Here is a 57671-nt window from a genome sequence, read left to right on the forward strand (position 1 = left end):
CGTTTCTCGTGCACCTGTTGCCGACGCAATCGCGCGTCTGGCCTCTGAAGGGCTGGTCGATGTGGTGCCGCAATCAGGCACCCGCGTATCTTACTTTTCTATGGACGAGATCCGCGAAGGTGCTTTCCTACGTGAAGCGCTTGAGCTTGCCACTGTTGCCAAGGTCGCACGCGATCTGACCGACGATCAGCGCAAACGGTTGAGCCGCAACATGCGCCTGCAAGAACTGCTGATCGAGGATGAGGACATCCCAGGCTTTTATCAGGCAGACGAAGAATTCCACGGCCTGCTGATGGAGTTTACCGGATTCCGCCGCCTCGCGGACGTAGCCCAGACCGTTTCACTACAAGTCAGCCGCGCTCGAATGCTGTTGTTGCCCACCCCCGGCCGGATCGCTGAAACATTGGCAGAGCACAAGGCCATTTTCGATGCAATCAGCGATCGGGATGAACGGGGTGCGCAGGACGCGATGCGCATCCACCTCGGGCAGTTGATGCCGCGCATCGAGCAGTTGGAACAGCAAAAGCCCGAATTGTTCAACCTCACCCCACTGCTGAATAGCGAGGCAGGATGACCGTTTCCAAAACAGAATTACTGAACAATCGGACCACACGGCCCGTTCCCCTGACCCGCATGGGGTTCGGCGGGGCACCGTTGGGGAACCTGTATCGCAAAGTCTCAGATGAGGACGCGCAAGCGGCATTGCAGGCCGCCTATGACGCAGGCATCAGGTTTTTTGACACCGCGCCGCAATATGGACTTGGCCGGTCAGAGCATCGGTTTGGGCAGGCGATCAGTCGGTTCGGTCGCGAAAACATTCAGCTTTCGACCAAGATCGGTCGCTTGTTACTGGATTGCGAACCGCATGAGGTGACACCCGAAGCATTCGTGGATGTGCCGCAGAAACGGATCGTGTTCGACTATACCTATGACGGGGTCATGCGGTCTTATGAGGCCAGCCGCGACCGGATCGGTGTGGCCAACTCTGACATTCTTTTGGTGCACGATGTCTGTGTATTCAGCCAGGGCAGCCAGGAAATGTCGGCCGCCAAAGTGCGCGAGCTTTTTGATGGCGGGGGATACAAAGCGCTAACCGAACTGCGCGATGCAGGCGAAATCGCCGCAATCGGCGCAGGCGTAAACGAATGGCAGGTCTGCGAAAAACTGCTTGGATTGGGGGATTTCGACGGATTCCTGCTAGCCGGACGCTATACGCTGCTGGAGCAGGAAGCGCTCGACAGTTTCCTGCCACTGTGCGAGCAGCGCGATGTCGGGATCATCCTCGGGGGACCTTACAATTCAGGCATCCTCGCCACCGGAGCTGTGCCCGGCGCCAAGTACAATTATGCAGACGCGCCCGAAGACATTCTTAACCGGGTCCGTAAGATCGAAGCCGTTTGCGCGGCCCACAACACTTCGCTGATCGCCGCTGCGCTGCAATTTGTTCTGGGTCACCCTTGCGTCAAGACGGTGGTTCCCGGAGCCGTCAACGCATCCGAAGTCCAGTCCAACGTAGCATTGATGGAGCGTGACATTCCCCCGGGCCTGTGGTCGGACCTACGATCCGAAGGTCTGATCCGACCGGATGCGCCTCTGCCAAGCGAGACTGCAGATGCTGCGTAACATCGACCCGATCCTGTCGCCGGAGCTGCTGTATACTCTCAGGGCCATGGGCCACGGGGATGAAATCGTCATCGCAGACGCGAACTTCCCGGGTTCCAGCAGCGGGCCGGACTGCATCCGGGCGGATGGATCTTCGGCCAGTGAAGTGTTGCAAGCGGTCTTGTCGGTGATGCCGTTGGACACATTCGTTTCTGATCCGGCGTTGACAATGCAGGTAGTCGGCGACCCCGACGCAGTTCCTGACGCAGTCGCGGACTTTCAGCGCATCATCGACACGACCGCCGACAACCCTGCCAAAGTTCAGGGCTTGGAACGGTTTGCATTCTACGACCGTGCGGCCAACGCTTTTGTCATCGTTCAGACAGGCGAACGCAGGCTTTATGGCAATATCATCCTGAAAAAGGGTGTGATCGGATGAGGATCGACGCGCATCAGCATTTCTGGGCTTTGACGCGCGGCGACTATGGCTGGCTGACGCCCGATCTAAGCGCGATCTACCGGGATTTCACGCCAGTGGATCTATTGCCTTTGCTCAAAAACGCCGAGATTGACGGCACTGTTCTTGTTCAGGCGGCGCCCACAGTGGCTGAAACGGAATACATGCTCTCGTTGGCTGATCAGAATGCGTTTGTCAAAGGTGTTGTAGGCTGGGTTGATTTTGAAGCCGACGATGTTGGCGCGCAGATTGCTGCGTTGGCAGCGCGCCCGGCACTGGTTGGTCTCCGTCCGATGATACAGGACATCGCTGACCCTCTATGGATGCTCGGCGACACGCTGTCAGCTGCTTTCGTGGCTGTCCAACGGCACGACCTGACATTCGACGCGTTGACCTTGCCCCAACATCTGGACCCGCTCAGACAACTTCTTGAACGCTACCCCGATTTGCGCGTGGTCATCGACCATGGATCAAAACCGTTGATCAAAGACGCGATCTTGGGTGATTGGTCTGACAATATGGCGGCCTTGGCTCGGGATAGCGACGCATGGTGCAAACTGTCCGGCCTCGTGACTGAAGCTGCCACAAACTGGACGATTGAAGACCTGCGCCCCTATGTGGATCACCTGCTGAACACTTTCGGCCCGTCGCGTCTGATTTGGGGCAGCGATTGGCCGGTTTGCACCTTGGCCAGCAGTTACGAGCGTTGGTGCGAAACCACCGACGAGCTGCTGAAGCAGCTGAGCAACGCAGAACGCCAGGCGATTATGGGTGGTAACGCCGCCCGGGCCTATAACCTCAGGGATTGAAATGACCATACCTACATTGGAACCAAACGGGCTGTGGCTCGGCCGTCTTGAGCGTGCTGGCGTTGGACCCAGCGTGGTAACCCTGCGCAATGGGCAGGTTGTCGATATTACGTCGAAAACGGCACCAACCGTCCGGGACATTCTGGAGCGCGACGACGCAGCGGATTATGTGCGCACCGCGCAAGGTGAAGATATCGGCCCAACGGACGCCGACCACCAATGGCTCGCGCCGTGCGACCTGCAGGCGGTTAAGGCCTGCGGCGTCACATTTGCCGGCTCCATGGTTGAGCGCGTGATCGAGGAACAGGCCGCAGGCGATCCTGCCAAAGCCGACGCGATCCGGGCGCGCATCGGGGACCGGATCGGGGACAGCCTCTCGAACATCGTTCCGGGATCGGACGCGGCCGGAGAGGTCAAAGAAGCACTGATCGCTGCAGGTCTCTGGAGCCAGTATCTGGAGGTTGGAATCGGCCCTGACGCCGAGGTGTTTTCAAAAGCGCAGGTCCTTTCGTCAGTCGGGTTTGGCGCTGATATCGGGCTGCACCCCGTATCGACCTGGAACAACCCCGAGCCCGAAGTTGTTCTGACCGTCACCTCAAAGGGCGAGATCAAGGGCGCAACGCTGGGCAATGATGTGAACCTGCGCGATGTCGAAGGGCGTTCGGCGCTGTTGCTGAGTAAAGCCAAGGACAATAACGCCTCCTGCGCGATCGGGCCTATGATCCGGTTGTTCGATGATGGGTTCACACTGGACGATGTACGTCAGGCTGAACTGACGCTGACCGTCACCGGACTGGATGGATTTATCCTGAACGGCAGCTCATCCATGTCGCAGATCAGCCGCGATCCTGCCGATCTTGTGAAACAGACAATTGGACGTCACCACCAATATCCTGACGGACTGATGCTGTTTCTTGGCACTCTGTTCGCCCCGACCCAAGACCGGGATACGCCCGGCGGCGGGTTCACGCATAAACTTGGTGACGTCGTCACTATCGCCAACACCCGGCTTGGAGCGCTGACAAACACCGTGCGCCTGTCGACAGAATGCCCCGAATGGACCTTTGGGGCGTCACATCTGATGCGAAACCTCGCCCATCGCGGCCTGCTGTAAGTGAGAACGAATATGTTGACTGGAAAACACCTGATCGCCGGTGAATGGGTCGGCGCAGCTGCAACTTTTGCATCCGAACCCGCACATGGGCCAAGCCATGACTTTTCTGTCGGGACAGCGGCGATGGTCGATACCGCAGTGGAAGCGGCAGAGGCGGCGTTTGCCACTTTCGGGTGGTCCTCGCGTACAGAACGCGCCGCCCTCCTGCGCAAGATTGCGGATGAGATTGACGCGCGCGGGGATGCCATCACCAAAATTGGCACTCAGGAAACCGGTTTGCCCGGGGCACGTCTGCAGGGGGAACGTGGCCGCACCGTCGGCCAGCTGCGTCTTTTCGCCGATCACATCGAAGCGGGTGACTATCTGGACATGCGCCATGACCCGGCCATGCCGGATCGCGCACCCCTGCCCCGCCCCGACCTGCGCATGATCCAGCGCCCGCTGGGTCCTGTTGCGGTGTTTGGCGCGTCGAACTTCCCGTTGGCTTTCTCGGTTGCGGGGGGCGATACCGCCGCGGCACTGGCCGCAGGATGCCCCGTTGTTGTCAAAGGCCATTCCGCCCATCCCGGCACAGGTGAGATCGTGGCGCAAGCCATCGACGCCGCCATCAAGGCAACAGGGGTTCACCCCGGAGTGTGTTCACTTGTTCAGGGCGGCAAACGGGATGTGGGCACGCGTCTGGTGCAGCATCCTCTGATCCGAGCTGTGGGCTTTACTGGCAGCCTGGCGGGCGGCCGCGCCCTATTTGACCTGTGCGCGCAGCGGGATGAACCCATTCAATTCTTCGGCGAACTGGGTTCGGTCAATCCAATGTTTATCTTACCGCAAGCCGCAGCTGCGCGCGGGGCCGAGATTGGCGCGGGCTGGGCGGCTTCGCTAACGATGGGCGCCGGTCAGTTCTGCACCAATCCCGGTATTGCCGTGATCATTGACGGACCCGACGCCAATGCATTTCAGGCAGCAGCTGAGGCCGGCCTATCCGCCGTAGCCGAACAGACTATGCTGACCGATGGGATTGCGGCAGCGTATCGCGACGGTGTCACGCGCGTCGCCGCCGGAACAGGTGTATCCAAGATCATGGGCACCAGTTGCGAGACACGCGATGCGGCCCCCTACTTGTTCGCTGTTTCCGGAGAGGACTGGCTGGCCGATCACAAGCTGCAGGAAGAGGTTTTCGGACCGTTGGGCATTATCGTTCGCGTGAAAGACACCTCACAAATGCAACAGATCGCGCGCGCCATCGAAGGGCAGCTAACCTGTACCCTGCATCTGGACGCAGGCGACAAACCCGACGCTCAGGCACTGCTTCCGCTGCTTGAACGAAAGGCGGGGCGCCTACTGGCCAACAGTTTCCCGACCGGCGTTGAAGTGTGCGACAGCATGGTTCACGGCGGTCCCTACCCCGCCTCAACCAACTTTGGCGCAACATCCGTGGGCACATTGTCGATCCGGCGCTTTCTGCGGCCAGTCTGTTATCAGGACATCCCAACGGATCTTCTGCCCGAGAAACTGTGAGGCAACCAATGACGACATTCAAACCATCGAACCGGCTTGCAGGCAAAACAGCCTTAATTACAGCTGCCGGGCAAGGCATTGGCCGCGCAACCGCCGAATTATTTGCGGCCGAAGGCGCACGCGTGATCGCCAGCGACATCAACGATGCTTCGCTGACCGAATTGGGCGGTATCGCGGGTATCGAGCCGCTCAAGCTGGACGTAACAGACAATGAGGCTGTGACAGCCGCTGCGGCCGACCTGCCGAATCTGGACATTCTGTTTAATTGTGCGGGCTATGTTGCAGGGGGCTCTATCCTTGAGTGCAGCGAAAAGGATTGGGATTTCAGTTTTGACCTCAACGTCAAAGCCATGTTCCGACTGATCCGCCTGACTCTTCCTGGAATGCTGGAAGCAGGCGGTGGTTCAATCATCAACATGTCGTCGGTCGCATCATCCATGAAGGGTGTGCCCAACCGGTTTGCCTATTGCGCATCAAAGGCAGCGGTCATTGGCCTTACGAAATCCGTTGCTGCTGATTTTGTAACTCAAGGCATCCGATGCAACGCGATTTGTCCCGGCACCGTCGACAGCCCCAGCCTGCATGACAGACTGCGCGCCACCGGGGACTATGAACAGGCAATGACCGATTTCATTGCCCGTCAGCCGATGGGCCGAATTGGCACCGCGGAAGAGATCGCAGAACTGGCTCTGTATTTGGCCAGCGATGCCAGCAAATACACGTCGGGTCAGCCCTTTGCCATCGATGGTGGCTGGACGATCTGAACAGGAAGGACTTTACAATGAAACTGCTACGTTATGGCCTCAAAGGCTTTGAGAAACCTGGCATATTGGCCTCGGACGGCTCGGTTCGTGACCTATCCGGTGTGGTCGATGACATATCGGGCAATACTCTCGGCGACGCCGTTCTTGAACAGTTGCGGGCAGTCGATGTGGACAGCCTGCCGGTGGCAGATGGAGATTCACGCATCGGTCCTTGCGTCGGCAACGTCGGCAAATTCATCTGCATTGGTCTGAACTATGCCGATCACGCGGCGGAAAGCGGAATGGAACTTCCTGCTGAGCCAGTGATCTTCTTCAAGGCCACCTCTGCCATCGTCGGCCCCAATGATACGGTGGAAATCCCGCGCGGATCGGTAAAGACCGATTGGGAAGTGGAGCTGGGCGTCGTCATCGGCAAGGAGGCAAAATATGTTTCAGAGGCCGAAGCCATGGACCACGTCGCCGGGTATTGCGTTGTGAACGATTTGTCAGAGCGTGACTTTCAGCTTCATCGCTCGGGCCAATGGGTCAAAGGAAAGTCCGCCGACACGTTTGGCCCAATCGGCCCGTGGCTGGTGACACGAGACGAGGTGCCAGACCCGCAAAATTTGCCCATGTATCTTGAGGTGAATGGGCACCGGTATCAGGATGGGTCAACCAAAACAATGCATTTTGGGGTGGCAACCGTCATTTCGCACCTGTCGCAGTTCATGTCACTCCAACCCGGGGACGTGATTTCTACCGGAACGCCCCCGGGCGTCGGTATGGGGCAAAACCCGCAAACCTACCTGAAACCCGGCGACAAAATGGAGCTTGGTATCGAAGGGCTGGGCGTGCAACGGCAGGATGTAATCACAGGTTAGTCGAGGCTCAGGCATCTGAGTTTGCCCCAGTGGACTAAGTTAGGACGGTCCAAAGCCGTCGTTGTACCCCATTAGTTATCGCTTCGGTACGGTCCCTCAGACCGACCTTCGCTGCGAGCGCAAAAATCAGGAGCTTGCTGAACCAGCGCAATGCGGACTAAGTGGCCGTCCTAGATTTTCAGCCCTGAGTCCGCTTTGAAGTTAACTTGCCTGCTCGCGGTCGAACTGCATGCGAAATTGCCTGACTTCGTCCATCTGTTCATGCGACCAAAAGACAAGCGGTTTCAGCATTTCGAGTAGGCTTCGACCCAGTGGTGTCAATTCGTAGGACACGGCCACTGGTGGCCCGGGATCGACGGTGCGGGTCAAGTAACCGTCGCGCTGCAATCCCCGCAGGTTTTCGGTAAGCACACTTTGTGTGACGTCTCCGATGCAGCGTTTGAGGTCGCCAAAGCGTTTTGGCTCATCCTCCAGCGCGAGGATGATGATCATTCGCCATTTACCAGTCACATTAGATAGCACGGAACGGATGGAGCAGTTGGAAGCTTCTGCTTTGTTGGCAACGCCTATAGGTAGCATATCAGTCTCTGGTATTGTTTCGAAACTAGGAGACACCATAGCCATGAATTGGCTATTGCGCAACGCACTGAAGAATATTGCAGTAGTGTTGAGCATACTAAGTCAGTTTAAAGTACGTAATTGCAATGTGGTATGGTTTTGCTACCACGTATTGAGAGGATACGAATCAAAGGATAAAGCCATGTCTCCTAAAGAACTTGTAATCGCACTCTTCACCGCAGCATTCGCGGATCACGATCCGGAAGCCGCGCGGCAGCTCGTTACCCCGGACTACATTCAACACAACCCTCAAATCCCGACCGGCGCTGAAGGGTTGGTTGGCCTGATACCTTTGGTCGAGCAATCCGGAATGACTGGCACCACCCATCGCGTCATCGCCGAAGGCGATATGGTCGTATTGCATAGCACTTTTGAAAACGCTGATGCGTTTGGCGCACCTACCCTTGCCGCATTCGACATATTCCGGGTGGAGGACGGCAAAGTCGCCGAACATTGGGATAACCTGCAGCCGGTTCCAGAAACAACAGTGTCTGGCCGAGGTATGACCGATGGACCAACCGAGATCACAGATCTCGACAAAACCGAAGAAAACAAAGCGTTGGTTCTTGGGTTTGTGCGCGATGTCTTGGGCGGGGCCGCACCAGAGAAAGCACCCATGTATTCTGAGGTCTACATGCAGCACAATCCAATGCTTGCCGATGGGATCGATGGCCTGATCGAGGGTACGAAGGCTTGGGCCGAACAGGGCAACGTCATAACTAAATTCGAGCCTCAGATTGTTGTGGCAGAAGGCAACTTTGTCTTTGTCGCTTCAGATGCCACTGTCAGCGAGAAACCTTGGGCTTTCTTTGACCTTTGGCGCGTCGAAGACGGAAAGATTGTTGAACATTGGGACGTTGTTTCGCCCACCCCTGCGGAAATGGTGCACGCGAACGGCAAGTTCTGAGTTTTGCGGAAAAAGGGCGGGCCAGAAATTTCTAGCCCGCCAGCCCAAAACTGACGTTCGAACAGAACGCAGCATCAAACACTTCGGGCTCACCGCGAGCATTCTTTTGCATCCTGAACGAACGGCAGGGTTTAGGGCCGAAATTTCTGGTCCCGTGATTCGACCTGACAGCTTTGCAGGACAGAGCCGACCCATTACAAAGCTTCTTGAATGACCGCTTCATGCAAACAGATCAGTCGAGAGATATTTCAAACCTGAATCGCAGACAATGACTGCAATAGTCTGCCCTTTGTGGGGACCTTTTAGCAGTTCTAGGGCTCCGGCAACATTGGCACCGGCGGAGAAACCAGCGAAAATGCCTTCTAGTCGAGCTAGGTCGCGCGAAGTCTGACGTGCCGTGTCTCCATCAACTTGCAAGAACCCATCCCAGTTCAGGCCCCGCAAGAAGTCAAGATCGCCCATGACGTAGCCGCCACCCTGAATTGGATGCTCAGGTTTCACCGCATCCAGCCCTGCGATCACAGCGGCACCTTTTGGTTCAATCGGATAGCATTTGATATCCGGGTTTTGTGCTCGAAGAAATTTGGATGTCCCCGCAAGCGTTCCGCCTGAACCCACGAAATCGCAAAAAGCGTCGATCCTACCGCCGGATTGTTCCCATAACTCCGGCCCAGTCATCTGTTCGTGAGACTCCGGGTTGCCCGCACGACGGAATTGGTCAGCGCGAAACGCATCGCGTTCTTCGGTCAACTCGGTCGCAACGCGATCCACTTCCGCTAGATCAGCGCCAGAAACTTCCCCTGGACGGCTTTCCGGCAATTGATCGACCAACACCACTTCCGCACCAAGGGCTGCCATCATTCGCGCGCGTTCTTGCGAATTACCTTTGGACATGACCGCCACAAAGGGATAGCCCTTGATACCGCAAATAATAGCGAGACCTGTACCCATATTGCCGCTCGTTAATTCGACGACGGTTTGTCCGGGTATCAGAGTGCCGTCGCGCTCAGCCGCTCTGATGACACCAAGAGCGGCTCGGTCTTTCTTGGAAAACCCAGGGTTCAGGTGATCCAGTTTCGCAAGGATAGCACCCTCACAGCCGTAGTGTTTCACCAGCCGATCAAGACGTACCAGAGGCGTATTACCAATTGCTCCAAGAATGGAGTCGAGTGTTTTAGTAATTATCTGCATCTCGACGGAATTTATTAGGCTTAGGTCAGCCTTCGATAGTGGACCAGGGTAACTCTAAATCAAAACCGAGCCTAGGAAAGCCGCCATTCGCGACGATGCAGCATTCTAAAGGTACAGGCTCGCTGCAGGCCTTAGGTGCAACGCCGCATTGTGGCTCACACTCTAGTTGTCTGGCTCTGGAACGGCCCAAAGCGGCCTTTGAGTCGATAGTGGAGATGTTGCGTTTGCAACCCGTATTGCTGACATTCGCTGCAATTGCATTTTTCGTAAATTTGCACGTTCACGCAGTGCGAACAATGCAGCCAGCGCCTGATCAGCAAAAAGTTCGTGCCGAGGTGTAAATTCTCATCGCGGCTATGGTTTGGTGCCCGCTGCCTCGCTCTCGGAACATTGCTGCCGCAATGCCCTGCCGGGCAGTGGATGATGGGCGCGGATCACGGTGCTGTCGATCATTTGCGTGTTGTGAGGAACGGCTCCGCTTTGGTTCAAAGTATCCATCATCGACTCCCATAACAGGTCGGACAGGTACAGACGTGACATCACCGCTTTAGCGGATCAATAATTTTGCCAAAACCGCTTGACTGGGAAGGCCTCGTTACCGAAGTCCTGACCCTAACCGACGTTTTGCTCAGCGACGATTTCCCCAAACCTTTCAAAAAACTTGGCTGAAAGTTTTTTTGCAGTCCCTGCAATCAACCGGCTGCCCAATTGCGCTATTTTTCCGCCGATTGTGACCTTGGCAGTATAGGATAAAACCGTTTCCTCGCCTTCCGTGCTAAGATTGACATCCGCACCCCCTTTGGCAAAGCCCGCAGCGCCACCTTTTCCTTCACCAGTCAGGGAAAACTCATCCGGAGCTTTGGAGTTGTCCAATGTCACTTCGCCGCTGAACCGAGCCTTGACGGGGCCGATTTTGAGCACAACTTTGGCCTCCAAGTGCTCGGGAGAATGCTGGATCAATTCCTCACAACCGGGAATGCACTCTCGCAACACATCCGGATCATTTAGCGCTCGGTACACGACGTCACGCGGAGCAGAGATACGGATTTCGTCATTTAGTTCCATTTGAGAGTCCTTTACTCAACAGCATCTTGGGAAAACGCGAAGTGCGGTCTCGGTCGCCTCTTCCGGGGTCTGTTCCGGCTTCACAGTCCGAAAGGACTGCAACCATTTACGCCATTTTTTCATCATGCGACGTCTCCTTGGAATTGTCTGAATTTCGCCAGAGGATGATCTCGGCGAGGATCGACAGTGCGATTTCGTGCGGGTCGATTGCACGGATATCCAGACCGGCCGGTGACTTGAGCCGACTGGTCTGCTCGGCGGTCAATCCCTGCGCTTCCAACCTCTCGCACAACACCTTGGCTTTGCGGTGGCTCGCGACCATCGAAACGCGTCGTGCTGGTGATTCAAGCGCAGATTTCAGCGCTGCGCCATCCCCCTTCCCCTGTGAGGCGACCACCGCGAAATCGCGTGGTTCAACGCCCAATGCGCTTAGGTCATTCGGATCAAAACCGATGAAGTCCACCGAGCTTTCTGAATCTTCAGGCAAACAAACGCGCAACCCGGTCAGCGCCGCATGCGCGGCAAGCGCATGTGCAATCGGAGACTCTCCGAAAATGATCAGGCGCGGGGCGTGCTGATAGGGTTCGATCAGCAAATCGACCGTTCCGCCCGAAGGACAACCGCTTTTGAAGGTCTCAACACCATCCGGGTCTGTCATCGCCACTACCTTGTCCGAAGGTTTCACACGGATCATTTTCGGAGTTCCACCCGCAAGTGCCTCCTGCGCCGATGCGCGTACGACGCGCTGCACGCACGCTCCGCCCAGATGCCCCAAAATACACCCGTCCCGCGTGATCACGGCCTTGCCACCTGCCTTGGCCGAGGTTGCGTCGGCAGTGCGAAGGACCGTTGCCACGCAAAAGGCGTCGCCTTTTTGGCGCAACTCCTCAATCGTGTCGAAAATGTCGAAACCTGCCATCGCCGTGTCCTTTCACAGTTTTCGGAATTCGGGTTCCAACGCCGCCAGCGCGTCGAGTGTGTTGGCCGGTAGGTGCGCATCCAGATAAGGTCCTGCTGCCTGCATTGCGGCGGCAATGGGCTGATAGTTCTTCCATCCTTTAAGCGGATTCAGCCAAACAATCCGCCGCGCCTTGCGCCGAATCCGAGCCAGAGCATCTCCCAGGGCTTCAGGCGATGCGCTGCAATAGCCGTCCGAGAGGATCAATACGATCGTCCGCCCGTTCAATGCAAGGGCACCGTATCCGTTCAGAAACCTCTCAAGGCTTCCCGAAATGTCGGTCCCACCGCCGAACCCTTCGGCCATAAGTGATAACCGTCCAGCCGCGCGCAGCGTGTCATGATCGCGCAGTGCATCAGTCACACGCATCAAACGCGTGTGGAACAAATAGGCATCTGCCTCAGCTCCACTACCGATCAATCCTTTCAAAAAGGCCAAAAAGACCCGTGAATAAACCGTCATCGACCCGCTGACGTCACACAAGGCCACAATTCGCATTGGGCGTGATGGGCGAGCGCGGCGATACAGATCGATCGGCTCTCCTCCTCGTGCGAGGCTGGCACGTTGAATCCGGCGCATGTCCAACGCAGAGCCCCGCAGAGCTTGCTTTCGCCTACGCGAGCGGCGGTCGCGGATCGCACGCGCGATGGCGGTCGCGGCCTGTTCCGCCTGCCTCAGGGCGTCTTCATCCATAAGCTCGCGCAAATCCCGGCGCGACAGGTTGGCCGTACGGGTTGCAATCAGCTTCCCATCTCTCCCCGCGGCCTCCCCATCGCCGGAATCGGGTGTGGCGGCCTGATCCGCACCGGTCTCGAATTCCTGAACATCCTGGCTCTCTTGCTGCCAGATCATCGGCTTGGCGGATTGAACTCGCACGTGCGCGGTTTGGGCGGTCCCCGTTCGCTGCTTGCCAGTGTTAAACCAATAGGCTTCGAAGAGGTCATCAAACCTCCGCCAATCGTCGGCGTCGCCGGCCAGCAACACGCAAAGCGCCTGCTGGGCCTGTCTGACATCCAACACCTCAATCGCCGCCAGCGCAGCCAATGCGTCCCCCGTTTCAGCTGGCCCGACGCGCAGTCCGTTCATACGCAAATGTGCGATGAATCCCGACATTCGCTCCGACAAACCAGATGCGCGAGTGGGGAACCGGGTGACCTGCATCACGCTACCTTTCCGATCAGACGATCCGTTACCTCGGGCGGAGCGGCGTCGTAGTCGGCTGCGGTTTTCAAAAGGCAAACAAGGGTCGCCTGAACCTCTTCGCGGGACTGCGCCATGTCGTTTACACCCAGCCCCGAAAGAGCCGCCGCCCAGTCCAACATTTCGGCAATGCCAGGGGTCTTTTCCAAGTCTTCTTTGCGCAGCGCCTGTACAACGCCAACAATCTGACGCGCCAACAGCCCTTCAACTTCAGGCATGCGTGCTTTCAGGATCGCCATTTCCGTTTCGCGCGATGGGTAGTCGAGGAAACTATACAGGCAACGACGCCGCAGCGCGTCTGAAAGTTCCCGAGTCCCATTCGCCGTCAGGATCACGATGGGCCGCGAACGCGCCTTGATGGTGCCAAGCTCGGGGATGGTGATCTGAAAGTCCGACAAAATCTCCAGCAGATAGGCCTCAAACTCCTCATCCGCACGGTCGATTTCATCAATCAGAAGAACAGGAGGTTCTTCTTCGCTGATTGCGTCTAGTAAAGGTCGCTTCAGCAGATAGTCATCAGTGAATAGCTGGGCCTCGCTGGTGCCACCCTGTGCCTCGCTTGCACGAATAGCCAGCAACTGGCGCTGGTAATTCCATTCATAGATCGCGTGGCTGGCATCCAGCCCTTCGTAGCATTGCAACCGGATCAATCGCGTCGCGCGCTGTGCCGCCAACGCCTTTGCGACCTCGGTTTTTCCGACCCCTGCTGGTCCTTCCAACAGCAGCGGGCGCCCAAGCATCTGCGCCAGATGAAGCGCCATCGCCAATCGGTCATCGGCAACATAGCCCACCTCGGCCAAGCCATGCTGTATGTCTTGCAAGCTCATGCAATTCTCCCGGATTGCCGCCGCGCCGTGTTTAAGCGCGGCGGCTTTTCCTGTTAGCCGTGCATTCCCAGACCGTTGGCGATCTTCCAGATACGCCAGTGGTCATGCGGCATGTGGCTCTGGACAAGGCCAAATGGGCGGAATGCATCATGCACCGCGTTCGAGAACGCGGGCACGCCGCCGACATTCGGGCTCTCGCCCACGCCCTTAGCACCGATCGGGTGATGCGGAGATGGCGTCACCGTATGATCGGTGGTGTAGTTGGGCGTCTCCCACGCCGTGGGCAGGAAGAAGTCCATCAAGGTACCAGTCTTGACGTTGCCCATCTCATCATAGGCGATTTCCTGACCCATAGCGATGGCCAGCGCTTCGGTCACGCCACCATGGACCTGCCCTTCGATGATCATCGGGTTGATCCGGGTTCCGCAGTCGTCCAGCGCATAGAATTGCCGGACATCCCATTCGCCGGTATCCACGTCGATCTCCATGACACAGATATAGGCTCCGAACGGATAGGTCATGTTCGGTGGGTCATAGTAGCTGACAGCCTCCAGACCGGGTTCCAGCCCCGGAATGGCCTGGTTATAGGCGGCGAAGGCGATTTCCTTCATGGTTTTGAACCGCTCAGGCGCACCTTTGACAGAGAACCGATCCACGTCCCATTCGACGTCGTCGTCGTGGACTTCAAGCAAGTAAGCCGCGATCATCTGTGCCTTGGCGCGGATTTTGCGGGCGGCCATCGCCGTTGCCGCGCCGGCCACGGGTGTCGACCGGGACCCATAGGTACCAAGCCCATAAGGTGCGGTATCAGTGTCGCCTTCTTCCAGCGTGATGTCATCGGCAGGCAGGCCGATCTCGCTGGCGATGATCTGAGCAAAAGTCGTAGCATGGCCCTGACCTTGGCTGATCGTCCCCAGCCGTGCGATGGCCGAACCGGTTGGGTGAATCCGGATTTCGCATGAGTCGAACATTCCCAACCCAAGGATATCGCAGTTCTTGACCGGTCCAGCCCCGACGATTTCAGTGAAATGCGTCAGGCCGATGCCCAGCAGTTTACGGGTCTTTCCGGCTTTGAAATCCTCGATCCGCTGCGCCTGTTCCGCCCGCAGACCGTCATAGTCAACAGCCTTCAACGCTTTGTCCCATGCGGTGTGATAGTCACCCGAGTCATATTCCCATCCCAGCGCGGACTGATATGGGAACTGATCCTTGCGGATAAAGTTGATCCGGCGTAGCTCGGCCGCGTCCATGTTCAGCTTGATGGCCAGAACCTCGATCATCCGCTCGATGAAATACGCAGCCTCGGTCACTCGGAAAGAGCAACGATAGGCGACACCGCCTGGTGCCTTGTTGGTGTAAACACCGTCCACAGCCAGATAGGCGGTCGGAATGTCATACGACCCGGTGCAGATGTTCATGAACCCGGCCGGGAACTTTGTCGGGTCGGCACAGGCGTCAAATCCACCATGATCTGCTGTGGTATGGCACCAGAGACCAGTGATCTTGCCATCCTTGGTCGCAGCGATCTTGCCCTGCATCCAGTAGTCGCGGGCAAAGGCGGTGGACATAAGGTTTTCCATCCGGTTCTCGACCCATTTCACCGGTTGGCCGGTGACAATAGAGGCTACAACCGAGCAGACATAACCCGCATAGGCACCAACTTTGTTACCGAAACCGCCACCGATATCAGGGCTGATCACCCGGATATTGTGCTCGGCGAGACCAGAGATCAGCGACACAACGGTTCTGATCGCGTGCGGGGCCTGGAATGTACCATAAAGTGTAAGCTTACCGGTCACCTTATCCATCGAAGCCACACAGCCACAGGTCTCCAGCGGACATGGGTGGGTCCGATGGTAGTAGACCATCTCTTCGGCCAAGACATCGGCTTCCCCCAAAACGGCCTCGGTCGCGTCTTTGTCGCCCTGTTCCCAGGTGAAGATATGGTTGTGATGCTTGCGCGGGCCATGGGCGCCTTCGGTCTGACCCGCAAGGTCTTCACGCAAGATAACATCGGATTTCAGCGCTTCGAACGGGTCGGTCAGGACGGGAAGTTCTTCGTACTCAACCTCGATCAGCTCTGCCGCATCCGCTGCGATGTATCGATTTTCGGCGACGACATAAGCGACTTCCTGGCCCTGAAACAGAACCTTGCCATCAGCCAGCACCATTTGCTTGTCACCGGCCAGCGTCGGCATCCAATGCAGACCCAGCGGAGCCAGATCTTCGGCGGTCAACACGGCAACAACTCCGGGAATGGCCAGCGCGGCGTCCTTGTTCACACTGACGACACGGGCATGTGCGTAAGGCGAGCGGACAAACGCGCCGAACAGCATCCCGTCCAGCTTTATGTCATCGACATAGTTGCCCTTGCCTTGGGTAAAGCGCACATCCTCGACGCGTTTGCGCGAGCTTCCCAACCCTTTGAGGTTGGCGGCGCGCTCTTCGGGGGTCATGGTTTGATCGTTCATTCCGCGGCCTCCTTCTGAGCATTGAGCATGTCAGCCGAGGCTGAGATCGCCTTAACGATGTTCTGATACCCGGTACAGCGGCAGAGGTTTCCGGCCATGCCAAAGCGGATTTCTTCCTCGGTCGGATTCGGGTTTTCCTGCAGCAGGCGATGCGCGCGGGTGATCATGCCCGGCGTGCAGAAGCCGCACTGTAGCCCGTGATGTTCACGGAACATCTCTTGCAACACACCCAGGCTGCCATCGTCATTGGTCAACCCCTCGACGGTGGTGATGTCAGCACCGTTTACTTGCGCCACGAAAGTTGTGCAGGATTTGACGGATTTACCGTCGATATCGACGGTACAGGCGCCGCAGTGGCTGGTCTCGCACCCGATATGAGGGCCGGTGATTTTCAGATCTTCCCGCAGGAAGTGGATCAACAGCGTGCGAGGTTCGGCCAGACCTTCGACCTGCTTGCCGTTCACGGTGAGTTTGACGTGCATCTTCGACATGAGTGTTCCTCCCTCAGCCCGCGCGGCTTTGCGCGCGATCGATGGCGCGGCGCAGCATCACGGCGGCCACGTGTTTTTTGAATTCGACGGGGCCGCGGTTGTCAGCCACCGGGTCGATCGCGTCGAGCATCGCTGCGACGCAGCCTTCGACATCACCACCCGCCAATGCACTGCTCGCACTTTCGGACCAGACGGGAGTATCGGCCAGATTGGTCATCGCAACTGACGCCATACCATTTCCAACCATCACTGCGGCGGCAGCGGTCGCGTAGTCGCCTATCTTACGTTTTTGCTTTTCGTAAGCCTGCCCTACGTCGGATCCGGGGACCGGAATCGAGATACGGGTCAGGATTTCCTCATCTTCGCGGGCGGTGAAGTAGGCGGCCTCATAAAAGTCACGCGCCGCAACGTTGCGATTACCATCGGGACCGGACAACTCAAACGTCGCGTTCAGGCATTGCATCAGCCCCGGCATATCATTGCCCGGATCGCCATTGGCCACGTTGCCACCGACTGTACCCATATAACGCACCTGCGGATCAGCGATCTGCATTGCAGCTTCGCGGATCAACGGAATGGTGGAGGCCAACCCGTCATGCGTGATAAGTTCATGTTGCGTGACCATCGCACCCAAGGACACTGTGTCAGTCCCAATTTCGACACCTTTCAATTCGTCTATCGCCTGCAAGTCGACCAGATGGCTCATCTCAGCCATACGCAGCTTCATCATTGGGATCAGACTGTGCCCGCCCGCGATCACGCGCGCCTCGTCTCCGTGTTCTTGCAGAATGCCGATGGCCGAGGCGATATCGCCTGGCCGGTGATACTCAAAACCGGCTGGTATCATTTTTTCCTCCCTGGGTCCGAGCGTTATGCCTTGGGGGACCTGAGGTAAGGAAAGAACGTGTGACTCAAGGCTTCCAGCGATCGGGAACAGGGCGCGCGAGTTGAATCACGAAATGCGAATAGGCTGCACGAACTGCGATCAGAGGCCTAAAGCCTCGCGAATGTCCGTTAGGCGGGACCGGCTGACCGGCACTTTGGCCAATGCGTCGACACCATCAAAATAACAGGTGCCGTTGTCCTTATGACGTTCAAAGCCAGAGACATGTTTGGGGTTCACCAGATAGCTGCGATGGGCGCGCAAAAACCCGTCTGTTTTCAGGCGGTTTTCGGCCTCGGTGATCGACCATGGACAGAATAGTTTTTCAACACCCATATAGAGAACCGTATAATGCCCCTCGGCCCGGATGGCGGCAATGCTGGCGGGGTCTGTGAAATATGTCTGGCCTTCACGCTCGAACGGAACTCCGGCGCGCAGGATTGCGGGTTCCAGCGTGCGTTCCGGTTCAGGCTTTTCCTTGGGCTCGATGAACGAAATCCCGGTCAGCAGAAAAGCTCCGCATATCAGGAAAACCGAAACTGTGACGCCCATCGCCAGAACCTGATTATCCAGCGCGGGCCCCGCACCGCCGGCGGTGTCAATTGCCACAAAGTCAGTCAGACCGGTAGCCACAAAGTGCATCGTAAATACGGCCAACCCAAAGCAAACTGTGCCCAGTAGAATATTGCGTTGCGTGCGGTTACCATAAGCAACCCAAATAGCCGCGACCGACAGGATCACCGACGCCAAAGTCGCCAGAGCCACGTCCAAAACATTGTACACAGGGCGGCATAACTGCATTCCGGCCATGCCAATGTAGTGCATCACCACGATGCCCAGCCCCACGATCACCCCTGATCCGATCATCGTCTGAGGCGTACGCGGGCGGAAATGCAGCAACAGCAGCGCCAACCCAACCATCAGGATCGCTACAAGCGCGGAGATCAGAGTGATCAGAGCGTCGTAGTAAAACAGTATCGGCAGCTGCAGGCCCAGCATTGCTACGAAATGCATCGACCAGATACCGCCGCCCAGAATGACCGCAGCCAGAGCAACGACAAACTTGCGGCGTTGGCTATCCAGCCGGGAAGCGCCATGCGTCAGATAAAGGCCGGTAAATCCGGCCATCAGCGCCACGGCCAAAGAGGCCGCCACAAGCCAGGCATTGTGCGAATAGTCCAGCATATAGGTGTACCCGCCCTCCCCAGCGCGTGTCTGACGTTAGCAAACTGAAATTCCCGGCACAATCTACTCTGACCGGAGGGCAACATTACGCGCAGAGGAATTCGAACTGTCTTAGCGAGGCTAGCAAAGCTGTCCTGTGTCCGGCACCGAGTTCGCGCCATTCGGCAGCAGCGGCGGAACCCGTCTGCACGAAAGTTTCCTGGCTAGAGAGGTATCGCTCTTGGTTAAAGTGGTTGCGGATCTAGACATGAAAGTTAGCGATTACTGGACATTGCATTCAAGTTGCGTCCAAGCAAGATTCACCGCTACAGACATTTTGCCTGCCTCCTACTGCTACCGACCTATCCGGACGATCACCATGTAGAGTTCGGGCCAGACCGGAGCAAAGATCCAGTAGGCCCGAAGGCAACGTGACCGACTAGGCGCGAACTCCATGAAGGTCAATGGTCAAAGGTTTGCAACAGGTCCGAAAGCTTTCATCACACATCCACCCGATGCCATCGGCTGTTGTCATCAGACGAGGCAAGCGCAGCAGAGATGAAGGCCATTCCCAGCAATCCGTCCTGTAGGCCGGGCACGATCCGATCAGCGTCGGGTGCCCCGGATATCAAATCCGCCGCTTCGGCATAGAGCGTTGCGAATCCTTCGAGATACCCTTCGGGATGCCCGGGTGGAATCCGAGTGGCCCGTTGTGCCGCGAGGGATGTAACCGCACCTGATCCGCGTGTCAGTGTTTGGCGTGGTTGACCAAAAGGTGTGAAAGACAAGTGATTGGGATGCTCCTGAGACCATTCCAAGCCTCCTGTCTCGCCATAGACTCGCAAACGCAGGCCATTTTCGTTGCCAACGGCCACTTGGCTTGCCCATAACATGCCCCGCGCGCCACTTTCGTATCGAAGCAGAATATGTGCGTTGTCATCCACTTGCCTGCCCGCAACCATGCTGGACAGATCAGCCGATAGACTGGACGGAGCCTCGCCCGTGACGAAATGGGCCAAGTTGAACGCGTGGGTGCCGATATCACCGATGGCCCCGGCCCCCGACCGCGCCGGGTCGGTGCGCCAGTCGGCCTGTTTGTTGTCCACATCGGCGGGTTCGGTCAGCCAGTCCTGCACGTATTCCACTTGCACCAGCCGCAGCCTGCCCAATTCGCCCGCCTTCACCATGTCGCGCGCCTGACGGATCATCGGATAGCCGGTGTAGTTATGGGTCAGGATGAAATGCGCGGATGAAGCGTCGGCCGCTGCCTTAATACCGGCGGCATCCTCAGACGTGGCAGCCAAGGGTTTGTCGCAGATCACATGGATACCGGCCTGCAAAAACGCAATCGCCGGGTCGGCGTGCATGTGGTTTGGGGTGACGATGGCCACCGCGTCAATGCCATCTTCGCGTGCAGCCTCGGCTTCGGCCATCTGTCGAAAATCGGCATAAGTCCGGTCGGGCGCGATCCCCAGTTCCTGCGCCGAGGTTGCAGCACGCTGCGGGTCGGAGGACAACGCCCCCGCCACCAGTTGCCATCGCCCGTCCAATCGGGCCGCGATACGATGCACAGCTCCGATGAAAGCGCCCTGCCCGCCGCCGACCATGCCCAGTTTCAACGGTGTCATTGGTCCAACCCCAGCATGGATCGGATCATAGCCTGATCAACCTCACCACCTGCGAAATCGTCAAATGCCTTGTCGGTGGTCTCAATGATATGGCGCGCAATGAAGGGGGCGCCCTCGGCGGCCCCCTGTTCGGGCGACTTCAGGCAACATTCCCATTCCAGCACCGCCCAACTGTCATAGCCATACTGCGTCAGTTTCGAGAAAACCGCACTGAAATCCACCTGCCCGTCACCAAGCGAACGGAATCGCCCGGCCCGGTCGGTCCAACCTTGATAGCCGGAATAGACGCCTTGCCGCCCGGTCGGATTAAACTCGGCATCCTTGACGTGAAAGGCGCAGATGCGCTCGTGATAAAGGTCGATGAATTCCAGATAATCCATCTGCTGCAACAGGAAGTGCGAGGGGTCATAGTTGATCCGGCAGGCCTCGTGCCCGTCCACAGCATCAAGGAACATCTCGAATGTTGCCCCGTCGAATACATCTTCTCCGGGGTGGATTTCAAAGCCGATGGCGACGCCCTGATCCGCATAGGCATTAAAGATCGGGCGCCAGCGGCGGGCGAGTTCCGAGAACGCCTCTTCGATCAGACCCTGTGGCCGTTGCGGCCAGGGATAGAGATAGGGAAAAGCCAGCGATCCGGTAAAGCTGACCGTGGTATCCAGCCCCATGCGCCGGGCCGCAATAGCGGCTTTCTTGACCTGATCCACGGCCCATGCCTGGCGCGCTTGCGGGTTGCCATGCACGGTCTCGGGCGCAAAGGCGTCAAAAGTCTGATCATAGGCAGGATGGACGGCGACCAACTGCCCCTGCAGATGGGTCGATAGCTCGCTAATCTCAACGCCCGCATCGCGGCAAACGCCCAGCAATTCGTCGCAATAAACCTGACTGTCGGCAGCCTTATCCAGATCGAACAAGCGCCCGTCGAACGTCGGGATCTGTACCGCCTTGTACCCAAGACCCGCTGCCCATTCCGCAATCGACCCCAGCGAATTGAACGGGGCCGCATCATCCGCAAACTGCGCCAGAAATAGCCCCGGCCCCTTGATCGCACCCGGCATGTAATCCTCCCTCGAATATTTCGTGTGTCAGGCCCCCAACCGGGGCCTGACGGGTTCAGGCGATTACTTGCCGCCCCAGCGCTCGGGGTAGCCCGGCATGTCTTCGCAGCCACAACCCGCGTAGTGCAGTGGAGGCATTGCAGGGTTCACGAAATCAGCCAGATTGTCGTTGGTGATTGCCGGTTGCGGTAGGTTCCATTCTGGTCCGGGGATCGCCTCGCCATCCAGAATCATCAGAGCCGCCAGAATGGGTGTGCGCCACTGATATGTCGGGTAGGTGGGCGCGATCGTGTTCAAGCCAATCTCCTGCCACTTCTGCAGAAAGTCTTGCTGGTCTTCACCTGTGACAATCGGCACGTCCAGCCCCATATCCTCGAACGCCTCGATCGCCGCGACCGAGGTTGCACCGGCATCCATCCAGACCGCGCCCAACTGGGTACCGCGCTGGATGTAGTCCTCGACAATCGCCTTGGTCTTGGCACGGTCGCCATCAGTAAACTCGGCCCCGACGATGTTCAAACCCGCCTCTTCCAGAATGCGTTTCGCGGCGGAATACCGGGTTTCCAGAACATCCACACCCGGCAGTATGCGCAGCATCAACACATCGGACCCTGCGGGTGCGTTGGCGGCGATGAACTCACCGGACTGGATGCCAAAGCCGTATCCACCAACCGGCTTAATGAATGTGACCGGGCAATCGGTATTCACGCCCCGGTCAAACACAATGACGGGAAGTTGCTCACAGGCTTTTTCCACAGCGGGAGTCAGAGCTGCGGTTGTGTTGGGGGACACTATGAGGGCGTCACAGGTGCCACCGGCCAGCAGGTCCTCGATATCAGCAATCTGCTTGTCGTCCGAACCCTCGGCATCTGTCACCACGAACTCGGCGATGTTGTCATGCTGTTCGACCTCGGCCTGCATGGTGTTCCAGCCGACCACGCGCCATGGGTTGTTCACGCCCGCGTTCGAGAAGCAGATGGTGTGCGGGCCGTCTTTCTTGAAACCCGAAGTATCGGCCATCACGTCGCCATAGTGCTGCAACCACGGGGTTGCCGCATCGCCATTGGCCGCCGCGCCCAGCATGTCCTTTTGCTTGGCAAACTCAGCCGGATCATCGAAATTCTGTGCCTGCGCTGGCACAGCCGCTATCAGCGTCGCGATGGCTGTCGCCGTGAATTTATTCATCATCTTGTTTCCTCCTCTGAAAATGTCGGGCGCCTATCCCCCGGATCGGCGTCGTCGGTATCCGGCGATCACCACCGCCGAGATCAAAATCAGCCCCTGGACCACATCGCGGATGGGTTTCGGAAAGCCCAGAATGTTGAGCAATGTGAACATCGCCTGCAAAACCAATGCCCCGGCGATGGTTGCCCCCACGGTCCCGCGACCACCTAGCAATTGCGCGCCGCCAATGACCGCGGCAGTGATCGCCTGCAATTCCAGCCCCACGCCCACATCGGTAGACACGCCCGCGAAACCTCCCAGCAATATCCCTGCGATGACGGCCGAGACCGATGACATGACAAAGGCGACAATACGTGTTTCCGTGAGTGGGACGCCGGCCAATAAAGCGGCCTTTGGGTTGTCGCCCATGGAGATCAGGCGCTTGCCGTAATTCGTGCGGTGCATCAGCCACCACATCGCAGCGCAGACCACGACCATCACGACCACCGCAACGGGCAGAATTTTGACCAACGGCAGGTCCTTGATGAGGTAGCGCCCAAAGAACCTGAAGTTTTCAGGCAGATAGCCGCGCGGCGCGCCTCCTGACCATGTCAACGCAACACCGCTGAGTGTGATCATCATCCCCAGCGTCGCGATGATCGACGGTACGCGCAGCCACGAAACCACCAGCGCATTTACCGTCCCGATGATCACACCCACGCCCAGCATTGCAAGGATCACCCACCAAGTTGCGCTGGCATCCCCATCAAGCAGGATCGAGCTGCCGATCACCGTCAGCGTCACCAAGGCCCCCGCCGACAGATCAAACCCGCCAGAGTTGATGACGTAAAGTTGCCCTACGGCCAAAATCGCAATTGGCGCGGCGCGTTTGAGAAAGTTCATGTATCCGGTCGGCTGCAGGAAATAGGGCGACAGGATCGCAATCGCGACAAACAGCAACGCCAGCACCAGAAACACCGGGTTGATCTGTTTCAGCCGAGCCATCATGCCTCGATCCTCCGGCTGCGCACCGCATAGACGGCTACGGCGGCCACGATGATGACCCCGCGCAGGATTTGTTTGGCAAAGGCATCGACGCCCGCGATGTTGAAGATCGAGTCGATCAGCGAGAAGATCATGACCCCCATCAGCGTGCCCCAGACCCCTCCGCGCCCGCCAGACAGGGCGGTGCCGCCGATGACCACAACAGCGATGGATTCTAGATCATAGACCCCGTCCCGTCCGATCCACGGCGCGCCCGAGCGTAAGCGGCTGGCCAGATACAGACCCGCGATGGTGGCGCAGACGGAGCAAATCACATGCGCCATGATGACAACGCGCGTGGTGCGCATCCCTGCAAGTTTGGCGGCGTCTGGGTTGCCTCCAACGGAATAGATATTCGACCCCGCACGCGTGAAGCGCAGGAACACCCAGGCCGCGACAGTCAAGCCGATCAGAAAGATCAGGCTGATCGAAATGCCGCCGACCTGGCCATAGGCGAGGACCTGAAACTCTTCCGGAACCTCCCCAGCAAAATTGTTGAAGGTGGCGCTCAATAGCCCTTGCAGGATCAGCGCCATGCCTAGGGTGGCAATCAGTGGGTTGACCTCGAACTGGGTTATCACCAGCCCGTTGATCAACCCGACCACAACCCCCACCGCTAAAACGGCAGCAATTGCGGGCAGCATCATCGACGGATCGCCCGACATGATAGAGGAGGCCAGCACCGCCGAGACCGAAATCAGGTTCGCAACGCTCAGGTCTATGGACGCAATCAGAATGGCAAATGTCTGCCCGATCGCAGTGATCCCCAACGCGATGGAACGGCCTAGCAGGCTGAGCAGGTTTTCGGCAGTCAAATACTGCGTCTGACCGGTCGCGACAGCGATACCAACATAAACCGCCATCGCTGCAAGCAGCAAAAGGAACGGAGCCAGCGTGGCAAGGTTGCGGGGCCGTCTCATGTGCCCTCCAGCTCAAGATGCGCCTCAGTCGCGGCATGCATGACCTCGCCTTCACTGGCGCCATGACCAAATTCCGCCACGATCTTGCCATCGCTCATCACCAGCACCCGGTCCGAGATGCCCAGCACCTCGGGCAGGTCAGATGAGATAGCCATTACTGCTACCCCCTCTTGCGCCAGTTTGCGCATCTGGGCGTAAATCCCGGCCTTGGTGTTGACGTCGATACCGCGTGTCGGTTCGACAAAGATCAGAACCTTCGGGGCCAGTGACAGCCAGCGCGCGACGATGGCCTTTTGCTGATTGCCACCGGACAGAGACTGAATCTCGACCTCATAATTGGCGGCACGCAGATCAAAGGCATCGAACAATTCGTCCATCTGTTCGAGCGAGGCAATCGGCGTTTTGTTCGGCGCGCCCAACGCCCCGGAAAACGCCCGGGCCGAGATCATCCCGTTGTCGCGCACTGATTGCATCAGCATCAGCCCCTCGACCTTGCGGTCGCCGGGCAGCATGGCGATCCCGACCTTGGCCGCACTGCGCGGACTGGTCAGCATGACCGGCTTCCCTTCAACTGTCACATCGCCCGTTTCAAACGGTTCCGCGCCGAACAGGGCCAACGCCAGCGCCGTGCGACCCGCGCCCTGCACACCGGCAAACCCGGTGATCTGGCCCGCGCGCAAGTCCAGATCGATGTCGAACAGGCGGTTATTGCCGCCGCCGCGAACGGCCAGCACAGCCTCGCCAACCTCATCCGATGTGGCGGGTTCGGGGTAGAAATGGCCGATATCGCGCCCGACCATCGCCTCGACGATCTGGCTGGTTTCGGGGACATGATCGAACGCGGCCGCGACCTTGCCGTCCTTGAGGACGGTGACGCGGCCGGCCAGACGGCGAATTTCGCGCATACGGTGTGTGATATAGACAATCGAACGCCCCTGCCCGCGCAGATCGTCGACCAGCTGGAACAGCAGATCACATTCCGTATCGTTGAGCGCCGCCGTTGGTTCATCCATAACGATGACCTGCGCATTCAGCGACAACGCCTTGGCGATCTCAACCATCTGCTGCTGCGCGACGTCCAATTCGCTGACCAATGTGTCCGGGCCAAAGCGATGGCGATCCCCGAACAACGCCAAAACATCCTGCGTTTCTCGGCGCATCAGGTTGGTATCCAGAATGCCCCAACGGCCAGCAGGTTCGCGCCCCAGAAAGATATTCTGCGCCACAGTACGATCCGGCAGCAATGAGAATTCCTGGTAGATCACGCTCACTCCCCGGGCAAGCGATTCCAGCGGGTGCTCGAAACGCACCTTTTCGCCGCGCAGAAAGATGTCGCCTTCTTCCGCCTGATACACACCCGACAGCACTTTCATCAGCGTGGACTTGCCTGCGCCGTTTTCCCCGACCAACGCGTGAACCTCACCTGATCGCGCGGAAAAACTGACCGCGTCCAACGCCTTGATGCCGGGGAATTCTTTGGTGATGTTCTTCATCTCAAAGATGATGTCACCGGTCATGCCCGTCCCCATTCGGTTCGAATGAACGATGCACTATCGCGGAATAGCTGTTCGTGATCGTCAAACATCGGCCGCCAAATCCGCGTCGCGGCAGCAAGTTCCGGCACGCCCGCGCCAAAGGCCTCCATCACCACCCAGCCATCGAAACCGGTGCTTTTGACCGCCGAGAAAATCGTTCGGAAATCAATCTGACCAGTACCCGGCGTCCCGCGATCATTTTCCGAGACATGCAAAACGTTGATCCTGCCCGCCAGTCGTTCGATGGCGGCAGGCTGGTCCTTTTCCTCGATATGAGAATGAAACGTATCGTACATGATGCCAAAGGCGGGATGATCGACCATCTCGCAATAGCGGGCGGCTTGTTCGGCGGTGTTCAGGAAATAAGTCTCGAACCGGTTCAGCGGCTCAAGCGCTAGCTCGATTCCGTGCTTTCTCGCTTTTTCGGCCATGCGATGATGCACCTCTGCGCCGCGCTGCCATTCCTCAATGGTTGGCCCGCTGCCGGTAAAATGCCCAATCGGCGCATGAAACGGCCCTCCAATGGTCCGGGCACCCAAAGCCACCGCACAATCCAGTATCCAGTCGAGATGCGCCAGACCGCGTTTACGGATTTCGGCATCAAGGCTTGTTGGGTCTGCATTCGGATCGGGCACGATGGCCGTGCAGGTTCGATCCAAACCCAGCTTGTCCAATTCGCGCGCCAGCCATTCATAATGATCAGGCATTCCATCCAGCACAGGGATTTCCACGCCGTCATACCCTTGCTGCGCAGCAAGATGGCAATATTTCAACTGCGGCGCATCGATCAGGCCGCCTGTGCACAACAGGTTTACACCCAGCTTCATAGCCCCCCCCGCAGAAAACCAATGTGTAACAGACACGAATCTATGTAATCGTTTTCATTGATAATGTAAACCATTACATTTTGACTGTCAGTCTGCTAAAACCGACACATCATGACGAAACAATCGATAAAAAGACCTACCGTACGGGAAGTGGCGCGTGTTGCTGGTGTTTCGACCGCCACGGTCAGCCGCGCCCTGCAGTCGCCCAACATTGTCTCGGAAAAAACCCGCAAGGCGGTTTTCGACGCGGTTCGCGCAACAGGATATAGCGTCAATACAGCGGCACAAATGCTACGCAGAAATCGGGCGGGCACTGTCCTGGTAATCCTCCCGGACATCGCAAACCCATTCTTTTCCAAGATCCTTTCGGGCATTGAAGAGATCGCCACCCGTGCGAATCTCACCATCCTTATCGGCAACACCAATGGCGACGACGAAAGATACGCCAAGATACTGGAAAACCTGCGAAACGGCCGTGCAGACGGTGCCCTGCTTCTGAATGGCTGCGCGCCGCCAGCGGGCCTTGTGCCCGACGGGGTGCCAGTCCTTTCCATTTCAGAACATCTCGGCGGCACAGAAATTCCGCATGTCGGGACTGACAATGAACGAGCAGCATTCGACGCAACGCGCTATCTTCAATCATTGGGGCATCAGGCGATCGTTCATGTCACGGGACCAAAGGGCAATCCCCTGACCCAGGACCGCCATTCCGGGTATGTCAGAGCCATGCAAGCAGCGGGCCGGCAAAACCTGATTGCAGACGTCGACGGCGGCTTTTCATTTGACGATGGCATACGTGCCGCACACAGTATTCTTGATCAACATCCGGGTGCTTCGGCGGTGTTTTGCGCCAATGACGAATCCGCCATGGGTGTCATCCGTGGGTTCGAAGACGCCGGACTGAACGTTCCAGCACAGATATCTGTCATGGGATTCGACGACATTCCATTCTCAAAAATCTTCCAGCCAAGCCTCACAACTGTGCATCAGGCTCGCAACCAGATTGGTACACGCGCGATGGAGACCCTTCTGGCATTGATGGACGGCGACAAACCAACGGCCAAATCCATTTTCCTGCCCCATGAAATCGTCGTCCGACAAAGCACAGGGGCACCGAACCGGGCATAATCGCAGTACCGCTCAACCAACGTTGCCTCCGAAGAAAATTGGGTTGTTTCTAAAAATTTTGGCATGACCAAAGCCAGCGTCCTTCTGGGCGCATTTACATGGGAACAAGAAGGACACACACACAAAAACGTGGCGCGCCAAGGCGTGCCACGTTTCGTCTTGCGTAGGACTTCAGCCTTTCATGCCAGAGACATCAGACGTGATCGTCATGTCCAATGGAGCCCAGGCCGTGACCCGCCATACCGCCGGAAACCTCTTCCGTCGCTTCGTCCGAAAGCTCTTCGGGAAGAACCAGATTCAGCACAATAGCGATAACCGCAGCGGGAAGAATGCCCGATGTAGCAAGAACCTTTAAGGTTCCCGGAAGATACTGCAGCGCCCCCGGCTCAAGCTGTAATCCCAAACTAAGGCTGAGGGAAATTGCAAAAATCACCATATTGCGGCGGTTCCAGTTCACGTCCGACAGCATCGAGACACCTGCCGCGACCACCATGCCGAACATCACGATGACACCGCCACCAAGGACCTCGATCGGGATCGACGAGATAATTGCGCCAATTTTCGGAACAAGGCCGCATACGATCAGGAAAAGCGCACCGATGGTAACCACCATTCTGCTCATTACCCCGGTCATGGCGATCAAGCCAACGTTCTGACTGAACGATGTGTTCGGCAATGCACCAAAGAGACCCGAGATCGCTGTGCCGATACCATCGGCGTAGGTAGCTCCCTGAATTTCCTTGTCGGTCGCTTCGCGTCCCGCACCGCCTTTGGTGATACCGGATACGTCTCCGACGGTTTCAACAGCCGAAACAAAGGACATCGCACAAAAGCCAACGATGGCCGCAACCGAGAACTCGATCCCGAAATGTAACGGGTTCGGCAGCGCGAATGATGCTGCACGGCCCACATTGCCCAAATTGACCTGCCCCAGAACAAACGCCACCGCGTAGCCGACCAGAAGGCCAACCAGAACAGCCGAAACCGACAACATACCCCGCGCAAAGAACTTCAGACCAAGTGTGACGACGATCACGATTCCGGCCATGAACCAGTTCAAACCAGAACCATATTCCTCGGTCCCGATGGCAGGCACACCACCGGCGGCATACTGAACGCCGACCTTAACCAACGCCAACCCGATCATGGTTACCACAAGGCCTGTGACCAGTGGCGGAAGAGCAAAGCGAATGCGGCCAATGAACAACCCAAGAAAGGCGTGGAATAAACCACCGACGACAACGCCGCCCATCAGGACGGCAATGGCGTCTACACCCTTTCCCACGACAAGCGGGATCATGATTGGGATGAATGCAAAGGAAGTCCCTTGAACGATGGGCAACCGGGCGCCCACCGGACCGACACCGATGGACTGAAACAATGTCGCGACACCCGCAAAGAACATCGACATCTGAATCATATATATCATCTGCGGAAAATCGGGGCTGTTCGATCCGAACCCAAACCCGGCCGCGCCACAAACAATAATGGCTGGCGTGACGTTGGACACGAACATCGCCAGCACATGCTGAATTCCCAATGGCACCGCTTTTATAAGCGGCGGAGTGTAGTTCGGATCGCGGAGCTGTTCCGGCGTTCCGATGGATGCATCTGACATTTGGTATTTCCTCCCTTGAGGTTCGCAAGCCGGCTCCTCTTCCGGTGACGCACCTCATTCCGTGATAGTAAAAGCCTCCTCGAACCAATGTTCTTCGAGGTTGGGCCCGGCTCCAATTCGGTCGACCACCGCAAAAAGTCCGGGCGCATGAAGTGGGGTCAGCACGCCATGCCACGTGTTGCGGTGATAGTTCACGCCCTGCCCAGGCGCTGTTTTGAATGCGATAGGCTGCCCGGGCGTGCCGTCCACATCGGGCGCCACAACCACAACAAAGGGCTTATCCGACAAAGGCAGAAAGGCCTGGCTTCCATCTGGGTGGCGTTCAACCATTTCCAATTTGATCGGCAGGCTAAAAGCTTCGGACTGAAACACGCTAATCCCGGCGCGCCCATCATGAAAATCCAGCGCGGCGCGGTCGTGATACCGGGCGCACTTGCCCTGATTGATGAATTTGTCCACTTGACCCGCTACTTCGATGACATCACCAAATGGCGCAAAAGCCTCGAACGTCAGGGGGCGGAGTGTCAGGGCTGCGGTCATTGGGCAAACTTCTCAATCAGGCGTAGTTCAGCGATCCGCTCAACCTGGCGGCAGGCTTCGGCAAATTCTGTGTCACGATCGCTGTCGATACGGCGATGAAAAGCATCCAGAATGCTGGCCTTCGTGTTGTCCTTAACGGCTATGATGAAGGGAAAGCCAAACTTGGTCGTGTAGGCCTCGTTCAGAGCGGTGAAATTCGCGCGCTCTTCATCCGTCAACATATCCAAACCGGCCCCGGCCTGTTCAGCTGTGCTTTCCTTGGTCAGACGCCCGGCTGCGGCAAGCTTGCCAGCCAGATCCGGGTGGGAGGTCAGGACACCGAGGCGCTGTTCGGACGTGGCCGAACGGAACACACGTGCCAGCGCATTGTGGACACCGGCAGCATTGTCATGGGTTGGTCCCAGTTCCAGCGCATACGCACCCTCGGCAATCCACGGGCTGTGTTCGAACACGCCGCCGAATTCAGACACAAAGGTGGATTGGTCCATATCGGACGGCGTTAAGCTATTCATCGGTGGGTGTTCCTTTGCCCAGTGGTCGGCAATCTGTTCGCGTGAGGCAAACCAGACACCGTCGTGTTTCCTGAAGTAGTCCAGCGCTCGTTTCAGCGCCATGGCGCGACCCGGGCGACCAATCAACCGGCAGTGCAAACCAATTGACAGCATCTTCGGCGCGCCGGCCTCGCCCTCGGCATACAGCATATCGAAGCTGTCCTTGAGGTAACTCTCGAACTGTTCTCCGTTGGTGTACCCGGCCTGGATCGCAAAGCGCATGTCGTTGCAATCCATCGTGTAGGGCATGATCAGCTGATCCTTACCCCCCGCTTTGGTCCAATACGGCAAATCATCGGCATAGCTGTCAGCTATATAGGCGAAATTGCCTTCCTCGGCCGCCAGATTGACCGTGTTCATGGAACAGCGCCCCGTATACCAGCCCCGCGGCGGTTGGCCCGTGACCTCTGTATGCAGGCGGATCGCGTCCCGTATCTGAGCCCGTTCTTCCACCGGGTCCATGTCCTTGTGTTCAATCCACTTCAGGCCATGGCTGGCAATCTCCCAACCTGCATGTTGCATGGCAGAGACTTGGGCCGGAGCGCGCGCCAACGCGGTGGCAACGCCATAAACGGTGACAGGTAAATCCTGCAAAAGCTGATGCACCCGCCAAAAACCGGCGCGGCTGCCATATTCGTAGATGGACTCCATATTCCAGTGCCTCTGCCCGGGCCAAGGCGCCGCGCCGGTGATCTCGGACAGAAATGCCTCAGAGGCGGCATCGCCATGCAGTACGTTGTTTTCACCGCCCTCTTCATAGTTCAGTACGATCTGAATCGCGATCTTGGCATCATTTGGCCAGTTGGCTTTGGGTACATGTCCACCGTAGCCGGTCATATCTCGTGGATAAGGCTTCACATCAATTTCCTTCTTCTTGAATTGATCAATACCCCAGACAATCAATGATGTTTTTCAAAAAATTCGCGAAGCTGCCTTAGGATAAGCACCCTTTGCCAGTTGCACGGTTATCGGAATACTACAGTCAAAACTTGAGGAGAGTTTCTAATGACCGGCTATCTTACGACACACGTACTGGATACAGCTCGGGGATGCCCTGCCGAAGGCTTGAAAATAGATCTATTTCGGATTGAAGGCATAAACCGCTCATTGCTGAAATCCCTGGTCACCAATGAAGACGGGCGCACCGACGAGCAGATTCTGCCCGCGGCCGAGTTTTCTACTGGGGAATACGAACTGGTATTCTATGCAGGAGAATATCTTGATGCGTCGGGCACGTCACATGAAGAACCACGGTTTCTGGACGTGATCCCGATCCGCTTCGGGATGTCTGAGCACTCGCACTACCATGTGCCACTGCTTCTGTCGCCATTCGGATTTTCAACCTATCGCGGCAGCTGAGGCCCCTACCAGGACGTGTTTGCCGCTGCAATCGAAGAGCCAATGCGTTCTATGACATATTCCATGAAAAGTCGCGTTTTTGGGTCCTGCATGCGGCGGTGCGTAAACAGACACGCCATTTGTATAGGTTCCGGTGGTGTTTTTTGCGCCACCGGAACCAAGTTTCCGGCCTTAAGGTGTTGAGCGATCTCAAATATCGGCTTCATTGCGATGCCATGACCGGCCAGCGCCCAGTCCGTCAACACGTCGCCATCGTCTGACTCATAACGCCCAGAGACGCGGAACCGTTTTGGACCGGTATCTGTTCCAAGAAGCCATTGAAATTCGGTTGCACCCGGAAAGCGAAGGTTCAGGCACTCATGCGCATCGGCGATAATATCCTCGCCACTTTCAGGCATCCCACGATTTTTGATGTAATTCGGGGATGCACAAAGAACTCTTTCCACATCTGCAATCTTTCGGATGCGCAAATTGCTATCCTCTGGCTGACCTAGAAAAAAGGCGAGGTCCAAGCCTTCGGTCGTCAGATTTACCTTTCGATCAGTCAATCGAAGCCTGACACTCACCTCAGGGTATTCAGCGAGAAACTTTGGCACCTGAGGCGCAATCAATCGCCGGCCGACGCCCAATGGCGCCGCCACGTAGAGCGAGCCTTTAAGGTTCTCAGTAATATTGACAATTTGTGCTTCTGCGCGATCGACCGCTTCAAGAATGTCCGCCGCCCCGCGATAGAAAGATTTTCCTTGCTCAGTCGGCGTGAGGCTACGTGTAGTACGTTGAAACAGACGTACGCCAAGGTGCTCTTCCAGTTGTGATATTCGCGCCGACGTTACCGCCGGTGAAACCCGCAAGTCACGGCCCGCCGCGGACATGCTGCCCAATTCGTAGACCCGGACAAAGGTTCTGATGTTATCAAGGTATGACATTTTTTTGCATTTTTTGATACTGCTTGGTCTTTGCCAGCAATACCAGAAGAAAACAGTCTCGCCTAGAGTACCGGCAACGATAGAATCTTAGGAGCAAAGCCATGTATGATCTGGCCGTAGTATGGGAGTGGATCGCCTTTTCGGTCCGCTGGCTGCATGTGATCACCGCGATGGCGTGGATTGGGGCGTCATTCTACTTTATCGCGCTCGACCTCATGCTAAAGCCGAACCCAGCCTTGCCGGATGGGGCTTACGGCGAAGAATGGGAAGTGCATGGAGGTGGGTTTTACCACACCGTCAAGTATTTAGTGGCCCCTGCCCGGATGCCCGAGCATCTGACCTGGCACAAATGGCAAAGCTACACAACGTGGCTGTCAGGCGCGGCATTGCTCATGATCATTTATTGGGTCGGTGGCGAACTGTTCCTGCTTGATCCAACCAAAGTGGACCTGGCGCTGTGGCAAGGAATTCTGATCTCTGGTGGATCCCTGACAATTGGCTGGCTGCTCTACGATCAGATGTGCAAATCCAAGCTAAGCGATCACCCGACAGTTCTGATGCTGCTGCTGTTCGTGATCCTCGTGATCATGTCCTGGGGTTACAACCAGATTTTCACAGGCCGCGCCGCGCTTTTGCACCTTGGTGCCTTCACCGCGACGATCATGACAGCCAACGTTTTTTTTCAGATCATGCCAAATCAGCGGATCGTGGTCGAAGATCTCAAGGCCGGCCGGACGCCGGACGCCAAATACGGGAAAATCGCCAAGGTACGTTCCACCCATAACAACTATCTGACGTTGCCGGTCGTGTTCCTGATGCTGTCAAACCACTATCCGCTGGCTTTCGGCACTGAGTATTCATGGATCATCGCCAGCCTGATCTTCCTGACTGGCGTAACTATCCGTCATTACTTCAACACTATGCACTCTACTGGAAAGGGCCCGCACTGGACTTGGGCAGTTACGGTTCTGCTTATGATCGTGATCGCTTGGCTCTCGTCGGTCAGAAGCGGTGAAACGTGGGAGGACGCTGAAGCCCGGGAATTGACGACATATGAGCAGAAATTTGCGTCAGCTGCTGGATTCGAAGAAGCGTACGACACTGTCTTGGGAAATTGCTCAATGTGTCACGCGCGTGAGCCCGTTTATGGCACCATGAAATGGGCTCCGAAACAGGTATACCTTGAAACACCTGGCGATGTCGCCCGCAATGCAGACCAAATCTATCTACAAGCCGGCATCAGCCATGCAATGCCACCGCCATCAGCGGTTCAAATGGATGAAGAAGCACGCCAGACGATCATCACATGGGTGCGTGAAGCTAGGCGTCAATAGGTTCCTTCCATCAGAGACATGGCAGATAAACTGGGTTCCGTCGCCCAGTTTTTTGTTCTCAGAGGACTACGCAAAAAACCGTTTACTGTGCCGCGCTATATGTTCGACGAAGAGACGCACCTTTGGGTCCTGAAGTTTTTTGTGTGGATATAGACATCCAAAAATTGTCGGCAATGGCGGCGTATCCGGCAGGACCTCGATCAACCGGCCAGCCTCCAGATGCTCCCGCACATCGAAACGCGGTTTGTTGACGATCCCCTTGCCCGCCAAAGCCCAGTCTGTCAGCACGTCGCCGTCATCCGCATCGTACTTTCCGCGGACTTCAAGTTTTCGCGGCCCCATATCAGTCTGTAGCATCCAGAAATACTCAGGCGATCTGGGATAGCGCAACAAAAGGCAATTATGCGGCGTATTCAACAAATCGTCCGGCGTCTTGGGCACACCAAAATTCGACAAGTAATCCGGCGAGGCGCACAACACACGATCGCAATCCGCGAATTTCCGCAGCTTCATCGTGGAATCGCCAGGCTCTCCGATGAAGAACGCTATATCCAGACCGTCGGCCAGAATATCTACCTTGCGGTCGGACAGGCGCATGCGAATCTCAGTTTCCGGGTAGCGGTCTGAAAACTCCGGGACCAATGGCGCAACGATTCTGCGTCCAACACCCAGTGGTGCAGTGATACGGATTGCACCGCGCGGGGCATCTGAAAAGCTGGCTACTCGCGCTTCGGCATGGTCCAACGCCAGCAGAACGGCCTTGGCCTCGTCATAAAAGACAGTTCCCACTTCGGTCGGCGTCATCGACCGCGTCGTTCTGTTGAAAAGACGTACGCCCAGATGGTTTTCCAACTCTTTCAACCGTTTGCTGGCCACAGCGGGCGTTAACCGCAGGTCACGCCCGCCGGACGTGATGCTGCCCAGCTCCATCACTCGGACAAAGACCCGCAGGCTCTCGATGTAAGACATTCGATCCTCCCAGTGCGGAAAGACTGCGTTATGGGCCTCTCTTTTTCAACGTTTTGTTGAAAGTATTTGCCGTTTGCGGCGATTTTCCGACTCAATCTTTACTTTTATGGTCCCGCTGATCCCCCACCGGAAGGCAGGGGAAGAGGGAGAATTTCATGACGCATCGCACCGACATCCAGTTTGTCCTGAATGGCAAGGATGTTTCCGTTCCAAACGTATCGGCCGACCAAACACTTCTGGATTTTCTGCGGCTGGAGCGCCGCCTGACAGGCACAAAGGAAGGCTGCGCCGAAGGTGACTGCGGCGCCTGCACCGTACTAGTCGGACGGCTTAGCGACGCCGGCCTGACCTACGTCCCCGTGAATGCGTGCATCCGGTTCCTTGCCTCTGTCGATAGGTGTCATGTCGTAACCGTCGAACATCTGTCTGGCCCCGATGGCCGACTGCACCCGGTACAACAGGCCATGATCGATCATCACGGCAGCCAATGTGGGTTCTGCACCCCGGGGTTCGTGATGGCGCTGTACGCCCTTTGGATGCAAACGCCCGAGCCGTCAGAGGCGCAGGTCGAGACCGCGCTGCAGGGCAACCTGTGCCGCTGCACCGGGTATGAACCAATCATCCGCGCCGCCGTCGCCGTCAGCCGCTATGGCACCCCGGCATCGGATCACCTGAATACCGAGCGAGAGGCCATGACCGCGCGTCTGGCTGCCCTGAAAGACGGGCGGCGCGTTGTCTCCGGGCCTGAAGATTGCCTGAGTATCCTCCCGGCCAGTGTCGATGATCTTGCCAAGTGTCTGCAGACCTATCCGAATGCCACGATCGTTGCCGGTGCCACGGATGTGGGCCTTTGGGTCACCAAGTTCCTGCGCAACATTGGGCCCGCTATTTTCACAGGTCACCTAGAAGACCTGAAAACAGTCAAAAGACAGGGGTCCCTCCTCCTGATTGGTGCTGGCGCCAGCTACACCGATTGCCAAGATCTCCTGTCAGAGCACTTGCCACACCTGTCCTCCTACTGGGATCGCATCGCGGGGTGGCAGGTGCGGAATATGGGAACCGTCGGCGGCAACATCGCCAACGGGTCCCCCATCGGGGATACGCCGCCGGTTCTTATCGCCCTTGGTGCGGAAATCACCCTACGGCGCGGCACCAAAAACCGGACGCTGCCGTTGAATGAATTCTTCATCGACTACGGCAAGCAAGACCGCCAGCCTGATGAGTTTGTCGCAAGTATCCATGTCCCCCTGCCCGGGCCTAACGATCTGGACGCGGCGTACAAGATTTCCAAGCGTCGTGACGAAGATATCTCCTCGGTGGCTGCCGGCATCCACATGACAGTCGAAGAAGGCACCATCAGCAATGCGCGCATCGCATTTGGTGGCATGGCCGCCACGCCCAAGCGTGCATCGACTGCCGAGACCGCGCTCAATGGTCAGCCCTGGTCGCGCGAGAGTTTTGAAGCCGCTGCCTCAGCGCTGGCGCAGGATTTCTCGCCTCTGACCGATTGGCGTGCGTCATCTGACTATCGAATGCTGACTGCGCAAAACCTGCTGCGTCGGTTCTTCCTTGAAAACGACGCCCAAACCGACACCCCCGTTCAACTGGCTTATGCCTGATCAGGAGACGCAAAAATGAAAGATAACGTTTCCATCATGGGATCGGCCCACACTAACGTGAACCATGACAGTGCGATCAAGCATGTTACTGGGCAGGCCGACTATACCGACGACATTGCACTGCCCGAAGACGCGCTGCACGCGTATCTCGGTGTTTCTGACGTCGCGCACGCCAAGATTTTGGGCTGTGATTTTTCCGAGGTGTTGGCCACACCCGGGGTTATCGGAGTGCTGACTGCCGATGACGTGCCGGGTGTTAATGATATCAGCCCGACCCACCTGAACGACGAACCGGTTTTCCCGACCGATGCCATTCAGTTTCATGGCCAGCCTCTGTTCGCCGTGGTTGCCGAAACCCGCGACATTGCGCGTCGTGCCGCTGAACTGGCAAAGATCGACTACGAAACCCTGCCCCACGCGCTAGACCCTATTGCCGCGCAGGAAGCTGGATATCCGCATGTTACGGCGCCCCTCAAGCTGGAGCGCGGTGATGTCGCCCCTGCACAAACCGCTGCTTCCAACCGGATCAAAGGCCGGATGAGCGTTGGCGGTCAGGATCACATGTACCTCGAAGGTCATATCGCTTTTGCTATTCCGGGCGAAGATGACGACGTGATCGTGCATTGTTCTACGCAGCACCCGTCCGAGGCGCAGCACATGGTGGCGCATGTCCTAGGCGTGCCGTCCAACGCGATTGTGGTCAATGTGCGCCGCATGGGTGGTGGGTTTGGTGGCAAAGAAAGCCAGATGAACCTGTTCTGTGCAGTCGCAGCCATGGCCGCCAAAAAGTGGAAACGCGCTGTGAAAATCCGCCCCGACCGGGACCAGGATATGACAGCAACCGGCAAACGCCATGACTTTGTAATCGACTATGATGTTGCCTTTGATGACGATGGCAGGATTCAGGCGGTTGAAGGCAGCTTTGCCGCACGCTGCGGGTTTTCGGCAGACTTGTCAGGCCCAGTGACCGACCGGGCGCTTTTTCACGCAGACAACGCCTATTTTTACCCAAATGTTCGCCTAAACAGCCATCCGATGAAAACCAATACGGTTTCGAATACCGCGTTTCGTGGATTTGGCGGACCGCAGGGCGTGATCGCGGCAGAACGGATGATCGAAGAAATCGCCTATGCCACAGGGCAAGACCCACTGGATGTGCGCAAGGCCAATTTCTATGGCACTGAAGACCGCAACATAACGCCGTACCGTCAGGAGGTAGAGGACAGCATCCTCGACCGGCTGGTTGGAGAGCTGGAAGAAACTTCTGAATACCGCCAGCGCCGCCAGGACATCATCGCCTTCAACAAGACATCACCGATCCTGAAAAAGGGGATCGCGCTGACACCCGTCAAATTCGGCATTTCCTTCACGGCGACTTGGTACAATCAGGCCGGTGCCCTGGTTCATGTCTACAATGACGGCTCGATCCACCTGAACCACGGCGGAACAGAAATGGGGCAAGGCCTGAACACCAAAGTCGCGCAGGTCGTGGCCGAGGCATTTCAGGTTGATTTCAATCGCATAAAGATCACCAAAACAACAACCGAGAAGGTTCCCAATACGTCGGCTACAGCGGCCTCCAGCGGGACGGACCTGAATGGAATGGCTGCATTGAACGCGGTCGAGCAGATCAAATCCCGTCTGATCGAATTTGCAGCTGAGACCTGGAATATTGCCCCTGAGGAAGTGGTCTTCCACGCCAATCAAGTGTTTATCGGCGACGAAGTTCTGCCCTTCGATGCATTCATCAAACAGGCCTATATTGCACGTGTGCAACTGTCGGCCGCCGGGTTCTACAAGACCCCGAAAATTCACTGGGACCGTTCCAAGGGTCAGGGGCGCCCGTTCTACTACTTCTCCTATGGCGCATCATGTTCCGAAGTGACAATCGACACCCTGACCGGTGAATACCGGGTTGAGCGTACCGATCTTCTGCACGACGTCGGGCGCTCACTGAACCCTGCGCTCGACAAAGGTCAGGTCGAAGGCGCCTTTATTCAGGGTATGGGATGGCTGACCACCGAAGAGCTGTGGTGGGATGACGCTGGTCGCCTGCGCACCCACGCCCCGTCGACATACAAAATTCCTTTGGCGTCAGACCGCCCGCGCATCTTCAACGTGAACCTCGCCGATTGGTCGGAAAACCGCGAATTGACAATCAAACGCTCAAAGGCCGTCGGCGAGCCGCCGTTCATGCTGGGTATCTCGGTGTTCGAGGCCCTATCCATGGCCGTAGCCTCTGTCGCTGACTACCGCGAATGCCCACGGCTGGACGCCCCGGCCACTCCCGAGCGTGTCCTGATGGCCGTTGCGCGGTTGCAAGAGAGGCCCTGAGCCATGGCTGCACAGGGTTCCCTGAGCGAATTTCTGTCCACGCAGCATTGCGTGATCCGCGTTGCGCTGACCCGCGTACGCGGGTCTTCACCGCGCAATGAGGGGACAGAGATGTTCGTTGCACCCGGAGCACTGTGGGGAACCATCGGCGGTGGACAGTTGGAGTTCATGGCCATCAACGCGGCGCGGGATATGTTGCGCGATGGCGCACTGCACCTGGATCTGGATGTGCCACTGGGACCTGAAATCGGACAATGCTGCGGCGGCCGGGTCGAGATGAAACTGTCTCGCATGCGAGCGTCAGACAAATGGGCAGCAACAGAACGCGCAGCCCGGCGCGATGAAGCCTTGCCCCATGTTTATGTCATGGGTGCAGGTCACGTAGGGCGGGCGCTTGCCAACCAGCTTCAGCACCTGCCAGTGCGGTGCATCCTTGTCGACACCCGTGCCGAAGAAATCGACCTTTGCACCGCAGATGTCGAAACCCGGGTGAGTGCTATCCCCGAAGCCGAAATCCAGAGCGCGCCCGCAGGAAGTGCCTTTATCGTTCTGACCCACGATCATGGGCTGGATTTCCTACTGACGTCTGCCGCGCTGGAACGTCAGGATGCTGCTTATGTGGGCATGATCGGATCCGCTACCAAGCGGGTAAAGCTCAGAAACTGGGCGCACAAAAACTGTGACGGACAGTCTATAGAACACTTGAATTGCCCCATTGGGGCAAGCGGTAGCCGCGACAAGCGGCCCAGCGTCATCGCCGCCTTTGTAGTGGCCGAAGTGATGGCTGAATTGACCTCTGAAACTGCCGCGACCGCCCTGACCGGGGCAAACCAGGCGCCCCAGGTGGGCCACCATCACGACCGGAAAGGGAGATCGGCCTGACATCTGTCGGGCAATTCCGGTTACATCAGAGGAGGAGACCGTCATGGACGGGAGGACCTACGAATACAAGCTGTTTACCCGCAGCGATTTCAGCGCTTTCTGGGCGCTTTTTACGGACAACCTTGTAAACTTACTGATCCTGTCCGGGGTCTGTCAGTTCGTGTTCCAGATGCCAGCGGACATCGTCTTTGGCCGCATCGTCCCAGGTGCCGCCGTTGCGATCCTGGCCGGTGTCGCGGTTTACGCATACCTCGCTAAATTTGCGGCGAACAAACGGGGTGAAGATGTAACCGCCTTGCCCTACGGCATCTCAACGCCAGTCATGTTCGTCTACCTGTTTGGCGTGATCGGTCCCATTTACTGGGCCACCAACGACCCGATGCTAGCTTGGCAAGTGGGCATCGGTGCCGGGTTCATGGGCGGCATCGTCGCGGCTTTGGGTGCCTTCGTAGGACCCTACCTCAAGCGGATCACACCCCGCGCCGGGATGTTGGGCACGCTTTGCGGTATCGCCCTGGTCTTCATCGGCTCGGTGCCTCTGGCCGAAGTCTTTGAAAACCCCATCATCGGCTTTACGTCGCTTCTGTTTATCCTATGGGGATTGATCGGTCGGTTCCGCCTTCCGGGTAACGTCCCTGCCGGTTTGGTCGCAATTGCAGCCGGTACCGTGATTGCTCTTGTTCTTGGTGAAGCCAAAATCGACACAAGCGGCCTCGGCTTTTACCCGCCAATCCCCTACATCGGCGATCTCGTCGCGGGTGTTCAGTACTTGTTTGCCAATCCCGAACTGTTTCTGGTTCTGATCCCGGTTCAAATCTACAACTTCATCGAAACGATGAACAACGTGGAATCGGCCGAGGCGGCAGGAGACCACTACCCGGTTGGCGTGTGTCAGGTGACGGACGGCGCGGGCACCATGCTGGGCGCTCTTTTTGGTTCGCCTTTCCCGACAACAGTCTACATCGGTCATCCCGCCTACAAACGGCTTGATGCACATGCCGGGTACATCGTGGGCGTGGCCGTCGTAATCGCCGCAGCTGCGTTCCTTGGCTTCCTGTCTTTCCTTGCCGGCCTGATCCCGATTGCCGCTGCTGCACCCGTATTGGTCTTTGTTTCGGTAAGCCTGATCACAAATACCGCTTGGGCCGTGAAGCCGATGCACATGGCTGCGGTGTCTTTTGCGATCCTGCCCCATATCTCGGCCTTTCTGATGGTCAAATGGGGATCACTGATGAACGCACTGCGCAGTAGCGGTGTCGAGGGGCTGCCTTCGCTTGGTGACGATGGCTTGACCGCAGCACTTCTCATGGAGGGCGCTCACTACGAAGGGCATCTTGCCCTGAGCCAGGGTGCAATCATCACGGGCCTGATCTGGGGCGCCATTGTGGCGGACGTGATTGATGGCCGTTTCCGGATGGCCGGGGCGTTTGCTGTCGCTGGCGGACTGATGTCTTCGGTCGGTGTTATCCACTCGTACACGCTGCAGATGCCTCAGTTCGACGGGATCACCATCGGTTACCTGATCATTGGCGCATTCCTCTACGTCTACCCGATGTTCGCACCCAAAGAAGATCTCGAACATCGTGTAATCGTACCGGATGAGCCTGATCTGATCGACGACGACTCACCGGCACAACAGGCCTGATCAACAGCGGGGCAGCCGCTTGGCTGCCCCCCCTACCCTTACCCTACCTTACGCACGAGACCTTTCATGACACTGAGATTGCTTCGCGGTCGTCTGCTGACCTTTCATCGCGAACCGCAAAACGGCGAAGATTCCGGCGCCTACACCTATCTCGAAGACGGCGGCCTGCTGATCCGGGACGGGATCATCCAGGAAACGGGACCCTTTGCAGAGGTGAACGCAGCTGCCGGCGATGTTCCAGTGACAGACCACCGACCACACCTGATGATGGCTGGCTTTATCGACACACATATTCACTTTCCACAAGTACAGGTGATCGCCTCGTGGGGCGCGCAGTTGCTGGACTGGCTCAACAACTATACCTTCCCGGAAGAAACCCGCTTTGTTTCGGATCAGCACAGTACACTGATGGCGCGGGCATTCTTCGATCAACTCATAACCCATGGCACGACCACTGCGGTTGCCTATTGCTCGGTCCACAAGACGTCGGCTGACGCCTTCTTTACCGAAGCAACCAGACGAAACATGCGCATGCTTGGCGGCAAGGTCCTGATGGACCGCAACGCCCCAGAAGGCCTACTGGACACACCGCGAACCGGATACGATGACACCAAAGCTCTGATCGCGGACTGGCACGGCAAGGGCCGGAACGGCTATGTCATCACACCTCGTTTCGCGATCACATCCACGCCTGAACAAATGGCGATGGCACAAACCCTCGCGCAGGAACATCCGAGTTGCCACATCCAGACACATCTGTCGGAAAACAAGGATGAGATTGCCTTTACCAAGCAGCTTTATCCGCAAGCACGCGATTATCTGGACGTCTACCAGTCTTATGGTCTGCTGGGCCAAAAGACATTGCTTGGGCATTCCATTCACCTGGAACGGCGCGAGATCGACGCGCTGGCAGAAACAGGCGCACATCCTGTATTTTGCCCGACCTCGAACCTGTTCCTTGGCAGCGGCTTCTTTGATCATGAGGGGCTGAGCGCGCGCGGTATTGCAAATGGGATCGCCACAGACGTTGGTGCAGGCACCAGCTACTCGATGCTTAAAACCCTCAATGAAGGCTATAAAATTTTACAGTTGCAAGGGTTGGCCCTGCATCCCCTGCAGGCGTTCCACTGGGCAACTCTCGGAAATGCCAGTGTGCTGGGTCTGGAAGATAAAATTGGCAACCTTGACCCCGGTACCGAAGCGGACGTCGTAGTCTTGAATGCGAGCAGCACACCGGCAATGGCCCTGCGTATGGATCGCGTTGGAAGTCTCGCAGAAGAATTGTTTGTCTTGCAGATGATGGGTGACGATCGCGCGATTGAAGAAGTCTACGTTTCAGGAACACCGAGCAAGATTGCCCCCGAACAATCGACCTGGACTGATGGTGTGCAAATCGTTTTGTAGGCGGCATCGTCACGGGAACATCTGCTGGGTTCTGTTGCAACTAATCTAGCCTCGAACGGCCCGAACCTGCCCATCACTAAGTAATCAATATGCTGCGCTCGCAGCCCGCATTGCCGACACTCCGCGACGTTCACATTTTCATACTCAGCCCATGATTTCGCAGGCATTAGCTTTGCTGCCGCGCAATGATCCCCATAGTAGCGGCAACCAACCTGGACACGGTCAATCCACCGATTCCGTCCACGTCGACCTCTGGCATGATCTCAACAAAATCGACGGCAGCGATCTGGCTTCTTTCTGCAACTGCAAGGATCAAATTCAGAATGTCAAAGTAACTCAATCCACCGGGTGATCTTCCAATTGTGTTAGGAGCAATTGACGGATCCATTGCATCAATATCGATGCACAGGATAACATTCGCATTCTGCGGTATTTGATCAATGACAGATGCAAACCCGTGGCGATGCAGGTCCAGGCCCGTAAAAAACTTGGCCCCCCAAGCGATGGCGTCTTCTAAATCCGATGAATGGCCAGACCCGATGCCACGTGCTCCAATCTGAATGATCCGGGTAATATGCGCCATTTCGGACGCACGCCGCATCGTTGATGAAAGCCCATGGGTTTCACCCATGTGACTGTCTCGCCAGTCTATATGCGCGTCGATCTGCAAGATTGTGTAGGACTTTCCAGTATCCCCCATTGCATCAATCATCGGGATCGGAACGGAGTCGTCTCCGCCAATCAGGATGGGTACGACGCCTTGACCAACGATTTTCGAAACGGCTTGACGGATGGTTCGTCTGTTGGCAGCAAAGTCGCTTTCACTCCATGGCAGGTCTCCGCAATCAACTGCGCGCTTAGTGCCTTGCGGGAAAGTGGGACCGCCAAGGTCGAAATTATGTCGATCAATATTGGCAGTGAGCGATCCGATGGCCTTCCGCAGAGAATTAGGGCCATTCTTGGCATAGGCTCCCACGGAACCATAAGGAGTTGCGCAGGGTGCACCAATAAAAGCCGAAGAGGCTTCAATTGCGTCAAGATCGTTGCAAGCTTCGAGACCTAGAAATGTTTTGGTCTCCTTTGCACCGAACAAAGCGGCAAGATCTGGCTTCTCTGTCAAAGCGTTGGTCCCTTGAAATCAGCTTCGGGTTTGTAAGCATACATAGGCTACGTGGGAGGACCCTATCAAACGACAAACAAACTGTCGCGGCCCATACCAGCCGTTGACTCGCGGCGCTGGTGTCGCACGGCGGTCCGTCATTCCTGACATTCGCTGCAACTGTACATTCTGGACGAGTGTAAGTTCACAAATTGGTTCCACGTGGTCGATCCGGCTTTGAAAGTAGATTCCACTTTAGCGAGTTCTCAGGTAATAGGTATTCATGGATATCGTCGTCATTACGACCATCATCACTTCTCTTTTTGTTGTAATCGGCGTGGCGGAACCACTGGCCGCACGATTGCGCCTGCCTTACAGTGTTATCCTCGCCATCCTGGGGATTGTGATCGGGCTTGGCGCAACGTTCTTTCTCGACACTGACCTGACGGATGCGCTGAACCCGGGGGCGCAGGCGATTATTGATCTGCCGATCCGGTCAGACGTCTTTCTCTATGTTTTCCTCCCAACGTTGCTTTTTCAGGCGACCCTCGGCATGAACCTGCGCAGGATGCTGGATGATTGGATGCCCATCCTGATGATGGCCGTTGTGGCTGTGATTGTAGCGACACTTTCAATTGGCTATGCGCTGAGTTGGGTAAGTTCGCTGCCGCTGGCTGCCTGCCTGTTAATTGGTGCTATTGTGTCGACAACTGATCCCTCAGCGGTTGTTAGCATTTTCCGGTCGATCTCGGCACCGCGCAGGCTGTCGCGAATAATCGAGGGCGAAAGCCTTCTTAACGATGCCGCTGCAGTTGCGCTTTTTGGGCTATTCATGAGCTTCGTCATGCTCGGGAGACCCGATCCCCTACTAAGTGAAGCCCTGGGGCAGTTTCCGCTGTTGATCGTAGGCGGAGCACTCACCGGTTGGTTCATGGCGCGTATAACGGTCTGGGTGATCGCTTTTGTAGATCGCTGGGAAATGGCGCAGATTTCAATTTCCATTGCGTTGCCATACCTCGCCTTTATCGTTGCAGAACAAAGCGTCGGGGCTTCGGGGGTCATCGCGGTGGTGGCCGCAGGTCTTACACTTAACCTCACAGGCCCCGGTCGTCTGTCACCGGTCGCCTGGACAAATCTGCAAGAAGTTTGGGACCTCCTGGCACATTGGGCCGGAGCGTTGATCTTTATTCTTGCGGCCTTGCTGATCCCAAGATTGTTAGAAGGGGTGCGGCCGTCTGACGTCGGCCTGCTGGTTGTGGTGGTTCTTGCCGCAACATTTGCACGGGCGGCGGTTCTGTTCGGGTTGTTGCCATTGCTCACAAGAATAGGCCTGTCGCCAGTTGTTGAGCGCCCCTATCGAACCGCGATGTTGTGGGGTGGTTTGCGTGGTGCCGTGACCCTGGCGCTGGCACTGGCAGTCACTGAAAACACGCATATCCCGCTCGAGACCAAGCGCCTGGTCGGCATCCTGGCCACTGGCTTTACACTGTTCACACTGATTGTTCAGGGAACAACCTTGCGCACAGTGATCACAAAGCTGGGGCTCGACAGGCTTTCTCCGCTTGATAGGGCCCTTTCACGCCAGGTGGTCGCGGTCGCCTTGCAATCAGTACGCGAGGACGTGTCGCGCACCGCAGAAAACTACAACCTGACCCACGATATCGTCAGAAACGAGGCCAAACAATTTAGCGAACGCCTCGACGAGGCCGTAAAGGCCGCCGAAGACAGCGCGCAGATCCTTGATCGCGACCGGATCACGCTTGGCCTTATTGCACTGGCCGGTGCAGAGCGGGATTCCGTACTGACCCGGATGCGGGAACGCACCATGTCATCGGTACTGAGTGAGAAAATTCTGTCCGATGCGGATCGGCTAATTGAAGGCGCACGCACCGGAGGGCGGATCGGCTATCAGCGCGCGTCAAATCGGTCCGTCGTTTACGGCAGATCTTTTCGGATCGCCGTGTTTGTGCACAACCGGTTTCGAATTTCGTTCCCGCTCACTCGTATTACTACGGATCGGTTCGAACGATTGCTCATGCAACGCTTGATCCTGCAGGACCTCGATGGTTTCGTCCGTAGTCGCATACGCCGAATCCATGGCCGGCGGGTCGCGGAATTGCTTGATGAAGTATTGGTGCGGCGATCCGAGGCGGTTGAGACAGCGCTTGAAGGTTTGCGGCTGCAATTTCCCGGCTATGCCGAAAAGTTGGAGAGACGATTTATCCGACGAACGGCGCTGCGACTGGAAGAACGTGAATACGCGGTCATGCGTGAAGATGGCCTTGTGGGCGAAGAACCTTATTCTGTGTTGATGCAGGAAGTGGCCACGCGACGTGCTTTATCAGAGGGGCGTCCAAAATTGGACATCACTCTTAAAGGGCGGGATCTGGTCAGGCAATTTCCACTATTTTCCGATCTTGACAAGTCTTCACTCAGGAAACTCAGTAGAGCGCTGCGTACACGTTATGCCAACGCAGGCGATACCATCATTTCCAAGGATGAATTCGCCCGGAGTGTATTCTTCATTGCTTCTGGGGCAGTTGAAGTGGAGTTCGGCAGACACACTACGCGGTTAGGGCGTGGCGAAATGTTTGGACAATTGGCCATGCTATTGAAACGGCCACGTCGTGTAAACGTGCGGGCGTTGGCACCCTCAACTCTGCTTATGCTCGACGAAGCGCGTTTTCGGCGATTGCTCCGGCGAAGTAAGGCCATGCGAACTTCTGTCAAGATAAGCGCAAACAAGCGCATGATCGACCCTGCAGTGTTGGATTTGGATGACCCGTAGAATCCTATGAAAAACGGACCATTTCTTGAGAAATCATCAATTGGAAAGGAGCCGCGGAAACAACGGTGTTGTCGTCTCGGCACGAGTCGGGTTCTGTTTTGTCGAATGTCTACTCCTATCAGAGGTTTGTTCCCTAAAAAGATCGTCAGTCACGAAGTGCGGCTGTATGAGAAGGATGGGCACGCGATCTGTGACAGATCCGGCCCGATCCGGGCTTTCACAATCTCCGAAGTCGCTGCATTGCAGCTTCCCTGAACCGGACATTGGTATCGAAAACTCACTCCGTGCCCTGGCAAACTCATAGTCACTTTTGGTGCGGATCGCAGCTTTGACGTCTGCCAGCACTCGTATTAGCCGCTTCCAAGCAACACCGTCCGTGAGGAGTTGAGCGTTCTACCAACTTCAGACACGGATCTTGCTCGGTGTCAGTATCTTAAATTTAGCTTAGCAGCATCTCCAGAAAGTCTTTTCCGCGCACAAAAGTCCACCAGCTTGCAATCGTTCCGCAACCGATCGCAATCGACACCCTTAAGGACATCTCTGGAGTTGGTCCGAACCTTGCAACAAGGGACAGAAGCGGCCAAGTCACCAAGACAATTGCCAGTTGACCAACTTCAACACCAATGTTGAAGGCCAATAGGCTCTGCCAGATATTCGGGGACGTTACCTGCAGAATTTCGTGCAAAACGAAACTGAAGCCGAGACCATGAAGGAGGCCCATCAATACGGTTATAACAAAAACCTTTCTGTTGGAGCCGGTATCTGAGCTGCCCTCCAACACCGCCAGAAAAGCTGCATAGATGATAGACAAAGCAATGCCCGTTTCCACAAACGGGACAAACCATGCGCCCGATGGTACGTAACCAAAGAACCCGAGCGACAGTGTAACGCTGTGACCAACTGTAAAGCCAGTGACCCGCCATAGAAGTGCATGCAATCCGTGCGCTCCTATGACGAGGCAAACAACGAACAGGACATGGTCGACGCCCTCCAGAATGTGGCGCACGCCCTCCCATATAAAGGTTGCGATCCCTGCTATTCTGGATCGGGAGACCTCGATCGAGTCCGTCATCAGCCCCCGTGTTCGAAAAATCAATGGATCGCTGGCACCGTAATCCAGGATGAGGTTCGCCGTCATATCCTGGTCTGGCAAACGGGGATCAAGCAGGCTGGACAGGGTGTAGGTCGAAGGTGCATGCCCGAAATTGTATTGTACTACAATGTCCACAACCACGTCGCCGACATAGGCAGGTGGATTGGCCTTCAGGGTTGAGCCTTGAGAAACAGCTTGTTTGGCTTCATTCAAAGTTGCAAAGCCAGGTTCTTCGCCCACACGATGAAGCGCAACAGATTCAACATTGCCTGGAACATGCGTTCCCTGGGTCTTTAAAACTGTGCCAGTTTCAGCAATTTGACCGAGCCCAAGCGGGTCTACGGCGATTTCGACGGGGTCGACAAAGTGAACCACACGGCCATCCTCAAAAGCATTGGTCGTAAATGGTGCGGCTGACGGAAGACCGCCCTCAACTGGTTCACCGGCCTTGTCCGCGACAAGATATGGCATCGGCACACGCATAAAGATGCGAAGGCCGTCGTTTGTGTGTTCAACATGAAAGACGCGCACATTGAGGTTCAGAAGGAAATGCGCCTGGCTTGCGACCGCAGAAACGATCAGACAGGCAGCTACACAAACCAACAGGATTTTTCGCAAACGATCAGACATCTGGTGAACGTGCCTCCAAAACTGTGATGGCGGAGAGAGCCCAGTTTCCTCGGTCAGGCTGGAATTCTACCCGGGCGCGATAGTCGACGCGCCGACGGTGATCATGACCCCAATGTCCGGCCCGGGCGTAGACGCGCCACTGTATGACGCCTTCGAACTTTCCTCTGCGACTCATGTCGCCTTCGACAATGACGACATCCGTGACATCGACGATTTGCGCACGCCCGCCCCCGGGCACCCGGATCGTCAAGCTGGTTTCCAGTTCTACGGCCACATCAGAGAGCGATGGGCCCATAACGATCGGTGCAAGCGCCAGTTTCCTTTCTTCGGAGGACACTTCGAGAGCCGCCACATATGTGTTAGTCAGAAGACGGGATAGTGCATTCGTCACAATCTTCGCGTCAGATTGGCCAGAGATCGGGTTTAGGACCGGAATTGCTTGTTTCCCTGAAAAAGCGATGCCCGCACTAAGAGGTATTGTTGATAGCGCAACAACACCAATCCATATCAGGGTCTTTGATGATCGGAACGCTACCACACCTGCGCCCACGAACAGGGCAACAGCCAACACTGTCCACGACGGAATAGCCAAGATGCCCACAGCTTGAACCGGCGTGACTTTTGGATTGTTGTATCGTTTCAGATGGTTGGTCCATGTGACGACAGGTTCGTCCGGTGTTGCCCAGGCGAAGAACGGCCCAGCAATGTCTGTCAGCGTTACCGGAACTTTCTGGATCGTATCATCAAACATGTCCCAGTTGATTGAGATTCGGGTTGGCAACTCCGAGATCGGATAGGTCAGGATCACCCCGACAAACGTTGCATCGGTTATGAGTTTTGGATGGTTTTCAACGACTTGAAACCCTCGCTCTCCTAACGTCAGAAATTCTCCCCGAACAAAAGCAGGTGGGACGACGTTTCCCGAAATACTCAACGAATTTCGAGTTTTGAATAACTCTAACGCAGCGGATAGAATCTGCGACTGAAGCTCAGGTTCCAGCTTGGTACCCGTCGTCAATTCCCGGTTAATCCATGGCGCGAGTTCCCGAACCCGGATGAGGATTTCGTGTCGAACCTCACGCGGCGCCACATACAGGAATGACGTAGTGCCGTTTTGGGCCGACCGATTGAGGTTAGGGTTTTTTAACGCCGTAAACCATGGATCAGCCCAGTCAATCGTCAGATGCATATCTGTTCTCAGAAAACTGAACCGCGTGATCGGGACTGAGCGGTCGAAAACAATGAAGCCAATTGCTGCTGTGCGCGATCCATCTTCGGCAAAGGGAGGGCGAATGATAAGACTCTCAGGTCGCGCACCCTCAAAACTATAGAATACCTCAATAAACATAACGTCTGGGTTTTCAGGCGGGCTGGGAATTGGCCTGCCGGTGAAGGTGTCTGTCATTCCGGCAAAGGGCGAGGCCCGGTCAATTCTTTGTCGACGTTCCACACTTAGCAGATCAAACTGTAGCGGTTTCCCGTCAGAACGCGCGATCACAGGGCTTTCGGTATTCTCACCGCGTGACTGATGAAACTTGGCCGGTGTCGCATGGGATGCAGTTGTCAGCTTCAACTGAAAGGCGTGTTCGAAAACCTCCAAATCCTCGGGGTAAATTTCCAGTTCCAGACGAATACCTTCGTCTTCAATTCGGAACACGGCGATATTTTTGGCGACTTCTGCCCCGCTGTACGGGATCACATCGCCCTTGACGGTGGTCGCAAGGATGAAAACCGCGATTGCCGCCGTCAAGCATCTGATATGTAACAATAATCTCGTCATTGCGTAAAGAAACGGTACAACGTCTCCCCCTTTTATTTCCGCGGATACACAAGTGTCGCAGACAGCCGAGCCCCCCAACCATCGGGTCCGGAGTCTGGTGAAGTGAGGTAGTAACGCGCACCCGCCTGCAGCGACACGCGCTGTTCCCCAAACCTGGCCAGCTTAGAAATCATGAGGTTCACCGGCGCGGTCCACTCGTCCGTGGTCCAGTCATAGGTGGATTCGGAATTCACCGTGTATGTCCAGGCGTCCTTGGTGGTGTGCGCTAGGAAGGGCTGAAGATAGGTAGAATTGATGTCGTCGCTTTCGAATGACCAGATATGGTTACCCAGCCCACCGATGGTCCAGGGCCCCTCCTGCACCAGTATGACACCAGTGATCCCTCCGCCCCATTCGCCCACGCCCAGTTCGCGGTTGCTGGAAGTCGGCAAATAGAAGATGGGCCCGACCCCCCATGTAAACGACGATTTGGTTGGGCTGAACCAAAGACTTATTGTCGTATCCCCGAAACCCTGGTTGTTTCCGTGCTTTCCAGAAAGATCGTTCTGCCATTTGTAAGGGATGATCGTCCGGGTGATCAGGTTCAGGTTGCCATTCAGCGAAATGGGTATGACGGGTTGAATGTTGAGGGTTGTCTGACTGCCTGCCTCGCTGCCGTACCCGGTGTCGTAATTAAACTGGAAGGGAACCGAGATCAGCGACGCCAACGGGTTCGACAATTGTTTGGCCAATTCCGAGTCATCTGCCGCAGCGGACGGGCCGAAAGCCAGGGCGGTAAACACAACAGGCCAGCACAAACCCACTGAGCTCGATCTGGATATCGGAGACTTGGCAAAGGCGTTCATCAATCCGTTCTTTCCTTTGTACGACTACCCTCATGCCATCGGTCAGAGGCGTATCGACCTTTGGTTCTTGGGTTCAGGAGGGTGTCTTCGTTCCGAAATTCTGGTCGTTGCAAACACCAAGAGCGATCAAAAAGGGCGCGCCCGGCCGGCGGGTGCGCCCTTGGCAACCGGACTATTTGTCATCCGGCATCTTCGGTGGGGTGTAACCCTTCCATTTCCCGGCCAAAATCTTATCAGATGGTTTCTTTTCCTTGGACCGCGGCGCATTGTTGTACGCCTCCGTCACCGATGGCGGCAGCGCGTATTCATCCACAGATGCTTCGCGCACGATGATTTTGTCCTTGGTGACGTTTATAACCGTCAGATCGCGCGTTAGCGTAAGATCCCCGTCATATGTTGCACGAATGCCTTCTAGAATTGCCTGGTAATTCTCGGGCGACAGTACTGAATGATAACCCACCGCGTGACGTGGCTGTACTTCGGCCATGACTTTGCCAAAAGCCGCAGGCTCGGTGTGAACGCGCGTGGATACATACGTCGCTTGGCCAAGGGTCCAACCAAAATAGGGTGCCAGCGCTTTCGGTGGCAGGAAGGCTTCATGCGATGCGATATCTGCGCCTTTGGCGTATTTCACGTACCAATTGTTCGGATAGGTGTCGCCGCCAAAAACATACTTTAGCCCGTTCCATTCCAAAGAATAGCTTACTGATCCATCCAGAAGGTGAATGGCCGGCCAGGACCGTATCGTCACACCGTTTTCTTCGTATACGATCTCATTTTCCTGCATGTAGTCGAATTCGGTCACTTCGATCTTGCCGCCATCGTCCGGCAATGCGCCTGTGCGACCTTCAAGATCCCAAGCGTAGGCTTTTTGGCTGTTTTCAACAAAAGCCTTTGTGCCCAGTTCCGGGGTTGATCCGGTGGGTCCGAAAATCCTCAAAGGGGTGTAGCGGCCGGACAGCCAACTACCGATGTGCAGCCCCATGAAGTCGCCGACATGATCGACATGCAGGTGGCTGATGAACACCTTGTCGATCTTCGAGAAGTCTGGCCTGAGTGAGAATAGGTTGCCCATCGAACCCATGCCTACATCGAACAGGAACACATCGCCGTTGCCAAGCTCGACAAGAAACGAAATGGACACTGCAGCCTTTGTTTGGTTCGGCATGCCAGTTCCCAATGCCGTTATCCGCATTTCATCTGTCCCCAGAATTTCCGTATTCGGGAAATAACTGGCTGGATACTCTTCGTCGCTGATCTGCGTGGCGGTCCTGCCGGTCGGCAGGTTTTCAGCATGAGCTGCGGCGACGCCAAAAGACATAACCAAAGTTGTGCAGGCAAATGCCAAATTGTGAAATCTTCTACCAATGCAATAAAACATATTCTCCTCCATCATTTTTCTTGTCTCAGTTGCAGACCAGGCCGGGCCCGCAGTTGCACAGATCGTTCGGGTTATCGGGGTCGTTGGCGGCGCAGTGACGAACCTCGCGGCGGTCGTGCCGGCGATGCACACCTGCCACCGATCCCGGCGACATTGGTCGCCCGAAATGGTCGATGAACAACGTGCCGGGGCCTGTGGCTTGTGGAATGTCTCCCTTGATGACCTTGACGCCGGGATAGGTCATCGTTCCCTGGTCGTTTACTGGCCGCCGCGACAGCTCCACGACCACATCGACGGGCTGCTCTCCATCCGAAACGATGGTCAGCAAGGCGTTGGGCGGGTCCACGGCAAAGCTGTCGTCGCCCTCGGACACCATGTCCAGAAAGCCCTGTATGCTTTGGACACCGGCATACCGCACCGGCCTGTCACAGAAGAATGTGACGATCGGGCTGACATCTGTCATCGTTATCGTATCAGCGGTCATTGATACTGAACCGGCATTCTGCACGAACAATGCCTTGCAGTCCTGACCATCACCGTCCTGTGCTTGAACGGTAGACAAGAAGCCCAGAACCATTGGACATACGAAGAATAGCGATTGGCAGGTTCGTTTAATCATTCCCGTCTCCTTGCGTGGTACAGTTCAAATCACGGCGCCGGGCAAGCTGCCTGTTCGGGCGACCGTCATGCCGCATCAGTGGTGACCTTGTGCCTTGGCTTTGACCGAGGCCTTGTTGACGTATTCCATCAGTTCGAGCTTCAGATCCTCGCAGATCTGCTTGTATTCGGCCGCTCGGGCTCGCCCGGTTTCCCCCTTAGTTTGAAAGCTGTGGAAGGCGGTCACTGCCTCGCCGAAGTCACGGCAAATCGCCTGAAACCTTGGATCGCTCCGCGACAAAGACACGATTGTGAATTCATCGTTAGGCGATTGTTTTACCAATTCGGAACATCCGGCAGCAAGAAAGTTTTCCACTTGCTCCCCTCCCGTCAAAGGCCATTGGCCGTCAGTGAGAATTTGTTTCCACGGTCTGTCTGCCGGGGCACCCCATGGAGACACCAGATTAACATCCAGCGTCCGCGGACTGGGGTAACGAACATGTTCTGAACGTGTTTGGAACCTTAAAAATTCTTTTGTTTGAATGTAATACTGGACGCGACCCGAATAACCCGGGTATCGTTAGGTTAGTTTGGATGGAACAAACACTGCCGACAGATACTGCGATGGAAAGTCAGTTATCCGAGCGGAAGTCAGCGCCGCCTCTGGAACAAGCGGCCATAGACGAACAGCTCGACCGTATGTTTGAGAGTTCTCAGTTTGGTGCGAATGATCGCCGACGCGCGTTCCTCAAATACATCGTGGACGAAACATTGGCCGGGCACGCTGACCGGCTGAAGGGCTATTCAATTGGCGTTTCCGTTCTGGGTCGTTCTGAGGACTTCGATGCGACCTCAGACCCGGTTGTACGCCTTGAAGCGCGACGCTTACGGCGCGAGCTGGAACACTATTACCTGACGGATGGAAGCAACGATCCCTTGGTGATTACCATTCCCAAAGGGTCCTATGTGCCGTCGTTCGACTTTCGGGATGTAACTTCGGCGCCTTCCGATACGCCAGATCGGACAGGCAGGCGCGGCAGAACTGGCTGGCGGGCTCCGAACTGGGTCGTGTTGCTTTTGTTGACGCTGTTGGTGGGCGTGACAGCTTTCATGTTGTTCCAAAGTTTCGAAACTGAAAGTCCTTCTAACAATAAGGCGACCACGGACAACGACCTTTGGGGGGATTTACCTGTCGTTGCCGTAATGCCGTTCAATCCGTTGGGTAATAGCGCTGTTACATCCGTGGCGGCCCGCGGCATTGCCGAGGATATCACAACAGATTTGGCACGGGTGCAGGGCTTGCGCGTGATCTCGTATGCGTCGACGGCCGGACTCTCCGACGGAGCCATCGATCTGATCGACGAGGGGCGCAAGCTGGGTGCGACCCATGTTCTAAGGGGCAGCCTACAGACCATGACGGATGGCTATCGGCTAAACATCGGCCTCGTTGATGTAGACAGTCGGGGCGAAATTTGGGCCAAACGGTTCGACTATAAAACGACAGACCGGTTCGAAACTCAGACCGAAATCTCGCGCGAGATCAGTTCGACATTTTCTATCGAATTGTTCCCGGAACTGACTTCGAGAATGGAGGATGCACGGTGGACCCGCCGGGATGCCAGAATCCTCTATCAGCAGGCCTTGGACATCATACATCCGCCAAGCGACCCATCGCGTTTTGACGCCGCTCACACCTTGTTGCAGCGGGTGGTGCGGTTGGAACCGGACGCCCCGCACGGTTATGCCGGTCTGGCCTTTGCGGAAGCGCACAGAACTTGGTTTGGACTTGCTGCAAACACGGATGAAACGCGGGGGCTGATCAGGCAATATGCTGAAAGCGCATTGGAAAAGGATCAGGCAAATGTTCGCGCACTTTTGACCTTGGGTATACTCGAAATATTGATGGGCAATCCGCAACCTGCAATTGATTTCGGTGAACGCGCCGTCGAGCAAGAGCCGAGCTCAAGTTTGGCGCATGGTTATTTAGGCATGTTCCTTCTGTACGCAGGCAAGCCAGAGCAGGCAATAACACCGCTGCAGCGAGCGCTAAGCCTTGATCCCTTAAGCATTCGTCGGCCCTATAGGAACATTCTGGGCGTTTCTCAATTCCACGCTGGGAACTATCGAGAGAGTCTGGCCACACTACAGGAAAACCTGGATCTCGAAGGGCCGTTCGGACCCCATATGATGGTCTACCAAGCCGCTGGAAATGCTGCGATCGGGAAGATCGATCAAGAAACGGAAATTCTCGAAAGCCTCGCGGCTATGATCGCCGAAGGCGAGACCTTTCCACTCAGACGGTGGCTGGAAAAGGTGATATATGATCCAAAAATGATGCAGCCTTTGCTGGACGAGTACGAAAAGGCCAAAGCGCTGGCAGAGTCGCGATAACTACCGGCAGTATTGCGTGGGTGTGTATTGGCGCCCTCTGCCTTGTTGATCTTATTTCCGGTTCAAGGGCAAACGACGATCTATTTTGGTTATGGCGCGAATGTCAGCATCCCTCCCTGGCGTCCCAAAGTAGCAAACAGCCCATAGCCATCGTTCGACCTTGATCACTTCGCTGCAGTGCGACCCATCAGAGGAGACAATCGCTGCGCGAGCGAAGCTCAAAGACGGGCGGAGGTCCGAAGAGCGGATAAAACTGCCATTGTTGTGTTCTGCTCGAACGACCGCTTTGTGCGCTTTTCAAACACGGCTAAAACACCTCGGGAGGATTGCAGAATCTCGCAACGGCTATAAGCAGTCTGGCAATCACGCCTAAAGCAGACCTTTATCTAGATTCTGAGAATCGCGGTTCGCCTCATCGTTTTCTGGATTTACTAACCGGTACGGGAAGCATGATTTTTGCGGTTTGTTTTGGTCTCGCCCGAGTAAGAGATACTTGGTGCGATGTTTTTTTGAGAGTGGCTGCCCTCTAAAAATCCCGGGTCGCTTAAGTTGGTAAATCAGCACCGCGTTGAACGATTGACATGCATTCGCAGTTAGTATGCTATCCACAACCATAACATTCACAGAAATTTGCGACACAGTATCGTGAATTCAATGCAGCTAAACGACTGCAATATGGGAGAAAAGAATGAAAAAACAATTACTCGCGCTTGCGCTGTTGATGACGACAACGTCGTTGGCCAATGCAGAAACCCTGCGTTGGGCGCGTTCGGGGGATGCTTTGACCCTTGACCCGCATTCGCAAAACGAAGGGCCCACGCATACTGTGCGCCACCAGATGTATGAACCCTTGATTATCCGCGACACGTCCGGCGCCTTTGAGCCCGCACTGGCCACGGATTGGGCCCCCAGCGAGAGTGATCCGAATGTCTGGGTGTTCAATCTGCGTAAGGATGTGAAGTTCCATGATGGCGCCGATTTCACTGCAGAAGACGTGGTTTTCAGCATCAATCGCGCTAAACAGCCGAACTCGGACATGAAAGAACTGATCAATTCGATCGTTGAAGTACGCGCGGTCGACGACCACACGGTCGAGATCGTAACCGATGGCCCGAACCCAATCCTGCCGGCGAACCTGACGGATTTGTTCATCATGGACAAAGGCTGGACCGAGGCGAACAACGCAGTTGACGTTCAGGATTTTGAGGGTGGCGAGATTACCTTTGCGACCACAAATGTGAACGGAACCGGCCCATATAAACTGGTCAGCCGCGAGCCCGACGTGAAAACCGTGATGGAGCGGAACGAGGATTATTGGGGTCGTGATCAGTTCCCGATGGCGATCAGCGAAATCATCTATACACCGATCCAGAACGATGCCACCCGCGTTGCTGCGATGCTATCGGGCGAGGTGAATTTCCTCCAGGATATGCCGGTGCAGGATCTGGACCGAGTGAATGCTGTAGATGGGCTGGTCGTCAAACAAGCGCCGCAGAACCGGGTGATCTTCTTTGGTATGAACCAGGGTGGGGACGATATCGAAGCGGACAACGTCGATGGCAAGAACCCTCTTGCTGATGTACGTGTGCGTCAGGCCATGTCCAAGGCGATCAACCGCGATGCCATCAAGCAGGTGGTTATGCGCGGTCAGTCGCAACCTGCCGGGATGATTGCGCCGCCCTTCGT

Annotated in this window: 50 protein-coding genes (2 of these 50 running past the window's edge); 20 read left to right on the plus strand and 30 right to left on the minus strand. The window is 56.4% G+C overall.

Annotation, left to right across the window (positions count from 1 at the left end):
* The 8 genes in view from ACR0IY_RS08985 to ACR0IY_RS09020 are tightly spaced (at most 17 nt apart) and all read left to right on the plus strand, a layout consistent with a single transcriptional unit that may run on beyond the window.
* A protein-coding gene (locus ACR0IY_RS08985; RefSeq protein WP_480672382.1) for a GntR family transcriptional regulator crosses the window boundary here: on the plus strand, positions 1–574 show its 3' portion. 164 nt of this gene lie to the left of the window's left edge; 574 of the gene's 738 nt are visible here — the last part of the coding sequence; the start codon falls outside the window, past its left edge; it ends in the stop codon at positions 572–574.
* The gene (locus ACR0IY_RS08990) at positions 571–1623 is read left to right on the plus strand and encodes an aldo/keto reductase (RefSeq protein ID WP_480672384.1); all 1053 of its coding nucleotides are present in this window, start codon (positions 571–573) and stop codon (positions 1621–1623) included. The genes ACR0IY_RS08985 and ACR0IY_RS08990 overlap by 4 nt, the downstream gene beginning before the upstream one ends.
* Positions 1613–2041, plus strand: coding sequence for an RbsD/FucU family protein (locus ACR0IY_RS08995; RefSeq protein ID WP_480672386.1), 429 nt, complete (start codon positions 1613–1615; stop codon positions 2039–2041). Before ACR0IY_RS08990 ends, ACR0IY_RS08995 begins: the two co-directional genes overlap by 11 nt.
* On the plus strand, positions 2038–2868 hold the full coding sequence (locus ACR0IY_RS09000; RefSeq protein WP_480672388.1) for an amidohydrolase family protein: 831 nt from the start codon (positions 2038–2040) through the stop codon (positions 2866–2868). Before ACR0IY_RS08995 ends, ACR0IY_RS09000 begins: the two co-directional genes overlap by 4 nt.
* Before the next feature lies 1 nt (position 2869).
* Complete coding sequence (locus ACR0IY_RS09005) at positions 2870–3982, plus strand: fumarylacetoacetate hydrolase family protein (protein ID WP_480672390.1); 1113 nt, start codon at positions 2870–2872, stop codon at positions 3980–3982.
* A 12-nt stretch (positions 3983–3994) separates the two neighbouring features.
* Positions 3995–5497: an aldehyde dehydrogenase (NADP(+)) gene (locus ACR0IY_RS09010; RefSeq protein ID WP_480672391.1), complete on the plus strand. Its 1503-nt coding sequence runs from the start codon at positions 3995–3997 to the stop codon at positions 5495–5497.
* Between the two features lie 8 nt (positions 5498–5505).
* On the plus strand, positions 5506–6261 hold the full coding sequence (locus ACR0IY_RS09015; RefSeq protein ID WP_480672392.1) for an SDR family oxidoreductase: 756 nt from the start codon (positions 5506–5508) through the stop codon (positions 6259–6261).
* A gap of 17 nt (positions 6262–6278) precedes the next feature.
* The gene (locus tag ACR0IY_RS09020) at positions 6279–7121 is read left to right on the plus strand and encodes a fumarylacetoacetate hydrolase family protein (RefSeq protein WP_480672394.1); all 843 of its coding nucleotides are present in this window, start codon (positions 6279–6281) and stop codon (positions 7119–7121) included.
* A 201-nt stretch (positions 7122–7322) separates the two neighbouring features.
* Here ACR0IY_RS09020 and ACR0IY_RS09025 read toward each other — a convergent pair whose 3' ends face one another.
* On the minus strand, positions 7323–7613 hold the full coding sequence (locus ACR0IY_RS09025; protein ID WP_480672396.1) for a winged helix-turn-helix transcriptional regulator: 291 nt from the start codon (positions 7611–7613) through the stop codon (positions 7323–7325).
* Positions 7614–7650: 37 nt separating this feature from the next.
* Here ACR0IY_RS09025 and ACR0IY_RS09030 point away from each other — a divergent pair, with 37 nt between their 5' ends.
* Positions 7651–8646, plus strand: a complete 996-nt coding sequence (locus tag ACR0IY_RS09030) for a nuclear transport factor 2 family protein (RefSeq protein ID WP_480672398.1) — start codon at positions 7651–7653, stop codon at positions 8644–8646.
* 219 nt (positions 8647–8865) lie between these two features.
* On the opposite strand, the gene ACR0IY_RS09035 is transcribed toward ACR0IY_RS09030, so the two are convergent.
* From ACR0IY_RS09035 to ACR0IY_RS09115, 17 genes are all read right to left on the minus strand, one after another.
* Positions 8866–9837 (minus strand): PLP-dependent cysteine synthase family protein, encoded by a 972-nt coding sequence (locus ACR0IY_RS09035; protein WP_480672400.1) that lies wholly within the window; start codon positions 9835–9837, stop codon positions 8866–8868.
* 354 nt (positions 9838–10191) lie between these two features.
* Positions 10192–10377, minus strand: a complete 186-nt coding sequence (locus ACR0IY_RS09040) for a hypothetical protein (protein WP_480672402.1) — start codon at positions 10375–10377, stop codon at positions 10192–10194.
* 72 nt (positions 10378–10449) lie between these two features.
* Positions 10450–10902 (minus strand): SRPBCC family protein, encoded by a 453-nt coding sequence (locus ACR0IY_RS09045; protein WP_480672404.1) that lies wholly within the window; start codon positions 10900–10902, stop codon positions 10450–10452.
* A gap of 106 nt (positions 10903–11008) precedes the next feature.
* Positions 11009–11821 (minus strand): XdhC family protein, encoded by an 813-nt coding sequence (locus ACR0IY_RS09050; protein ID WP_480672406.1) that lies wholly within the window; start codon positions 11819–11821, stop codon positions 11009–11011.
* A gap of 12 nt (positions 11822–11833) precedes the next feature.
* Entirely contained in the window at positions 11834–12973 is a 1140-nt protein-coding gene (locus ACR0IY_RS09055; protein ID WP_480672408.1) for a vWA domain-containing protein, read from the minus strand.
* A 47-nt stretch (positions 12974–13020) separates the two neighbouring features.
* Positions 13021–13887, minus strand: a complete 867-nt coding sequence (locus ACR0IY_RS09060) for an AAA family ATPase (protein ID WP_480672410.1) — start codon at positions 13885–13887, stop codon at positions 13021–13023.
* A gap of 53 nt (positions 13888–13940) precedes the next feature.
* A complete protein-coding gene (locus ACR0IY_RS09065; protein ID WP_480672412.1) occupies positions 13941–16358 on the minus strand; it encodes an aerobic carbon-monoxide dehydrogenase large subunit in 2418 nt (805 codons plus the stop codon).
* Entirely contained in the window at positions 16355–16849 is a 495-nt protein-coding gene (locus ACR0IY_RS09070) for a (2Fe-2S)-binding protein (RefSeq protein WP_093963851.1), read from the minus strand. The genes ACR0IY_RS09065 and ACR0IY_RS09070 overlap by 4 nt, the downstream gene beginning before the upstream one ends.
* Positions 16850–16862: 13 nt before the next feature.
* Positions 16863–17696, minus strand: coding sequence for an FAD binding domain-containing protein (locus tag ACR0IY_RS09075; protein WP_480672414.1), 834 nt, complete (start codon positions 17694–17696; stop codon positions 16863–16865).
* A 138-nt stretch (positions 17697–17834) separates the two neighbouring features.
* A complete protein-coding gene (locus ACR0IY_RS09080; RefSeq protein ID WP_480672416.1) occupies positions 17835–18917 on the minus strand; it encodes an MHYT domain-containing protein in 1083 nt (360 codons plus the stop codon).
* Positions 18918–19396: 479 nt separating this feature from the next.
* A complete protein-coding gene (locus ACR0IY_RS09085) occupies positions 19397–20524 on the minus strand; it encodes a Gfo/Idh/MocA family protein (protein ID WP_480672418.1) in 1128 nt (375 codons plus the stop codon).
* The gene (locus ACR0IY_RS09090) at positions 20521–21582 is read right to left on the minus strand and encodes a sugar phosphate isomerase/epimerase family protein (RefSeq protein ID WP_480672420.1); all 1062 of its coding nucleotides are present in this window, start codon (positions 21580–21582) and stop codon (positions 20521–20523) included. The genes ACR0IY_RS09085 and ACR0IY_RS09090 overlap by 4 nt, the downstream gene beginning before the upstream one ends.
* A 63-nt stretch (positions 21583–21645) precedes the next feature.
* A complete protein-coding gene (locus ACR0IY_RS09095; RefSeq protein ID WP_480672422.1) occupies positions 21646–22770 on the minus strand; it encodes a substrate-binding domain-containing protein in 1125 nt (374 codons plus the stop codon).
* A 30-nt stretch (positions 22771–22800) separates the two neighbouring features.
* Positions 22801–23754, minus strand: a complete 954-nt coding sequence (locus ACR0IY_RS09100; protein ID WP_480672424.1) for an ABC transporter permease — start codon at positions 23752–23754, stop codon at positions 22801–22803.
* The gene (locus ACR0IY_RS09105; RefSeq protein WP_480672426.1) at positions 23751–24710 is read right to left on the minus strand and encodes an ABC transporter permease; all 960 of its coding nucleotides are present in this window, start codon (positions 24708–24710) and stop codon (positions 23751–23753) included. The genes ACR0IY_RS09100 and ACR0IY_RS09105 overlap by 4 nt, the downstream gene beginning before the upstream one ends.
* Positions 24707–26227, minus strand: a complete 1521-nt coding sequence (locus ACR0IY_RS09110; RefSeq protein ID WP_480672428.1) for a sugar ABC transporter ATP-binding protein — start codon at positions 26225–26227, stop codon at positions 24707–24709. The genes ACR0IY_RS09105 and ACR0IY_RS09110 overlap by 4 nt, the downstream gene beginning before the upstream one ends.
* Positions 26224–27072 carry a sugar phosphate isomerase/epimerase family protein gene (locus ACR0IY_RS09115; RefSeq protein ID WP_480672430.1) on the minus strand — a complete coding sequence of 283 codons (849 nt, stop codon included), beginning with the start codon at positions 27070–27072 and terminating at the stop codon, positions 26224–26226. Before ACR0IY_RS09115 ends, ACR0IY_RS09110 begins: the two co-directional genes overlap by 4 nt.
* A 111-nt stretch (positions 27073–27183) precedes the next feature.
* Here ACR0IY_RS09115 and ACR0IY_RS09120 point away from each other — a divergent pair, with 111 nt between their 5' ends.
* Entirely contained in the window at positions 27184–28200 is a 1017-nt protein-coding gene (locus ACR0IY_RS09120) for a LacI family DNA-binding transcriptional regulator (protein ID WP_480672432.1), read from the plus strand.
* A gap of 193 nt (positions 28201–28393) precedes the next feature.
* Here ACR0IY_RS09120 and ACR0IY_RS09125 read toward each other — a convergent pair whose 3' ends face one another.
* Genes ACR0IY_RS09125 through puuE form a run of 3 tightly spaced genes read right to left on the minus strand, consistent with a single transcriptional unit; the run spans position 28394 to position 31767 of the window.
* The gene (locus ACR0IY_RS09125) at positions 28394–29818 is read right to left on the minus strand and encodes a uracil-xanthine permease family protein (protein WP_480672434.1); all 1425 of its coding nucleotides are present in this window, start codon (positions 29816–29818) and stop codon (positions 28394–28396) included.
* A gap of 54 nt (positions 29819–29872) precedes the next feature.
* The gene (locus ACR0IY_RS09130; protein WP_480672436.1) at positions 29873–30358 is read right to left on the minus strand and encodes an ureidoglycolate lyase; all 486 of its coding nucleotides are present in this window, start codon (positions 30356–30358) and stop codon (positions 29873–29875) included.
* A complete protein-coding gene (gene puuE / locus ACR0IY_RS09135) occupies positions 30355–31767 on the minus strand; it encodes an allantoinase PuuE (protein WP_480672438.1) in 1413 nt (470 codons plus the stop codon). Before puuE ends, ACR0IY_RS09130 begins: the two co-directional genes overlap by 4 nt.
* 147 nt (positions 31768–31914) lie before the next feature.
* Between puuE and uraH the strand changes: the two genes are divergently transcribed.
* The gene (uraH, locus tag ACR0IY_RS09140) at positions 31915–32268 is read left to right on the plus strand and encodes a hydroxyisourate hydrolase (protein ID WP_480672440.1); all 354 of its coding nucleotides are present in this window, start codon (positions 31915–31917) and stop codon (positions 32266–32268) included.
* A 5-nt stretch (positions 32269–32273) separates the two neighbouring features.
* Here uraH and ACR0IY_RS09145 read toward each other — a convergent pair whose 3' ends face one another.
* Entirely contained in the window at positions 32274–33194 is a 921-nt protein-coding gene (locus ACR0IY_RS09145) for a LysR family transcriptional regulator (RefSeq protein ID WP_480672442.1), read from the minus strand.
* 101 nt (positions 33195–33295) lie between these two features.
* Between ACR0IY_RS09145 and ACR0IY_RS09150 the strand changes: the two genes are divergently transcribed.
* Positions 33296–34528, plus strand: coding sequence for a urate hydroxylase PuuD (locus ACR0IY_RS09150; protein WP_480672444.1), 1233 nt, complete (start codon positions 33296–33298; stop codon positions 34526–34528).
* Between the two features lie 66 nt (positions 34529–34594).
* Here ACR0IY_RS09150 and ACR0IY_RS09155 read toward each other — a convergent pair whose 3' ends face one another.
* Positions 34595–35497: a LysR family transcriptional regulator gene (locus tag ACR0IY_RS09155; RefSeq protein ID WP_480672446.1), complete on the minus strand. Its 903-nt coding sequence runs from the start codon at positions 35495–35497 to the stop codon at positions 34595–34597.
* Positions 35498–35652: 155 nt separating this feature from the next.
* Here ACR0IY_RS09155 and xdhA point away from each other — a divergent pair, with 155 nt between their 5' ends.
* From xdhA to guaD, 5 genes are all read left to right on the plus strand, one after another.
* The gene (xdhA, locus tag ACR0IY_RS09160; RefSeq protein ID WP_480672448.1) at positions 35653–37116 is read left to right on the plus strand and encodes a xanthine dehydrogenase small subunit; all 1464 of its coding nucleotides are present in this window, start codon (positions 35653–35655) and stop codon (positions 37114–37116) included.
* Between the two features lie 15 nt (positions 37117–37131).
* Positions 37132–39450, plus strand: coding sequence for a xanthine dehydrogenase molybdopterin binding subunit (xdhB, locus tag ACR0IY_RS09165; protein WP_480672450.1), 2319 nt, complete (start codon positions 37132–37134; stop codon positions 39448–39450).
* 3 nt (positions 39451–39453) lie between these two features.
* Positions 39454–40332: a xanthine dehydrogenase accessory protein XdhC gene (gene xdhC / locus ACR0IY_RS09170; RefSeq protein ID WP_480672452.1), complete on the plus strand. Its 879-nt coding sequence runs from the start codon at positions 39454–39456 to the stop codon at positions 40330–40332.
* A 43-nt stretch (positions 40333–40375) separates the two neighbouring features.
* On the plus strand, positions 40376–41977 hold the full coding sequence (locus ACR0IY_RS09175; RefSeq protein WP_480672454.1) for a xanthine/uracil/vitamin C permease: 1602 nt from the start codon (positions 40376–40378) through the stop codon (positions 41975–41977).
* A 66-nt stretch (positions 41978–42043) separates the two neighbouring features.
* Positions 42044–43381, plus strand: a complete 1338-nt coding sequence (gene guaD / locus ACR0IY_RS09180; RefSeq protein ID WP_480672456.1) for a guanine deaminase — start codon at positions 42044–42046, stop codon at positions 43379–43381.
* 166 nt (positions 43382–43547) lie between these two features.
* Here guaD and ACR0IY_RS09185 read toward each other — a convergent pair whose 3' ends face one another.
* Complete coding sequence (locus ACR0IY_RS09185) at positions 43548–44501, minus strand: arginase family protein (protein WP_480672458.1); 954 nt, start codon at positions 44499–44501, stop codon at positions 43548–43550.
* A gap of 262 nt (positions 44502–44763) precedes the next feature.
* On the opposite strand from ACR0IY_RS09185, the gene ACR0IY_RS09190 reads away from it, so the two are divergent.
* A complete protein-coding gene (locus tag ACR0IY_RS09190) occupies positions 44764–47268 on the plus strand; it encodes a cation:proton antiporter (protein WP_480672460.1) in 2505 nt (834 codons plus the stop codon).
* A 439-nt stretch (positions 47269–47707) separates the two neighbouring features.
* On the opposite strand, the gene ACR0IY_RS09195 is transcribed toward ACR0IY_RS09190, so the two are convergent.
* From ACR0IY_RS09195 to ACR0IY_RS09220, 6 genes are all read right to left on the minus strand, one after another.
* The gene (locus ACR0IY_RS09195) at positions 47708–48736 is read right to left on the minus strand and encodes a HupE/UreJ family protein (protein ID WP_480672462.1); all 1029 of its coding nucleotides are present in this window, start codon (positions 48734–48736) and stop codon (positions 47708–47710) included.
* 247 nt (positions 48737–48983) lie between these two features.
* Positions 48984–50759, minus strand: coding sequence for a hypothetical protein (locus tag ACR0IY_RS09200; protein WP_480672464.1), 1776 nt, complete (start codon positions 50757–50759; stop codon positions 48984–48986).
* A 44-nt stretch (positions 50760–50803) separates the two neighbouring features.
* The gene (locus tag ACR0IY_RS09205; RefSeq protein ID WP_480672466.1) at positions 50804–51616 is read right to left on the minus strand and encodes a transporter; all 813 of its coding nucleotides are present in this window, start codon (positions 51614–51616) and stop codon (positions 50804–50806) included.
* 172 nt (positions 51617–51788) lie between these two features.
* Complete coding sequence (gntH, locus tag ACR0IY_RS09210; protein ID WP_480672468.1) at positions 51789–52937, minus strand: guanitoxin biosynthesis MBL fold metallo-hydrolase GntH; 1149 nt, start codon at positions 52935–52937, stop codon at positions 51789–51791.
* 85 nt (positions 52938–53022) lie between these two features.
* Positions 53023–53616, minus strand: a complete 594-nt coding sequence (locus ACR0IY_RS09215; RefSeq protein ID WP_480672470.1) for a hypothetical protein — start codon at positions 53614–53616, stop codon at positions 53023–53025.
* Between the two features lie 75 nt (positions 53617–53691).
* The gene (locus ACR0IY_RS09220; protein WP_480672472.1) at positions 53692–53970 is read right to left on the minus strand and encodes a hypothetical protein; all 279 of its coding nucleotides are present in this window, start codon (positions 53968–53970) and stop codon (positions 53692–53694) included.
* A 218-nt stretch (positions 53971–54188) separates the two neighbouring features.
* Between ACR0IY_RS09220 and ACR0IY_RS09225 the strand changes: the two genes are divergently transcribed.
* Entirely contained in the window at positions 54189–55985 is a 1797-nt protein-coding gene (locus ACR0IY_RS09225) for a tetratricopeptide repeat protein (RefSeq protein WP_480672474.1), read from the plus strand.
* A gap of 688 nt (positions 55986–56673) precedes the next feature.
* Positions 56674–57671: the 5' portion of an ABC transporter substrate-binding protein gene (locus tag ACR0IY_RS09230; protein ID WP_480672476.1), read on the plus strand. 577 nt of this gene lie beyond the right edge of the window; 998 of the gene's 1575 nt are visible here — the first part of the coding sequence; it begins with the start codon at positions 56674–56676; its stop codon lies off the right edge, out of view.

This window comes from Ruegeria sp. BC1, from assembly GCF_056539305.1.

What these genes read in the sequence shown, in the direction of transcription:
- ACR0IY_RS09110 (WP_480672428.1), bottom strand. Translation starts at nt 26,227, where the DNA reads ATGACCGGTGACATCATCTTTGAGATGAAGAACATCACCAAAGAATTC.
- ACR0IY_RS09100 (WP_480672424.1), bottom strand. Translation starts at nt 23,754, where the DNA reads ATGATGGCTCGGCTGAAACAGATCAACCCGGTGTTTCTGGTGCTGGCG.
- ACR0IY_RS09215 (WP_480672470.1), bottom strand. Translation starts at nt 53,616, where the DNA reads ATGATTAAACGAACCTGCCAATCGCTATTCTTCGTATGTCCAATGGTT.
- ACR0IY_RS09050 (WP_480672406.1), bottom strand. Translation starts at nt 11,821, where the DNA reads ATGGCAGGTTTCGACATTTTCGACACGATTGAGGAGTTGCGCCAAAAA.
- ACR0IY_RS09190 (WP_480672460.1), top strand. Translation starts at nt 44,764, where the DNA reads ATGGATATCGTCGTCATTACGACCATCATCACTTCTCTTTTTGTTGTA.
- ACR0IY_RS09085 (WP_480672418.1), bottom strand. Translation starts at nt 20,524, where the DNA reads ATGACACCGTTGAAACTGGGCATGGTCGGCGGCGGGCAGGGCGCTTTC.
- ACR0IY_RS09055 (WP_480672408.1), bottom strand. Translation starts at nt 12,973, where the DNA reads ATGTCGGGATTCATCGCACATTTGCGTATGAACGGACTGCGCGTCGGG.
- xdhC (WP_480672452.1), top strand. Translation starts at nt 39,454, where the DNA reads ATGGCTGCACAGGGTTCCCTGAGCGAATTTCTGTCCACGCAGCATTGC.
- ACR0IY_RS09175 (WP_480672454.1), top strand. Translation starts at nt 40,376, where the DNA reads ATGGACGGGAGGACCTACGAATACAAGCTGTTTACCCGCAGCGATTTC.
- xdhB (WP_480672450.1), top strand. Translation starts at nt 37,132, where the DNA reads ATGAAAGATAACGTTTCCATCATGGGATCGGCCCACACTAACGTGAAC.
- ACR0IY_RS09060 (WP_480672410.1), bottom strand. Translation starts at nt 13,887, where the DNA reads ATGAGCTTGCAAGACATACAGCATGGCTTGGCCGAGGTGGGCTATGTT.
- ACR0IY_RS09115 (WP_480672430.1), bottom strand. Translation starts at nt 27,072, where the DNA reads ATGAAGCTGGGTGTAAACCTGTTGTGCACAGGCGGCCTGATCGATGCG.
- ACR0IY_RS09010 (WP_480672391.1), top strand. Translation starts at nt 3,995, where the DNA reads ATGTTGACTGGAAAACACCTGATCGCCGGTGAATGGGTCGGCGCAGCT.
- guaD (WP_480672456.1), top strand. Translation starts at nt 42,044, where the DNA reads ATGACACTGAGATTGCTTCGCGGTCGTCTGCTGACCTTTCATCGCGAA.
- ACR0IY_RS09065 (WP_480672412.1), bottom strand. Translation starts at nt 16,358, where the DNA reads ATGAACGATCAAACCATGACCCCCGAAGAGCGCGCCGCCAACCTCAAA.
- ACR0IY_RS08995 (WP_480672386.1), top strand. Translation starts at nt 1,613, where the DNA reads ATGCTGCGTAACATCGACCCGATCCTGTCGCCGGAGCTGCTGTATACT.
- ACR0IY_RS09155 (WP_480672446.1), bottom strand. Translation starts at nt 35,497, where the DNA reads ATGTCTTACATCGAGAGCCTGCGGGTCTTTGTCCGAGTGATGGAGCTG.
- ACR0IY_RS09150 (WP_480672444.1), top strand. Translation starts at nt 33,296, where the DNA reads ATGTATGATCTGGCCGTAGTATGGGAGTGGATCGCCTTTTCGGTCCGC.
- ACR0IY_RS09015 (WP_480672392.1), top strand. Translation starts at nt 5,506, where the DNA reads ATGACGACATTCAAACCATCGAACCGGCTTGCAGGCAAAACAGCCTTA.
- ACR0IY_RS08990 (WP_480672384.1), top strand. Translation starts at nt 571, where the DNA reads ATGACCGTTTCCAAAACAGAATTACTGAACAATCGGACCACACGGCCC.
- uraH (WP_480672440.1), top strand. Translation starts at nt 31,915, where the DNA reads ATGACCGGCTATCTTACGACACACGTACTGGATACAGCTCGGGGATGC.
- ACR0IY_RS09105 (WP_480672426.1), bottom strand. Translation starts at nt 24,710, where the DNA reads ATGAGACGGCCCCGCAACCTTGCCACGCTGGCTCCGTTCCTTTTGCTG.
- ACR0IY_RS09225 (WP_480672474.1), top strand. Translation starts at nt 54,189, where the DNA reads ATGGAACAAACACTGCCGACAGATACTGCGATGGAAAGTCAGTTATCC.
- ACR0IY_RS09125 (WP_480672434.1), bottom strand. Translation starts at nt 29,818, where the DNA reads ATGTCAGATGCATCCATCGGAACGCCGGAACAGCTCCGCGATCCGAAC.
- ACR0IY_RS09030 (WP_480672398.1), top strand. Translation starts at nt 7,651, where the DNA reads ATGGAGCAGTTGGAAGCTTCTGCTTTGTTGGCAACGCCTATAGGTAGC.
- ACR0IY_RS09025 (WP_480672396.1), bottom strand. Translation starts at nt 7,613, where the DNA reads ATGATCATCATCCTCGCGCTGGAGGATGAGCCAAAACGCTTTGGCGAC.
- ACR0IY_RS09075 (WP_480672414.1), bottom strand. Translation starts at nt 17,696, where the DNA reads ATGATACCAGCCGGTTTTGAGTATCACCGGCCAGGCGATATCGCCTCG.
- gntH (WP_480672468.1), bottom strand. Translation starts at nt 52,937, where the DNA reads ATGTCTTTTGGCGTCGCCGCAGCTCATGCTGAAAACCTGCCGACCGGC.
- ACR0IY_RS09205 (WP_480672466.1), bottom strand. Translation starts at nt 51,616, where the DNA reads ATGAACGCCTTTGCCAAGTCTCCGATATCCAGATCGAGCTCAGTGGGT.
- ACR0IY_RS09045 (WP_480672404.1), bottom strand. Translation starts at nt 10,902, where the DNA reads ATGGAACTAAATGACGAAATCCGTATCTCTGCTCCGCGTGACGTCGTG.
- ACR0IY_RS09005 (WP_480672390.1), top strand. Translation starts at nt 2,870, where the DNA reads ATGACCATACCTACATTGGAACCAAACGGGCTGTGGCTCGGCCGTCTT.
- ACR0IY_RS09020 (WP_480672394.1), top strand. Translation starts at nt 6,279, where the DNA reads ATGAAACTGCTACGTTATGGCCTCAAAGGCTTTGAGAAACCTGGCATA.
- ACR0IY_RS09120 (WP_480672432.1), top strand. Translation starts at nt 27,184, where the DNA reads ATGACGAAACAATCGATAAAAAGACCTACCGTACGGGAAGTGGCGCGT.
- ACR0IY_RS09090 (WP_480672420.1), bottom strand. Translation starts at nt 21,582, where the DNA reads ATGCCGGGTGCGATCAAGGGGCCGGGGCTATTTCTGGCGCAGTTTGCG.
- ACR0IY_RS09095 (WP_480672422.1), bottom strand. Translation starts at nt 22,770, where the DNA reads ATGATGAATAAATTCACGGCGACAGCCATCGCGACGCTGATAGCGGCT.
- ACR0IY_RS09130 (WP_480672436.1), bottom strand. Translation starts at nt 30,358, where the DNA reads ATGACCGCAGCCCTGACACTCCGCCCCCTGACGTTCGAGGCTTTTGCG.
- ACR0IY_RS09070 (WP_093963851.1), bottom strand. Translation starts at nt 16,849, where the DNA reads ATGTCGAAGATGCACGTCAAACTCACCGTGAACGGCAAGCAGGTCGAA.
- ACR0IY_RS09040 (WP_480672402.1), bottom strand. Translation starts at nt 10,377, where the DNA reads ATGTCACGTCTGTACCTGTCCGACCTGTTATGGGAGTCGATGATGGAT.
- ACR0IY_RS09000 (WP_480672388.1), top strand. Translation starts at nt 2,038, where the DNA reads ATGAGGATCGACGCGCATCAGCATTTCTGGGCTTTGACGCGCGGCGAC.
- xdhA (WP_480672448.1), top strand. Translation starts at nt 35,653, where the DNA reads ATGACGCATCGCACCGACATCCAGTTTGTCCTGAATGGCAAGGATGTT.
- ACR0IY_RS09035 (WP_480672400.1), bottom strand. Translation starts at nt 9,837, where the DNA reads ATGCAGATAATTACTAAAACACTCGACTCCATTCTTGGAGCAATTGGT.
- ACR0IY_RS09080 (WP_480672416.1), bottom strand. Translation starts at nt 18,917, where the DNA reads ATGCTGGACTATTCGCACAATGCCTGGCTTGTGGCGGCCTCTTTGGCC.
- ACR0IY_RS09145 (WP_480672442.1), bottom strand. Translation starts at nt 33,194, where the DNA reads ATGTCATACCTTGATAACATCAGAACCTTTGTCCGGGTCTACGAATTG.